Source organism: Marimonas arenosa (assembly GCF_030848945.1).
Classification (GTDB): domain Bacteria; phylum Pseudomonadota; class Alphaproteobacteria; order Rhodobacterales; family Rhodobacteraceae; genus Marimonas; species Marimonas arenosa.
Genome location: NZ_JANHAX010000007.1, coordinates 1 through 55,840, shown reverse-complemented (window position 1 = coordinate 55,840; position 55,840 = coordinate 1). Strand labels below are relative to the sequence as shown.

53 protein-coding genes, 2 tRNA genes, 1 other RNA gene and 1 riboswitch (1 of these 57 cut by a window edge) are annotated in these 55,840 nt (G+C 64.5%); of the genes, 22 read left to right on the top strand and 34 right to left on the bottom strand.

Annotated features, from left to right (window positions below; all coding sequences use genetic code 11):
* Nucleotides 1–219, bottom strand: the start of a protein-coding gene (locus tag NO357_RS18955; RefSeq protein ID WP_306737315.1) for a hypothetical protein. It extends 543 nt beyond the left edge of the window; only the first 219 of its 762 coding nucleotides appear in the window; it begins with the start codon at nt 217–219; its stop codon lies off the left edge, out of view.
* A gap of 152 nt (nt 220–371) precedes the next feature.
* On the bottom strand, nt 372–596 hold the full coding sequence (locus NO357_RS18950) for a hypothetical protein (RefSeq protein ID WP_306737314.1): 225 nt from the start codon (nt 594–596) through the stop codon (nt 372–374).
* Nucleotides 597–822: 226 nt separating this feature from the next.
* Here NO357_RS18950 and amrB point away from each other — a divergent pair, with 226 nt between their 5' ends.
* Nucleotides 823–2,199 (top strand): AmmeMemoRadiSam system protein B, encoded by a 1,377-nt coding sequence (gene amrB, locus NO357_RS18945; protein ID WP_306737313.1) that lies wholly within the window; start codon nt 823–825, stop codon nt 2,197–2,199.
* A gap of 337 nt (nt 2,200–2,536) precedes the next feature.
* Here amrB and NO357_RS18940 read toward each other — a convergent pair whose 3' ends face one another.
* A complete protein-coding gene (locus NO357_RS18940; protein ID WP_306737312.1) occupies nt 2,537–3,376 on the bottom strand; it encodes a sulfite exporter TauE/SafE family protein in 840 nt (279 codons plus the stop codon).
* A 184-nt stretch (nt 3,377–3,560) separates the two neighbouring features.
* Nucleotides 3,561–4,664, bottom strand: coding sequence for a GTP cyclohydrolase FolE2 (gene folE2, locus NO357_RS18935; RefSeq protein WP_306737311.1), 1,104 nt, complete (start codon nt 4,662–4,664; stop codon nt 3,561–3,563).
* Nucleotides 4,665–4,988: 324 nt separating this feature from the next.
* Between folE2 and NO357_RS18930 the strand changes: the two genes are divergently transcribed.
* Nucleotides 4,989–5,951, top strand: a complete 963-nt coding sequence (locus NO357_RS18930) for an alpha/beta fold hydrolase (RefSeq protein ID WP_306737310.1) — start codon at nt 4,989–4,991, stop codon at nt 5,949–5,951.
* An 8-nt stretch (nt 5,952–5,959) separates the two neighbouring features.
* Here NO357_RS18930 and metZ read toward each other — a convergent pair whose 3' ends face one another.
* The gene (gene metZ, locus NO357_RS18925; protein WP_306737309.1) at nt 5,960–7,138 is read right to left on the bottom strand and encodes an O-succinylhomoserine sulfhydrylase; all 1,179 of its coding nucleotides are present in this window, start codon (nt 7,136–7,138) and stop codon (nt 5,960–5,962) included.
* 76 nt (nt 7,139–7,214) lie between these two features.
* A riboswitch (SAM riboswitch) is annotated at nt 7,215–7,293 on the bottom strand.
* Nucleotides 7,294–7,386: 93 nt separating this feature from the next.
* On the opposite strand from metZ, the gene NO357_RS18920 reads away from it, so the two are divergent.
* Nucleotides 7,387–8,094 carry a glutathione S-transferase N-terminal domain-containing protein gene (locus NO357_RS18920; protein ID WP_306737308.1) on the top strand — a complete coding sequence of 236 codons (708 nt, stop codon included), beginning with the start codon at nt 7,387–7,389 and terminating at the stop codon, nt 8,092–8,094.
* Here NO357_RS18920 and NO357_RS18915 read toward each other — a convergent pair.
* The 8 genes from NO357_RS18915 to NO357_RS18880 form a co-directional block, all read right to left on the bottom strand.
* Entirely contained in the window at nt 8,091–8,735 is a 645-nt protein-coding gene (locus NO357_RS18915) for a hypothetical protein (protein WP_306737307.1), read from the bottom strand. The genes NO357_RS18920 and NO357_RS18915 overlap by 4 nt on opposite strands.
* A 65-nt stretch (nt 8,736–8,800) precedes the next feature.
* Complete coding sequence (locus NO357_RS18910; protein ID WP_306737306.1) at nt 8,801–9,424, bottom strand: hypothetical protein; 624 nt, start codon at nt 9,422–9,424, stop codon at nt 8,801–8,803.
* Nucleotides 9,425–9,540: 116 nt separating this feature from the next.
* On the bottom strand, nt 9,541–10,140 hold the full coding sequence (locus tag NO357_RS18905; RefSeq protein WP_306737305.1) for an inner membrane-spanning protein YciB: 600 nt from the start codon (nt 10,138–10,140) through the stop codon (nt 9,541–9,543).
* 10 nt (nt 10,141–10,150) lie between these two features.
* A complete protein-coding gene (locus tag NO357_RS18900) occupies nt 10,151–11,053 on the bottom strand; it encodes an EamA family transporter (protein ID WP_306737304.1) in 903 nt (300 codons plus the stop codon).
* A complete protein-coding gene (locus NO357_RS18895) occupies nt 11,050–11,841 on the bottom strand; it encodes a hypothetical protein (protein ID WP_306737303.1) in 792 nt (263 codons plus the stop codon). The genes NO357_RS18900 and NO357_RS18895 overlap by 4 nt, the downstream gene beginning before the upstream one ends.
* A gap of 32 nt (nt 11,842–11,873) precedes the next feature.
* Entirely contained in the window at nt 11,874–13,478 is a 1,605-nt protein-coding gene (gene ftsY / locus NO357_RS18890; RefSeq protein WP_306737302.1) for a signal recognition particle-docking protein FtsY, read from the bottom strand.
* Between the two features lie 378 nt (nt 13,479–13,856).
* The gene (locus NO357_RS18885; RefSeq protein ID WP_306737301.1) at nt 13,857–14,513 is read right to left on the bottom strand and encodes a lysoplasmalogenase; all 657 of its coding nucleotides are present in this window, start codon (nt 14,511–14,513) and stop codon (nt 13,857–13,859) included.
* Nucleotides 14,510–16,195: an NAD(P)H-dependent oxidoreductase subunit E gene (locus NO357_RS18880; RefSeq protein WP_306737300.1), complete on the bottom strand. Its 1,686-nt coding sequence runs from the start codon at nt 16,193–16,195 to the stop codon at nt 14,510–14,512. The genes NO357_RS18885 and NO357_RS18880 overlap by 4 nt, the downstream gene beginning before the upstream one ends.
* Before the next feature lie 172 nt (nt 16,196–16,367).
* Between NO357_RS18880 and NO357_RS18875 the strand changes: the two genes are divergently transcribed.
* Both NO357_RS18875 and NO357_RS18870 read left to right on the top strand, forming a co-directional pair.
* Complete coding sequence (locus NO357_RS18875) at nt 16,368–17,399, top strand: alkane 1-monooxygenase (protein WP_306737299.1); 1,032 nt, start codon at nt 16,368–16,370, stop codon at nt 17,397–17,399.
* Between the two features lie 10 nt (nt 17,400–17,409).
* The gene (locus NO357_RS18870; RefSeq protein WP_306737298.1) at nt 17,410–17,808 is read left to right on the top strand and encodes a hypothetical protein; all 399 of its coding nucleotides are present in this window, start codon (nt 17,410–17,412) and stop codon (nt 17,806–17,808) included.
* A gap of 58 nt (nt 17,809–17,866) precedes the next feature.
* On the opposite strand, the gene xseA is transcribed toward NO357_RS18870, so the two are convergent.
* Complete coding sequence (xseA, locus tag NO357_RS18865) at nt 17,867–19,417, bottom strand: exodeoxyribonuclease VII large subunit (protein WP_306737297.1); 1,551 nt, start codon at nt 19,415–19,417, stop codon at nt 17,867–17,869.
* A 68-nt stretch (nt 19,418–19,485) separates the two neighbouring features.
* Between xseA and purD the strand changes: the two genes are divergently transcribed.
* Both purD and NO357_RS18855 read left to right on the top strand, forming a co-directional pair.
* The gene (purD, locus tag NO357_RS18860; protein ID WP_306737296.1) at nt 19,486–20,748 is read left to right on the top strand and encodes a phosphoribosylamine--glycine ligase; all 1,263 of its coding nucleotides are present in this window, start codon (nt 19,486–19,488) and stop codon (nt 20,746–20,748) included.
* Nucleotides 20,749–20,917: 169 nt separating this feature from the next.
* Entirely contained in the window at nt 20,918–22,093 is a 1,176-nt protein-coding gene (locus tag NO357_RS18855; protein WP_306737295.1) for a membrane dipeptidase, read from the top strand.
* Between the two features lie 24 nt (nt 22,094–22,117).
* On the opposite strand, the gene NO357_RS18850 is transcribed toward NO357_RS18855, so the two are convergent.
* The 3 genes from NO357_RS18850 to rpoH form a co-directional block, all read right to left on the bottom strand.
* On the bottom strand, nt 22,118–22,420 hold the full coding sequence (locus NO357_RS18850) for a DUF4389 domain-containing protein (protein WP_306737294.1): 303 nt from the start codon (nt 22,418–22,420) through the stop codon (nt 22,118–22,120).
* A gap of 92 nt (nt 22,421–22,512) precedes the next feature.
* Nucleotides 22,513–22,959 carry a baeRF12 domain-containing protein gene (locus NO357_RS18845; RefSeq protein WP_306737293.1) on the bottom strand — a complete coding sequence of 149 codons (447 nt, stop codon included), beginning with the start codon at nt 22,957–22,959 and terminating at the stop codon, nt 22,513–22,515.
* Between the two features lie 188 nt (nt 22,960–23,147).
* Nucleotides 23,148–24,044, bottom strand: a complete 897-nt coding sequence (gene rpoH, locus NO357_RS18840) for an RNA polymerase sigma factor RpoH (protein WP_306737292.1) — start codon at nt 24,042–24,044, stop codon at nt 23,148–23,150.
* Between the two features lie 300 nt (nt 24,045–24,344).
* Between rpoH and NO357_RS18835 the strand changes: the two genes are divergently transcribed.
* Entirely contained in the window at nt 24,345–25,010 is a 666-nt protein-coding gene (locus NO357_RS18835; RefSeq protein WP_306737291.1) for a DUF4386 domain-containing protein, read from the top strand.
* 54 nt (nt 25,011–25,064) lie between these two features.
* Here NO357_RS18835 and NO357_RS18830 read toward each other — a convergent pair whose 3' ends face one another.
* Entirely contained in the window at nt 25,065–26,090 is a 1,026-nt protein-coding gene (locus tag NO357_RS18830; protein WP_306737290.1) for an RluA family pseudouridine synthase, read from the bottom strand.
* On the opposite strand from NO357_RS18830, the gene NO357_RS18825 reads away from it, so the two are divergent.
* A complete protein-coding gene (locus NO357_RS18825; protein WP_306737289.1) occupies nt 26,090–26,392 on the top strand; it encodes a DUF6476 family protein in 303 nt (100 codons plus the stop codon). The two genes, NO357_RS18830 and NO357_RS18825, sit on opposite strands and share 1 nt — an antisense overlap.
* Here the strand turns inward: NO357_RS18825 and NO357_RS18820 are convergent.
* Nucleotides 26,393–26,469, bottom strand: a tRNA-His gene (locus NO357_RS18820).
* A 179-nt stretch (nt 26,470–26,648) separates the two neighbouring features.
* Nucleotides 26,649–27,131: a GNAT family N-acetyltransferase gene (locus NO357_RS18815; protein WP_306737502.1), complete on the bottom strand. Its 483-nt coding sequence runs from the start codon at nt 27,129–27,131 to the stop codon at nt 26,649–26,651.
* Nucleotides 27,132–27,211: 80 nt separating this feature from the next.
* Here NO357_RS18815 and NO357_RS18810 point away from each other — a divergent pair, with 80 nt between their 5' ends.
* A complete protein-coding gene (locus NO357_RS18810; protein ID WP_306737288.1) occupies nt 27,212–27,406 on the top strand; it encodes a DUF6324 family protein in 195 nt (64 codons plus the stop codon).
* On the opposite strand, the gene NO357_RS18805 is transcribed toward NO357_RS18810, so the two are convergent.
* Nucleotides 27,403–27,846 (bottom strand): MmcB family DNA repair protein, encoded by a 444-nt coding sequence (locus NO357_RS18805; RefSeq protein ID WP_306737287.1) that lies wholly within the window; start codon nt 27,844–27,846, stop codon nt 27,403–27,405. The genes NO357_RS18810 and NO357_RS18805 overlap by 4 nt on opposite strands.
* A 147-nt stretch (nt 27,847–27,993) precedes the next feature.
* On the opposite strand from NO357_RS18805, the gene NO357_RS18800 reads away from it, so the two are divergent.
* The 3 genes from NO357_RS18800 to ssrS all read left to right on the top strand — a co-directional run bounded on the left by NO357_RS18800 (nt 27,994) and on the right by ssrS (nt 29,368).
* Nucleotides 27,994–28,317, top strand: coding sequence for an ArsR/SmtB family transcription factor (locus NO357_RS18800; RefSeq protein ID WP_306737286.1), 324 nt, complete (start codon nt 27,994–27,996; stop codon nt 28,315–28,317).
* On the top strand, nt 28,310–29,158 hold the full coding sequence (locus NO357_RS18795) for an SRPBCC family protein (protein ID WP_306737285.1): 849 nt from the start codon (nt 28,310–28,312) through the stop codon (nt 29,156–29,158). The genes NO357_RS18800 and NO357_RS18795 overlap by 8 nt, the downstream gene beginning before the upstream one ends.
* Nucleotides 29,159–29,211: 53 nt before the next feature.
* Nucleotides 29,212–29,368, top strand: a non-coding RNA gene (gene ssrS / locus NO357_RS21475) — 6S RNA.
* A 67-nt stretch (nt 29,369–29,435) separates the two neighbouring features.
* Here the strand turns inward: ssrS and NO357_RS18790 are convergent.
* The 3 genes from NO357_RS18790 to NO357_RS18780 all read right to left on the bottom strand — a co-directional run bounded on the left by NO357_RS18790 (nt 29,436) and on the right by NO357_RS18780 (nt 32,524).
* Nucleotides 29,436–29,756 (bottom strand): hypothetical protein, encoded by a 321-nt coding sequence (locus NO357_RS18790; protein WP_306737284.1) that lies wholly within the window; start codon nt 29,754–29,756, stop codon nt 29,436–29,438.
* 208 nt (nt 29,757–29,964) lie between these two features.
* Nucleotides 29,965–30,819, bottom strand: a complete 855-nt coding sequence (locus tag NO357_RS18785; RefSeq protein WP_306737283.1) for a 4-(cytidine 5'-diphospho)-2-C-methyl-D-erythritol kinase — start codon at nt 30,817–30,819, stop codon at nt 29,965–29,967.
* The gene (locus NO357_RS18780; RefSeq protein ID WP_306737282.1) at nt 30,812–32,524 is read right to left on the bottom strand and encodes a tetratricopeptide repeat protein; all 1,713 of its coding nucleotides are present in this window, start codon (nt 32,522–32,524) and stop codon (nt 30,812–30,814) included. Before NO357_RS18780 ends, NO357_RS18785 begins: the two co-directional genes overlap by 8 nt.
* A gap of 284 nt (nt 32,525–32,808) precedes the next feature.
* Between NO357_RS18780 and NO357_RS18775 the strand changes: the two genes are divergently transcribed.
* The 6 genes from NO357_RS18775 (at nt 32,809) to NO357_RS18750 (ending at nt 38,005) form a co-directional block, all read left to right on the top strand.
* Nucleotides 32,809–33,741: an aldo/keto reductase gene (locus NO357_RS18775; protein ID WP_306737280.1), complete on the top strand. Its 933-nt coding sequence runs from the start codon at nt 32,809–32,811 to the stop codon at nt 33,739–33,741.
* Nucleotides 33,738–34,811 (top strand): NAD(P)/FAD-dependent oxidoreductase, encoded by a 1,074-nt coding sequence (locus NO357_RS18770; protein ID WP_306737278.1) that lies wholly within the window; start codon nt 33,738–33,740, stop codon nt 34,809–34,811. The genes NO357_RS18775 and NO357_RS18770 overlap by 4 nt, the downstream gene beginning before the upstream one ends.
* A gap of 53 nt (nt 34,812–34,864) precedes the next feature.
* Complete coding sequence (locus NO357_RS18765; protein WP_306737277.1) at nt 34,865–35,524, top strand: DUF938 domain-containing protein; 660 nt, start codon at nt 34,865–34,867, stop codon at nt 35,522–35,524.
* Between the two features lie 74 nt (nt 35,525–35,598).
* Nucleotides 35,599–36,036 (top strand): EF-hand domain-containing protein, encoded by a 438-nt coding sequence (locus NO357_RS18760; RefSeq protein ID WP_306737276.1) that lies wholly within the window; start codon nt 35,599–35,601, stop codon nt 36,034–36,036.
* A 95-nt stretch (nt 36,037–36,131) separates the two neighbouring features.
* Nucleotides 36,132–36,953, top strand: coding sequence for a glycoside hydrolase family 25 protein (locus NO357_RS18755; protein ID WP_306737275.1), 822 nt, complete (start codon nt 36,132–36,134; stop codon nt 36,951–36,953).
* A 158-nt stretch (nt 36,954–37,111) separates the two neighbouring features.
* Entirely contained in the window at nt 37,112–38,005 is an 894-nt protein-coding gene (locus NO357_RS18750; RefSeq protein ID WP_306737274.1) for an SH3 domain-containing protein, read from the top strand.
* Between the two features lie 83 nt (nt 38,006–38,088).
* Here NO357_RS18750 and NO357_RS18745 read toward each other — a convergent pair whose 3' ends face one another.
* The 5 genes from NO357_RS18745 to NO357_RS18725 all read right to left on the bottom strand — a co-directional run bounded on the left by NO357_RS18745 (nt 38,089) and on the right by NO357_RS18725 (nt 46,515).
* Nucleotides 38,089–40,593, bottom strand: coding sequence for a GcvT family protein (locus NO357_RS18745; protein ID WP_306737273.1), 2,505 nt, complete (start codon nt 40,591–40,593; stop codon nt 38,089–38,091).
* Nucleotides 40,594–40,780: 187 nt separating this feature from the next.
* Nucleotides 40,781–42,436, bottom strand: a complete 1,656-nt coding sequence (locus NO357_RS18740) for a hypothetical protein (protein ID WP_306737272.1) — start codon at nt 42,434–42,436, stop codon at nt 40,781–40,783.
* Between the two features lie 91 nt (nt 42,437–42,527).
* On the bottom strand, nt 42,528–43,055 hold the full coding sequence (locus NO357_RS18735; protein WP_306737271.1) for a hypothetical protein: 528 nt from the start codon (nt 43,053–43,055) through the stop codon (nt 42,528–42,530).
* A gap of 255 nt (nt 43,056–43,310) precedes the next feature.
* A complete protein-coding gene (ggt, locus tag NO357_RS18730; protein WP_306737501.1) occupies nt 43,311–45,098 on the bottom strand; it encodes a gamma-glutamyltransferase in 1,788 nt (595 codons plus the stop codon).
* Nucleotides 45,099–45,528: 430 nt separating this feature from the next.
* Entirely contained in the window at nt 45,529–46,515 is a 987-nt protein-coding gene (locus NO357_RS18725; protein WP_306737270.1) for a 2-hydroxyacid dehydrogenase, read from the bottom strand.
* 111 nt (nt 46,516–46,626) lie between these two features.
* Between NO357_RS18725 and NO357_RS18720 the strand changes: the two genes are divergently transcribed.
* The 3 genes from NO357_RS18720 (at nt 46,627) to NO357_RS18710 (ending at nt 48,647) form a co-directional block, all read left to right on the top strand.
* A complete protein-coding gene (locus NO357_RS18720; protein ID WP_306737269.1) occupies nt 46,627–47,118 on the top strand; it encodes an SH3 domain-containing protein in 492 nt (163 codons plus the stop codon).
* Between the two features lie 59 nt (nt 47,119–47,177).
* On the top strand, nt 47,178–48,512 hold the full coding sequence (locus NO357_RS18715; protein WP_306737268.1) for a mechanosensitive ion channel family protein: 1,335 nt from the start codon (nt 47,178–47,180) through the stop codon (nt 48,510–48,512).
* Nucleotides 48,513–48,572: 60 nt separating this feature from the next.
* Nucleotides 48,573–48,647, top strand: a tRNA-Gln gene (locus NO357_RS18710).
* Nucleotides 48,648–48,821: 174 nt separating this feature from the next.
* Here the strand turns inward: NO357_RS18710 and NO357_RS18705 are convergent.
* The 5 genes from NO357_RS18705 to NO357_RS18685 form a co-directional block, all read right to left on the bottom strand.
* Nucleotides 48,822–50,450 carry a recombinase family protein gene (locus tag NO357_RS18705; RefSeq protein WP_306737267.1) on the bottom strand — a complete coding sequence of 543 codons (1,629 nt, stop codon included), beginning with the start codon at nt 50,448–50,450 and terminating at the stop codon, nt 48,822–48,824.
* Nucleotides 50,450–50,923 carry a DUF2924 domain-containing protein gene (locus NO357_RS18700; RefSeq protein WP_306737266.1) on the bottom strand — a complete coding sequence of 158 codons (474 nt, stop codon included), beginning with the start codon at nt 50,921–50,923 and terminating at the stop codon, nt 50,450–50,452. Before NO357_RS18700 ends, NO357_RS18705 begins: the two co-directional genes overlap by 1 nt.
* The gene (locus tag NO357_RS18695; protein ID WP_306737265.1) at nt 50,868–51,122 is read right to left on the bottom strand and encodes a DUF3489 domain-containing protein; all 255 of its coding nucleotides are present in this window, start codon (nt 51,120–51,122) and stop codon (nt 50,868–50,870) included. Before NO357_RS18695 ends, NO357_RS18700 begins: the two co-directional genes overlap by 56 nt.
* 310 nt (nt 51,123–51,432) lie before the next feature.
* Nucleotides 51,433–51,894 (bottom strand): hypothetical protein, encoded by a 462-nt coding sequence (locus tag NO357_RS18690; protein WP_306737264.1) that lies wholly within the window; start codon nt 51,892–51,894, stop codon nt 51,433–51,435.
* Between the two features lie 334 nt (nt 51,895–52,228).
* Nucleotides 52,229–55,840 (bottom strand): Hint domain-containing protein (locus NO357_RS18685; RefSeq protein WP_306737263.1); only part of this gene is annotated, 3,612 nt, incomplete at its 5' end.

The window sequence follows — 55,840 nt, the reverse complement described above, 5'->3', positions numbered from 1 at the left end:
AAGCGAGATCACCAGCGCCGGCAAATAGCCTGTGAGCGCCGCCACTTGGGAAAGCTGCCCGGGCAGCGCCGCCGTCAGGTCAAGCCCTGCCATCAGTTGGAACAGGGCAAACGCGACCGCCATCCCGACCATCCAGGGCAATACGGTCAGGCGTAGAGTCGTTCCCGGATTCCGCACCATCGAGTGAACGGCGAAAAAAACGACCGAAAAACCTTGCATCCCATTTACTCCGACAGACTCGGTGCATGTTGGAGGGGAGGATGTCGCGCCAATCTGGCGAATTTGAGGCACTTGCGCGCCCATCGGCGACGCTCCGCCGGGTCGCCGCCGGGGGACGGGGCGTCAGGCCCTCGGCGGCGTCGCGCCACTTATCAGACGTAGAACATGTCACGGAAGACGTGATAGGCGATCTGGTCGCGCTTGAGCCCCAACCGCGCCAGTTCTGCGTCCGATTTCGCTTCGAGCGCCGCAATCCGGTCACGCCGCGAGCGGGCATCGGCATAGGCATTCATGCCGCGCAGGAGCGATGCGAACATCCGCTCATAGCCCGAGCGGGGGCGGTCGGAGAATGAGAATTGGGATGTGATATCAGTCATTTTGGAAACCTTCCTCATGTTTTTTGCTTTTGGTTTCCTCCCTGCGACCAAGATAGGATGGTAATATGGCAGTACCACTGACATTTCTGCATGCCCGCCACCCGCTTGCTGCATTGCGGCAAGACCGGCCCCGCCAACGCCGTCCGGGTATTCCGCCGCACCCCATGGAAATCTGCCGGCATCATGCCAAAATAAACGGCAGAACAACCGAAAGGTCAGAGCAGCGATGGACAGCACCCTGCGCAGATCTGGCGTGGCAGGCCGGTTTTTCCCCGGCGATCCGGCCACGCTGCACCAGACAGTCGACGACCTGCTCGCCGAGTCGGGCCGGACCGTCGATACGGTTCCGACCCGGCCGCGGGCAGTGATCTCGCCGCATGCGGGCTATCCTTACAGTGGCGTGCTGACGGCGACGGCGCTGCGGATGAGCGCCGGCCATGATATTGCCCGCGTCGTCATCTTGTCACCGGCACATCGCCACGCCTTCGCCGGCATCGCGGTGCCCAGCCAGGCAGGCTATGCCCTGCCGGGGATGAGCCTTGCCATCGACCGGACCGCCTGTGACGGGCTGGTGCAGGCCGGCCACGCGGTGCTGCTCGACGCCGCACACGACCTTGAACACGGCATCGAAACCCAGCTCCCTTTCCTCCACGCCCTGCACCCGAACGCGCGGATCGTGCCGCTGGTGGTCGGCGAGGCCCCGGTGGCGCAGGTGGCGGCTGCAATCGATCACCTGGCCGCGGACGACACCGATCACACGCTGTTCGTGCTCTCCAGCGACCTGAGCCATTTCCTGACCCGCGATGCCGCCCGTGTTCGCGATGCCGCCACGTCCGAGAAGATCGAGACCGGCGATTACGCCGCCCTGACCGGCCAGGATGCTTGCGGCGCGGGCGGAATCGCCGGGTATCTCGCCTCGAACACCGGCAGCGGGGCCCGGGCGCTGCGGCTGGGGATGAGAACCTCCTACGACACCACCGGCGATGCGTCCCGGGTGGTGGGTTACGGCGCTTGGAGCCTGCACGCGCCGGGGGATGCGATGCTCGCAAAGGGACCGCGCTCTGACCTGCTGCGGGTGGCGCGCGAGGCCTTGAGCGACCGCGTCAATCGCGGCGGGGCGTCGCAACGGGCGGAACGGGGCTATAGCCCGCAGCTTCAGAGCTTTGCCGCGAGTTTCGTTACGCTGGAAAAAGATGGTCAGTTGCGCGGCTGCATCGGCTCCATCGCGCCGCGGGCGCCGCTGGTGCGCGATGTCGCCGAGAACACGTGCAAGGCCGGGTTTTCCGATCCGCGTTTCGGCCCAGTGGTTACCGGAGAACTGGCAGCGATCCGCATCAAGCTTTCGGTGCTCAGCCGTCCGGCCCGGCTCAGGTTCGACGGCGAAACCGAAGCGCGGGGCGCGCTGGTTTCGGGCGAGACCGGCGCGATCCTGATCGACGGGCGACATCGCGGCGTGTTCCTGCCGCAGGTCTGGGACAGCCTGCCTGAGCCGCAGGACTTTCTGAACGCGCTCAAGCGAAAGGCCGGGCTGCCCGATAGTCATTGGAGCGAGGCCGTAGAATTGCATCTCTTCCGCGGCGAAGTGTTCGGCGAGGCGGCGTGATCAGGGTGGCGCCCGGTAACATGGCTCCGGTTGCGATCGGATCCTGTTCGGTTTTGGCCCGAAGCGAGCATCGGTTTCGAATTGGCGTCGCCAATCCGACCGGCTGGGGGGCCAGCCCCCAAGTCACAAAACACGCGTGTTTTGTGACCTCCCCCCGGGATATTTGCAGAAAGAGGAAGACACGCGCGTCCTCCTTCATCTGACCATAAATATCCCGGAGGGGGCGCGGGGGAGGCAGCGCCTCCCCCGCGTCGGTCGGAGCGCGGCGCGATCCGAAACGGCACCGTCCGTTCCAGGCCAAACAGCGGCCAGCGAAATCGCTGAGACCAGCCACAGCTCAAAACAGGATGTACTTGACCCCGATTGCAAACACGATCACGCCCATCACCGCCTGCAGCGCGCTGTTCTTCATCGCCTTGTTGACCTGTGGTCCGATGATCGCGCCGGCAACCGCGCCGATGGTGAGCGGCAACAACAGCCCCCAGTCCAGCGGCGCGCCGAGACGGAGGAAGTTGCTGATCGAAACCACCAGCGACATGATGATCGCGATCGCCGCCGTGGCGGGGATGATATGCATCGGCATCATCAGGAACGACGCCATGTAGGGCACCAGCAGAAACCCGCCCCCCACACCGAAGATCGCCGCGGTCATCGCGATGACTGCCCCGGCCAGCAACGGCGACCACGCCGGTACGGAATAGAGCCGCCCGGCATAGCGAAAGATCACCCCGCTGAAATCGGTGCGCACCAACTGCACGGCGCCACCCGGCGTCACGCCGGTCACCGGCGCCTGGCCCGGACCCAAGAGCTTCCAGAAAAGCTGCGCGGCCACCGCCAGCGTCAATACGCCGAACAGAGGCCGGAACTGGGCCATGTCCGACAGGTAAAGCGACGAGAGGGTCGAACCGGCATAGGCCCCGATCAGCCCACCACCGCCCAGGAGCAGCCCCAGTGGCACCACGGCGCTGGCCCGGCGCATGTAACCCGGCACGAAGACCAGCGCGGTCGCCAGCACAACCAGCTGGGTCATCGGCTTGACGGAATTGGCTTCCATCACGCCGAACAGCGTGATCAGCCCGAACGAGGTCAGAATGCCCCCAGCCGCGCCGATGGCCGAGAATACGATCCCGACGAAAACGCCCCAGAGCAGGACGGCGGCTGTGGTGACGATGACCAAAAGGGCTCTCCCGCACGAGATAAATATGCGAAAACCCTAATGTATAGACCAGCGCCGGGAAATGGCCGGAATTGACGCACCCCGGGATACGCGACGCGACCTTGCCCGCGCCACTCGCTGGTCACGGCCAAACCTGACACAATGCCAGAGACCGCGGGGAAGCGAGTTTTAACCTCGGGCGAGCTCAGCCGACGTGGAACAGCGTGGTGAAGAGCTTGGGATCGACGCTGTCGCCCTCAAACAGGTCGCCCTCGGTCAGGATCGACACGGCATCGTGCGAATGCAGGCTTTCCTGGTGGCTGGCCACCACCTGGAAATCGCCGATCCGCGGGTCCTCCTCGAGTTGCTGAGCGAACAGCCGCGCCGCATCCTCGACAAAGATCGGATTGGCGGCGTTCAGTTCCGCGAAGGCCTGTTCGTCCTCGCGCTTGACCATGACCTGGGTCTCGGTCGGCACCGCGCGACGCGCCAGGTCGATCAGATCCTCGAACCACAGGCAATCGGTGCCACACAGCACCTCGGCCGAGATCCGCGCCACCGAGCGCTGCGAATGTGGCGTCGCCAGTTGACCGCGAAACTGGCGGGCATGTTCACTGAGCTCCAGCGAGCACGGGCAGGTCGAGGAGTAGACATAGTCGAGGTGGATGACCTTGGTACGTACCCCGTCGCGTTCGACCAGTTCCAGCGCGATGTCGTAATACTGGTAACCCTCGAGCCCCGAGCGCAGCGACGGCAGCTTCATCGGGAAGGAAAACCGCATCTGGATACGGGCGTCGAAGCTTTCGAGATCGGCTTTGTAGTCCTCAAGCGCGGCCTCGATTACCTCGAAGGAGAAGGTCTTGTCGGCATGGGCATAGAACGAGCGCATGATGCGGCTCATGTTGATGCCCTTCTTTTCCGCCTCGAGGCTGACCGTGCCGGTCACCGAGGTTTCCAGCGTCAGATCGCCGTTGTCGCGGGTGTGATACTGGATCGGCAGGCGGAAATTCGAAATCCCGACATGCTGAATCACCCGGCGCGCGCCCTTGATCAGGCTTTCCGGGCCGTTCTGCAGGTCCGGCAGTGTCGCCTTGTAGGCTTCGTCGACCTCGAACTCTTCGGGATAGGCCCGGGCCAGGGCGGGATAGTTCGACATCGCCGCATCCGGCAACAGCCGCGCGATCGCCGGATCGAGATCGGCGACTTCCTCGGGACTGGCGGTTTCGGCCCATTGCCGCAGACGGGAAAGCGCGGTTTCGGCCTCGTCGCGCGACGGCGCCTTGTCGATCTCCGGCGTGATCTTGTTCATCTGCCTGCTCCCCTTCTGGGCTGCTGGTACCCGGTGAATGTAGTGCCGGGGCGCCAGAATTTCCAATCTTTCTGCTCATAGATACGCTGGCCGGCGAAGACAGATCAGTTTTTTCGGCGTTTCAGGGTCACGCGCCGCTGCATCCGGTGACGAGCCGGCAGGTTTGCGCCGCGAAATGCGCATGGTGCGATAAGCGCAGGGAGCGCACGTGCGAGCGGCGGCGGCGTCATTCACGTTGCCCGCCCGGGTGGTTGTCTTGCGTCAAGGCGCCGCCAGACCGCACGCTATAGAAAAAGAAGGGAATTCATCCTGGGGAGCGGGGTTATGTGGACACGCAGGGCGATGTTGGGCGGGTTGGGGGCACTGGGCCTGGCGGCCGGCAGCTATGCCGCCGGCTCCTTTCGCGCGACCTTGGCGAGTGCGCGGCGGCGATTGACGCAACGCAGCCAGCTGGCCGAGACCCGGTTCGGCCCAATCGAATTCGCCCGCGCCGGCGACGGCACCCGGCTGCTGATGGTCCATGGCACCGGGGGCGGGTTTGACCAGGGGCTGCGGTTCGGTCAAGGGCTGATCGAGCGTGGTTTCGAAATCATCGCGCCGTCCCGTTTCGGATATCTGCGCAGTGCTTTTCCCGACCAGCCCAGCCCGGACAACCAGGCCGATGCCTTCGCCGATCTGCTCGACCATCTGCAAATCGAACGGATCGCTGTGGCCGGTGGGTCGGCCGGAGCGCTTCCGGCGGCCGCTTTCGCCCGGCGACACCCCGACCGGTGCAGCCGGCTGATCCTGATGGTGCCGGCGGCCAATCTGAGCGGGCGCGACCCGGTTGAATTCACCGCCCTGCAGCAGTTTCTTGTAAGGCAAGTTCTGACCTCGGATTTCTGGTTCTGGAGCCTGGCGACGCTGGCGCCCGAGCGCATGTTCGGGACGCTTCTGGCCACTGATCCGGTCCTGCTGGATCGGGTGAGCCCCGCCGAACGCGAACGGGCGCATCTGATCCTCACGGACCTGATGCCGATTGCACCAAGGGCGCGGGGCATGATGAATGATGGGTATTTTTCGGGCCATCCCACCGATCTCGACTTCGCCGCCATCACCGCGCCGACGTTGATCCTTTCTGCCGAGGATGACCGGTTCGGCACCGCCGAAACCGCCCGGCTTATCGCCGCGCGCGTGCCGGGCGCGCGATTGGTCATCTATCCCGATGGTGGGCATATCTGGTTGGGCCACGACGCCGATCTCGCCCGCGAAATCGCGGAGTTCGTCGGGCCGTCTCCGCCGGGCTGACGCCGCTGTCAGGCTTTCTCAAGCGCCTGCATAACGTCGGCGACAAGATCGTCTGTATCCTCGAGCCCGACCGAGAACCGGACAAGGCCCGGCGTGATGCCAAGCGCCGCCTTCTGGTCGTCGGGCAGGCGCTGATGGGTGGTGGTGGCCGGATGGGTGGCGATCGACTTGGCATCGCCGAGGTTGTTCGAGATCACCGCGATCTGCAAGGCGTTGAGGAAACGAAACGCCGCATCCAGCCCGCCTTTCAGATCGACCGACAGCACCGTGCCCCCCTGCCCTGTCTGCGCCTTGACCAGGTCGAACTGGGCATGGCTGGGATGGCCGGGATAGATCACTTGGGCCAACTTGTCGTGGCCCTGCAACGCCTCGGCGATGGCCAGCGCCGAAGCCGCCTGCGCCCTGACCCGCAGGTCCATCGTTTCAAGCCCCTTGAGCATGATCCAGGCGGTGAAAGGCGACATCGCCCCACCGGTATGTTTCATGTAAGGCTCGACGGTTTTGCGGATGAACTCGCGCGTGCCGAGGATCACCCCGCCCAGCGCCCGGCCCTGCCCGTCGATATGTTTGGTGGCGGAATAGACCACCACGTCGGCGCCCTGCTCCAGCGCGCGGGAAAACACCGGTGTGGCGAAGACGTTGTCGATGATCACCGTGGCGCCAACCTTGTGCGCGAGATCCGCCACCGCCTTGATGTCGATGACTTCCAGCGTGGGGTTGGAAGTGGATTCAAAGAAAACCGCCCGCGTGTCCGGGCGCAGGGCCGCCTGCCACTGGGCCAGATCGGTGCCGTCCACCAGCGTGACCTCGACCCCGAAGCGCGGCAGAACTTCTTCAAGGATATAAAGGCACGAGCCAAAGAGCGCGCGCGCCGCGACCACGTGATCGCCGGCCTTCAGCATCGACGTCAGCGCCGCGTTGACCGCCGCCATGCCGCTGGCGGTCGCAAAAGCGTCCTCGGCCCCTTCCAGCCCGGCGATGCGGTCCTCGAACATCGCCACGGTCGGGTTGCCGTAGCGGGCGTAGATGAACTCGTCGGGCTCGGCGTCGAGAAACCGCGCCTCGGCCTGCTCGGCGCTGTCATAGACGAAGCCCTGGGTAAGGAAGATCGCCTCGCTCACCTCATTGTACTGAGACCGGCGGATACCGCCATGCACCAGCTGGGTGCGCTTTTTCCAATCGCTCATCGGTCGCTCCTTTGCGGGGCCCCCGGAGAAACGGGCAGACCCATCAAAAAACCCCCGGTCGCGGCCATGCGACGGGGGTCCCCATCCGATGACCTCTTTAGCGGAGTTATTTTACGTGGCCCGCAATCCGGTAACAAATCGCCACAAGGGCGCTTTAGCGCGGCGCGGCTGCCGGGTCAACAAATTGTCGCACCCCGCCATTGCGCGACGGCGCCAAGCTGGCATGATAGCGGCAAAGGAGACGCGCTATGCCCCAACCTATCGATTTCTATTTTTGGCCCACGCCGAACGGGTGGAAGATTTCCATCGCACTGGAAGAGATGGGCCTGCCTTACACCACCAGGATCGTCAATATAGGCAAGGGCGAACAGTTCGCGCCCGAGTTCCTGGCGATCTCGCCGAACAACCGGATGCCGGCGATTGTCGATCCCGACGGACCGGACGGCGCACCGGTGTCGGTGTTCGAAAGCGGCGCGATCCTGATCTATCTGGCGCGCAAGACCGGGCGGTTTTACGGCCAAACCGAGCGCGACCGCATCGCCGTCGAGGAATGGCTGATGTGGCAGATGGGCGGCGTCGGGCCGATGGCGGGCCAAGCGCATCATTTCCTGAAATATGCCCCGGTGATGGACCCGCCGCAGGACATTCCCTATGCCAAGGATCGCTATCGGAACGAGGTCGCCCGGCTCTACCGGGTGCTCGATACACGGCTGTCCGAAAACGACTACGTGGCGGGCGATTTCTATTCGATCGCCGACATGGCGATCTGGCCCTGGGCCTCGCTCTGGGAGGGGCAACAGCAGACGCTCGACGACAAGCCGCATTTCGCCCGCTGGCTGGAACAGATCGGAGCGCGGGAAGGCGTCAAAGCCGGCCGTGCACTCTATGCCGAGTTGCGCCAAACCCCGCAGCAGAACCAGGACAGCCACAAGGTACTGTTCGGACAGAAGGGCTAGGGCTCCGGCTCGGGGTCATCCTCCAGCGGCAGGGTCAGGCGCAACACGATCTCGTAGAAGATATGCAGCGCGATGGGCAGAAGCGCCAGAACGGCGACCCGGGCGCCGAGCGGCGCGGTCATGGCCAGCAACGTCTCGTTGACCACGATCACCAGGAACGCAACGAGGGCGTAAAGCTTGAGCAGGTGGCGGCGCGTGATCATGGGCACCGCCTGCGGGTCCGAGACCGGCACGAAGCGGTCGATGAACAGTTGGTCGCCGAGGATCCCGGCCAGCATCGCGCCGACATAGAACGCACAATAGACCGTCACCACGCGCTGGCTGAACACCGGGTCGGCCCACCAGACCTGCAGCGCCAGTACCGTGAAACAGACAGCGACGGCTGCAAACAGGGCCCGACGGGCACGCCCGAACAGGCGCCGTTGGTGCCAGGCCGAGATCGGCAGAACCGCCCAGACCTGCACCGCCTGCGCCAGCACCGCCGCCCAGACGAAGGCCCGGGCTTCCGCGATCTCAAGCGCCCGCAGCAGCGTCCAACCGGACAGAAAGATCGCCGGCATCAGAAGGCGTCCCGGCGAGACCGGCGGGATCGACCGGAGCAGGAGCCACAACAGCAGGGAATATCGGCGAAACGGAGACATGAACCGTGCCTAGCGGCCAAGATAGACCAATTTCAGGCGCGAAAGCGGAAATCCGGTGAGCCGGCTCAAAAATCCTCGAGCGGCAGAGTGAGGATCACCGTCACCTCGTAGAGGACATGAATCAGCAGCGGCACCACTGCCAGGATCGATACTCGCATGGCCAGGTCGATATGCGCCAGCACCATCGCCTCGTTCACCACCACAAGGGTCAGCGCCGCCATCACGTTGAGACGCAGCAGGTGGGTGCGCGGCTCTTCCGGCACCGGCCGGCCATTGCTCGACGGCACCACCAGTTCGCGAATGCGCGGATGGCCCAACGCGCCCCACAGCATCGCCAGCGCGTAGACGAGGCAGGACACCGACAACACGTGCTGGGTGACGGCGGGATCGTTCATCCACAGCTGCACCGCCGCCGCCGCGATGGTCGCCGCAACGCCGAGGTTCAGAACGGTGGTGTTCTCGGAGCCGACCCGGCGCAACTCGGCTGCCGCCTCGGGCAGGTTGCGCCACACCACCACCACCTGCGCGATCACCGCGGCAAAGACGAAAGCCGTGTTCTCGTCCATCGCGAGGTTGCGCAGTGACACGAACCCCATAAGAAAAACCAGTAGAGGCCAGATCCGCTGAGGCGAGATCGCGGGAACCGAACTGAGCAGCGCCCAGAGCATTTTCGCATAATATCCAAACATGAGCGAATTTCTGCCGACCATATGTGGCAAGAAACGGGCAAAACCGGGGAAAGCTCGGTCAATATCCGTCGTTTACGCTACGTCAACCGGTTTTCGCCCGAGCGGCGGCATGGGTCTCAGCTCTCGTCGGTTCCGTAGTCGCGGAACAGCTTGCCCTGGGTCATGAAGAACAGGAAAATCGCCGCGGTCAGCCCGAAGGTCTTGAAATTCACCCAGGCTTCTTCCGACATCAGCCGCCAGACCAGTTCGTTCGCAACCGCCAGGCCAAAGAAGAACCACATCAGCCGGCGCGTCAGGATCGTCCAGCCTTCATCTTCAAGCGGCATCATCCCGTCCATCACGTGGCGCAGATAGCTCTGCCCGCGCAGCAGCCCCACCGCAAGGATGCCGCCAAAGAGCACATAAAGCAGCGTTGGCTTCATCTTGATGAACCTGGGATCGTTGAGCCACACTGACAGCCCGCCGAACACGATCACCAGCACCACCGTCACCACCTGCATCTTCGACAGGTGGCCGGTCAGCTTCCACAGGATAGCGGTCGAGATCAGCATCAGGGGGATGAACCCCGCCGTCACCACAATGAAGCCGGAATACTCGGTGCCGACGAGGGTGAAAACCTCATCCTTCAGCTTCACATAGGCGACGAAGAAGGCGATCACCGGCCCCAGTTCCAGCGCCATCTTCAGAACCGGGTTGATCTCTCTGGGTTCGGCCATGCCTGCTCTCCTATCCTCCTATTTCAACTATCACTGCGCCGGCAGCAATCAAGCCCATCAGCGCGATTCGACGTGGCCCGGTCGATTCACCCAGCATGACCCAGCCAATGAGCGCGGCAAAGACGGTCGAGGTCTCGCGCAGCACCGCCGCCTCGCCGACCTTGTCGAGCCGCGTCGCCAGCATGATCGACCCGAATGAGGCGAAGGCGATGAAAGCGCCCATGACACCCATCCGCAACAACGGAACCAGCGGCGGCGGCGACAGCATCGAGCGATAGCGCAGCCCGGCGATCACCGGGAAGGTCAGCCCGTCGATCAGGAAGAACCACGCGAGAAAGGTGAACGGATCGGCGGTGGCGCGGATGCCATACGCGTCCCAGGTGGTGTAGAGCGCCACGAACAGCCCGCCCAGCACCGCCAGCCCCAACGCCGTGGGCAAGGTATCGCGCCCCACCGTGATCTTGCGCAGATTGTAGAGCGCCAGCCCATAGATGCCCGCAAGCAGCGTCAGGACGCCCAGCCATTGCACCCAGGTGAAGGTTTCGCCAAACAGCAGCCACGCCCCGATCACGGTAAACAGGGGCCCGGTACCGCGCACCACCGGGTAGACCACGGTATAGGCCCCCTTGGTATAGGCCTGCGCCTGGATGAGCTTGTAAGCGGTGTGGATGACATAGGCGGCAGCGAAGATCGGCCACATGAACGGCTCGGGCCAGGGCACGACAAAAAAGGCAAAAGGGGCGGCGATCAGCGCGTAGGAGCCGTCGATCGCGCCACGGCTCAGCCACGGATCGAACCGCCCCTTCTGCAGCGCTCCGAAAATCGCGTGCAGCACCGCCGCCGTCAGGGCCAGGATCAGCGCCGCGCGGTGCCCCGCTTCGGTGCCTTCGAGTGCCACTATCCAGTCGCTCATGTGCCCGGTTGCCAGAAGAGCGAAAGGACCAGACCTTGCAGTTCTTTCGTCCAGACCGCCTCAGTGGGGATTTCACCCAATACCGCAAAGCGGTAGACGCGGAAAAACGGAAACGCCGGCGAATCTGGTAATTCGATGGACAGGGTGCCGCCGCGGTGCGGATAATCCCGCAACAACGCGGCCAACTCCTGTTGGCCCCCCGCGTCGAACAGCCAAGGTGGCATGCTCTCTGCAAACTTGTCCAGCATCGCGGCCCGTTGATCTGCAGCCACGGCAGCGTCGCGCCGGGCCTCATCCGGATCGACGCCGAAAAAGCCACCGGCCGTTTTGGCGATGAAACCGGCATTGCCGGTGATCACCAAACGCGCCGATGAAAGGGTCATGGTGTCGAGGCTCTCACGCGCGGTTTCGACAGTTGTCAAATCGACTTCGCCAATTCGGCCCATCAAATGGTACCGGCCGTGCACATTGCGCGTCAGAAAAAGTTCGGTCAATCGAAGCGACCGGTCCTGTGCATCATATCGTGCTTCAAGGTCGAAACCGAGCGGCAGTTTGACCCGCGAAAACGGCGCAGGATACCGCACTGCCACGGAAAAACCATGCGCATCGCGATTTCGTTGCCACGCGACTGGCGCGGGTTGCCCTGGCAAATCCAACGCACACCATGTGTTTTCGAAAACTCCGACCGATTCCGTCAACTCCGGCACATTCGCCGGGAGCACGGCGCGCAAGGCATCCCGATCTTGCAGGCAATCAGCAAGTGACACAGCCTGTACAGAGTTCGACATCAGTAGCAGGGCCGCGGCGGCCCAGGCAGTCCTCACCGCTCAAGCCCGGTCAGCGCCGCGGCGAACTCGGCCGGGTCGAACGGGGCGAGGTCGTCGATCTGCTCGCCGACGCCGATGGCATGGATCGGCAGGCCGAACTTGTCGGCCAGCGCCACCAGCACCCCGCCCTTGGCGGTGCCGTCGAGCTTGGTCATCACCAGGCCCGACACGTCCGAGATATCACGGAACACCTCGACCTGGCTGAGCGCGTTCTGCCCGGTGGTCGCATCCAGCACCAGAAGGGTATTGTGCGGCGCGCTGTCGTCGATCTTGCGGATCACGCGGACGATCTTGGCCAGTTCCTCCATCAGGTCCTTGCGGTTCTGCAACCGCCCGGCAGTATCGATCATCAGAAGATCGGCACCGTCGGCCTCGGCTTGCTTCAGCGCGTCGAAGGCGAGGCTGGCCGGATCGGAGCCTTCCGGCGCCGTCAGCACCGGCACGCCGGCGCGCTCGCCCCAGACCTGAAGCTGTTCGACGGCGGCGGCGCGGAAGGTGTCGCCGGCGGCGATCACCACCTTTTTCCCTGCCGCCTTGAACTGGCTGGCGAGCTTGCCGATGGTCGTGGTCTTGCCCGAGCCGTTGACGCCGACCACCAGCACCACCTGCGGTTTCTTCGGGTAAAGCGGCATCGGGCGCGCGACCTGCTCCATCACCCGGGTGATTTCACCCGCAAGCAGCTCCTTGATCTCCTGCACGGAAAGCCTCTGGCCGAGCCGGCCCTCGGCCATGTTGGCGGCGACGCGGAGCGCGGTGTCGACGCCCATGTCCGAGGCAATGAGCAGTTCCTCGAGTTGCTCCAGCATGTCGTCGTCGAGCACCCGGCGCACCACCGTCTTCTTCTCGCGCCGCAACAGGCGGCTGAGGAAGCCCGGTTTGCGGCTGGTCGCCTCGACCGCGACCGATCCCGGCCCGGCGAGCGCATCGGCCAGAGTCTCGTCCGGGATCTCGACCGGCGCCGGCTCGGGTGCGGGGTCGGAAGGCCGCGGCGTCTCGACCGGCCGGTCCTCAGGCAGTTCCTCGGGCTCCGGGGCGGGTGCGGGCTCCTCGGCAGGGGGCACCTCCTCCGGCGCCTCCTGCGGCAGTGGCGCAGGCGCCGGTTCGGGCTCGGCTTCGGGCTCGGGTTCGGGAGCCGGGATCGGCTCAGGCTCGGGGGTGGGCTCAGGTTCGACCGGGGCCGGCACCTCGTCGGGCGCTGGCGCAGGCGCAGGCTCCTCCGCAGGCGGGATTTCGCGCGGCGCGGGCTCGGGTTCAGGCTCGGGTTCGGGTTCCGGTTCTGGTTCCGGTTCTGGTTCCGGTTGAGGCTCCGGTTCGGGTTCTGGTTCCGGTGTAGGCTCGGGCTCGGGTTCGGGCACCGGTTCTGATGTAGGTTCAGGCTCGGGTTCCGGTTCAGGCTCCGGTTCCAACACCGGCTCGGGTTCCGTCCGCGGTTCAGGTTCGGCCGCCGGTTCGCGGACGGCCTCGCCTTCGGGTTCATCGGGGATTTCGACCTCGATCTCTTCCTCGACGCCCCCGTCCTCGACAATCGCGTCGAGCCCTTCCTCGAGCTTCGAGGAAGATTTGAACAGCCGGTCCTTGAGCTTGCGGAAAAACGACATGAGCGCCCCTTTGATGCCTTTCTCTCCACTTAATCCTCCGCGGCGGACATGAAAAGGCAGATTGATGCCCGACGCGCGCGGCGAACCGGGTTCTCGTGGGGGCGGTCCGCGGCGCGGTCAGACGTCTCGGTCTGGCCCAGCGCATCCGGTCCGCAGATGTCCCGAACGCCCCCTGCGCGACGCAATCGGGCATTGCGGCGTCCGCCACAGCCTCATTTCCGTGGGCTGCGCCGACCGGTCAGGCGAAACGGCTCCGTCCACCCTGTGAGAATCCTGATCGTGCGCGTCAGATGCAACGACCGTGCGGCGCCTGATCTGCCTTGCCGTGCGGTCCGGGCAAAGGACGGTGTCTGAGTCGTCTACCGCAATCGCCACGGATCAGGCCGCCGCGGGCGCAAAGGCCAGGGTGAACCCCAACTGCGCCAGCCAGTAGGTCGGCCAGACGATGAACGGCGCGAGGCGGCGCAGGGCCTGGTCCGCCCGCAGCACGAACATCTCCATCGCCAGAACGAAGTCGGACAGGATGAACAAGAGCGCCGCCGGCAAAACCAGAACCGCCTCGAAATCCGGTGGCAGCATCAGCGCAGCGATACCCATCGCCAGGATCACCGGGACATAGGCCAATACCGGGCCGCGCAGCGCCCCGGCCCGGCGCCACAGCACCGCCACCATGACGACGCCGAGCATAGCCAGCCCGGCGACCAGCACATTCTGCGGCATCTGCCACAGCCGCGCGGGATCGGCGGTCGCGCGGCTGGCGAACAGCACGACATAGGCGACATGGCCCGCCGCGAAGGCCCCGACCCCGGCCATGAACGCGGCTTTGCCGTCGCGCGACAGCAGGAAATCACCCAGTGCGCACAAGAGCAGCGCGACGATCAGCCCCCACGCCCCACCCGCCTGCCACGCCGCGAACGCCAGCAGCAGCACCGAGGCGGTCTTGACCAGCGATTTCGGCCAGCTTGCGCCGCGATGGCAGAACACCGCCCAATAGAGGGCGGAAAGGATGGCAGAGACGGCGAGAATCGGGCTCAAACCTCGTCTCCGAAATGTTTCATCGTCAGGCGGATCGGGTTCGGCGCCGCCTGCCCCAGCCCACAGATCGACGCATCCGCCATCGCCTCGCACAGCTCTTCCAGAAGCCCCTGGTCCCAGCGTTCGGCCTGCATCAGCTTCACCGCCTTTTCACAGCCGACGCGGCAGGGGGTGCACTGGCCGCAGCTTTCGTCTTCGAAGAATTTCAGCATGTTGAGCGCCGCATCTCGTGCGGAATCATGGTCCGACAAAACCACCACCGCCGCCGATCCGATGAACGACCCGTGCGGCTGCAGCGTGTCGAAGTCGAGCGGGATGTCGTCCATCGTGGCAGGCAACAGCCCCGAGGACGGCCCACCCGGCTGATAGGCCTTGAAAGTGTGACCGTCTTCCATGCCACCGGCCGCGTCGATGACATCCACGATCGTGGAGCCAGCGGGCAGCAGATAAACACCCGGGGAATTCACCCGCCCGGACACCGAGTAGGATCGCAGCCCCTTACGACCGTTTTTCTCAACCGAATTGAGCAGTTCCGAGCCGTCTTTCATCACCTGGGCGACCCAGTAGAGGGTTTCGACATTATGCACCAGCGTCGGCCGTCCGAAGACCCCGACCTCGGCCACGAAAGGCGGACGGTGGCGCGGCTCGCCGCGCTTGCCCTCGATCGACTCGATCATCGCGCTTTCTTCGCCGCAGATATAGGCCCCGGCACCGCGGCGCAGCTCGATGAAGCCTTTGTCCACAAGACCTGCGTCTTCCAGAGCTTTGATTTCGCGAGACAGAATCACGCGCACGGCGGGGTACTCGTCGCGCATATACACAAAGATATGCACAGCCTCGACCGCCCAGGCGGCGATCAGTGCGCCCTCGAGAAAGACATGAGGTTCGCGCTCCAGGTAGTGGCGATCCTTGAAGGTTCCGGGCTCGCCCTCATCGCCGTTGACGGCAAGATAGCGTGGCCCGGGATGCGCCCGCACAAAGCCCCACTTGCGCCCCGAGGGAAATCCTGCGCCACCAAGCCCGCGCAGTCCCGACCCGAGCACCTGCGCCTGCACATCTTCCCAGTCTCCGTCCTGACGCAGCCGCGTCAGAACCTCGTATCCTCCACCGGAACGATAAGCCTCAAGCCCCTGATAATCTGGGATTTCCGCATGGATATCCCCAGCGGCAATGGCGTCCGTGACGCGCGCCACCGTGGCGTGATCGATTTGGTTGTGTCCCAGCTCCAGCACCGGCGCGGCATCGCAGCGGCCCATGCAGGGCGCGCGCACCACGCGCACCTCGGCCGGGTCGAGCCCGTCTTTCAGTGCCGCCAGCAGCGCCTGAGCGCCCTTGAGTTCGCACGACAGCGAGTCGCAAACCCGGATGGTCAGCGGCGGTGGCGGGGCCTCACCTTCCTTCACGATGTCGAAATGGGCATAGAAACTCGCCACTTCATAAACTTCCGCCTGGCTCAACCGCATCTCCTCGGCCAGCGCGCGCAGATGTGCTGCCGACAGATGGCCATGCGCGTCCTGGATCAGGTGCAGGAACTCGATCAGCAGGTCGCGGCGACGTGGCCGGTCGCCCAGCAGCGCCCGGACCTCGGCCAGCGCGGCATCGTCCAGCTGCCGGCCTTTGGGCGTGTGTCGCCCCTTGCCCTTGCCTGATTTCCAGACGCCTTTTTTCTCGCCCAGCGCCATCGCCGCGCCCTCCTGTCACTCCGCCTCCCTTCCTAAAGCCCAAGCCGCCCGGCACGCGAGGCTAAAAACGACTTCGCAGGCGCGATTTGCGTTGGCCGTGCCTTCGAATTTACCCGATGATACCGTGAAATCCGCCGCAATACCCGCCAGACCGGCCGAAAGGAGCCCCGGGATGCACATGACCCTTTTTGCCATCGCCACAATTCTACCGGTCGCGTTGATCGGTGCGGCGGCGCTGGCCGGTGGGATCTGGCCCTGGGCCGCGCTTTTCTACATGACGGTGTTCACCGCCCTGCTCGACCGTTACATGCCGCGGCTCCTGCCCGAGGCGACCGACGGGGCCGAGTTTCCGAGCGGCAAGATCCTCTCCGTCGTGTTGGGCGGGCTGCATTTCACGTTGCTCGTCACGCTGCTGGCGGCGGTCTCCCGGGGCGACGTCGGCCTCGCCGACCGGGTCGTCACGCTCGTTGCGGGGGGGCTGTGGTTCGGGCAGGTTGCGCACCCGAACGCCCACGAGCTCATCCACAACGACGCCCGGGCCGCGCGCCGGCTGGGTCGTGCAATCTACGCGTCTTTGCTGATGGGCCACCATGCCTCGGCGCATCTGCTGGTGCATCACGTCCATGTCGGCACCGGGTCCGACCCGAATTCCGCACCGGAAGGTCTTGGATTCTATCGCTTTTGTTCCCGCGCTTGGGGTGGCTCCTTCGGCGCCGGCCTGCGCGCCGAAAACGCCCTGCGGGCGCGGGCGCAAACACCGCCGCCGGTCTGGAGCCACCCTTATCTCGGCTACGGGCTGATCGCCGCTGTGGTGCTTGCAGCGAGCCTCTTGCTGGCCGGGCCAGCGGGTCTGGCGGCCTGTCTTTTCCTCGCCCTCCATGCCCAGATGCAGATCCTGCTCTCGGATTACGTGCAGCATTACGGGCTTCGCCGCGCCGTGCGCGACGGCGGCAAACCGGAACCGGTCGGAGACGCCCACAGCTGGAATTCGCCGCACTGGTTCAGCTCGGCCCTGATGGTGAATGCACCGCGCCATTCCGACCACCACCTGCATCCCGACCGGCCCTATCCGGCGCTGCGGCTGCGCGGGACCATGCCGATCCTGCCCCATACGCTGCCGGTGATGGGAGCAATCGCCCTATATCCGCCGCTCTGGCGCCGGATCATGCGCCGCGCGCTTGCCCGCCTTCCGGGAAGGGCGTAACCTCCGCCCCATGTGGCGCGCCGTCGTTCTCCTGTTGCTTTTCTGGCCCGGCCTCGCCGCGGCGCAGGACCAACTGAGCGCCGCGGAGTTCGAGGCGCTGACCCTCGGAAAGACCTACTACTACAGCTCGAACGGGCGACCGTACGGGGCCGAGGAATACCTGCCGGACCGCAAGGTGCGGTGGTCGTTTCTCGACGGGCAATGCATGGATGGATACTGGTGGGAGGACGCCGGGTTGATCTGTTTCGCCTATGAAGACCGCCCTGACGATCACCATTGCTGGTCATTCCGGCTCCAGGCCGGTGGGCTGGCGGCGCGGTTCGAAAACGACCCTTCGGGACGCGAACTCTACGAGGTCGAACAGAGCGACAAGCCGATGACCTGCCTCGGGCCGAAGATCGGTGTCTAACCCCCGGGCGGCGCGGTCCCCGCAATCCACGTCGGCTGCAGCGAATGTTCGCCCCGCCTCAGAACAGCGTTCCCTGCTCGGGTGGCTCCTCGGACTTTCCTGCCCGCCTCACCTTGGAGACCGCCCCAAGTTTCAGCCGGCCGTCGGCAAACTCGATCTCGCGCGGGGGCGATTGTTCGGCCGCCGCCTTGGTGGTCAACACCCCGTCATCGCCGCGCACCACGGCATAGCCGCGTTGGAGCGTCGCCTTGTAGCCCAGCGTCTCGCGTAGCCGATCGAGCGCTTCGACCCGTTGCCGCCGCTCGTCTGACTGGCGTCTGGCCGCGTCTGACAGCCGCCGCGCAAGCCCTTGCAACCGCTCGGATTTCTGGTTGATCTCGCGGAGAATCGGCGCCGGGCTCAGCCGATCGGCGCGGCGCCCCAAGGCCTCGCGCTTGCGCTCGATGGCCTGGCTGAGGCCGGTTGCGAGTCGCTGCAGCGCCACGTCGAGACGATGGCGGTCCTGCGCCAGTTGCCGGCTCAGCACCGAGGGCCGCAGCGAGCCAGAGACCTCCGACAGCCGGACCTTGCGGCGCTGCACGCCGGTGGTGAGCGCCGCCGGCAACCGGTCGGACGCGCGGTCGAGCCGCTGGCGCGGGCCATCGAGCAACGTCTCCGCCCGCGGCAGCGCGCGCGAGAGATCGCGCAACCGTTGGCCGCGCGCCGCGATGCCCTGCCCCAGTGCGTGGGTCATGCGGCCGCCTTGGCCTTCGACCCAGGTCAGCAGTTCCAGCCGCACCGGCACCGCCAGTTCGGCGGCGGCGGTGGGTGTGGGCGCGCGCTTGTCGGCGACATAGTCGATCAGCGTCGTGTCGGTCTCGTGCCCGACGGCGGAGATCAGCGGGATGTCCGAGGCCGCCGCGGCGCGGGCGACGATTTCTTCGTTGAAGCCCCAGAGGTCTTCGATGCTGCCGCCGCCGCGGGCGACGATCAGCAGGTCGGGGCGCGGGATGCGGCCGCCGGGCTCGAGCGCGTTGAATCCGGCAATGGCGCGGGCCACTTCCGGCGCGCAACGTTCGCCCTGCACCGCCACCGGCCAGATCAGCACCTTGCGCGGGAACCTGTCACGCAGGCGGTGCAGGATATCGCGGATCACCGCGCCCGAGGGCGAGGTGATAACCCCGATGACTTCCGGCAGATAGGGGAGCTTCTTCTTTCGCTCGGGGGCGAACAGGCCTTCGGCGGCAAGCTGCTGCTTGCGTTTTTCCAGCATTGCCATCAGCGCGCCCATGCCGGCAGGCTTGATGTCCTCGATCACGATCTGATAACGCGACTGGCCGCCGAAAGTGGTCATCCGGCCGGTGGCCACCACCTCCATGCCTTCCTCGGGCTGCACCGCCAGACGGGACGCGACGCCCTTCCAGATCACCCCATTGAGCACCGACTTCTCGTCCTTGAGATCGAGATAGACATGTCCCGAGCGGGGTCGGCTGACACGGCCCACCTCGCCGCGAATGCGGACATGGCCGAACTCGCCCTCGATCACCCGCTTGATCGCGTTGGAGATCTCGGTGACGGAATATTCCGGCTCGTTCTGGCCGGGGACGGGATCGTCGATCAGGTCGGACATCTGGTTCGCTTGTCTCTTGTGCCCCGCCAGCTTAGAACGCGCCCGAGCGAAGGCCAAGGGAGAGCGGCATGAACATCCTCATTCTCGGCAGCGGCGGGCGCGAGCATGCGCTGGCCTGGGCGGTGATGCAGAACCCGAAATGCGACAAGCTGATCGTCGCGCCGGGCAATGCCGGCATCGCCGAGATCGCCGAATGCGCCGCGCTCGACATCATGGATGGCGGCGCCGTGGTGACCTTCGCCGTGGAAAACGCCATCGACTTCGTGATCGTCGGCCCCGAAGCGCCGCTAGCGGTGGGCGTCGCCGACCGGCTGCGCGAGGCCGGCATCCTGGTGTTCGGCCCGTCCGAGGCGGCGGCGCGGCTCGAGGCCTCGAAAAGCTTCACCAAGCAGGTCTGCGATGCCGCCGGCGCGCCGACAGCGGCCTATGCGCATTTTACCGACCTGGCGGCGGCGAAGGCTTACGTCGAGGAACAGGGCGCGCCGATCGTGATCAAGGCCGACGGACTCGCCGCCGGCAAGGGCGTGATCGTGGCGATGGAGCTCGACGAGGCCTTGTCAGCGCTGGACGACATGTTCGGCGGCGCCTACGGCGGAGCCGGTGCCGAGGTGGTGATCGAGGAATTCATGGAGGGCGAAGAAGCCTCGTTCTTCGTGCTCTGCGACGGCGAGGCGGCGCTTCCCGTCGGCACCGCGCAGGACCACAAGCGCGTCGGCGAAGGCGACACCGGCCCCAACACCGGCGGCATGGGCGCCTATTCCCCGGCGCCGGTGATGACCGAGGCCACGGTGCAGAAGACCATGGACGAGATCGTGCGCCCGACGCTCAGAGAGATGGCCCGGCGCGGCACGCCCTACCAGGGCGTTCTTTTTGTCGGACTGATGATCAAGGACGGCCAGCCACGGCTGGTGGAATACAATGTCCGCTTCGGCGACCCGGAATGCCAGGTTCTGATGATGCGGCTGGGGGCGCAGGCCTTCGACCTGATCCACGCCGCCGCCGAAGGGCGGCTCGGCGAAACCCGCGTCGACTGGGCCGACGACCATGCCATGACGGTGGTGATGGCCGCGAAAGGCTATCCCGGCGATTACGCGAAAGGTAGCGTGATCCGGGGGCTGGAGACCTGCCCAGAGGACAGTTTCCAAATGGTCTTCCACGCCGGAACGGCCCGCAAAGACGGGCAGATCGTGGCCGCGGGCGGACGGGTACTGAACGTTACCGCGCGGGGCGCCAGCCTGCAGCAGGCACGCGACCGGGCCTATGCCATGGTCGACCGGATCGACTGGCCCGAAGGGTTCTGCCGCCGCGATATCGGCTGGCGGGCGCTTTGAGAGGAGTCGAAGGGCGCCTGCGGCGCCCTCCGACCGACCGGGGGCTCTGCCCCCGGACCCCCGGGATATTTCCAGCCAGATGAAGGACCGGTCCGGATTTCCCTCGCGGCAGCGTTGTGACGAATCGCGACCCATGAATTAATCGCACCCGGACGAGGGGGGTGGCGCGATGAAATGGGTGCGGCGATTGCTGCTGTCCGTGGTGGTATTGGCGGCGCTGGGACTGATCGGGTTCTGGACCTTCGCGCCGGGCATCGTCGAGCGGCAGCAGAACCGGGTGGCGGAGCATGACCCCTACCCGGTCAGCGACGCGGCGCGGGCCTTGCATGACCGTCTGGTGGTGGGCGACTGGCATGCCGACAGCCTGCTGTGGCAACGCGACCTGCTGCAGCGCGGCACCCGCGGCCAGGTCGATCTGCCACGGCTCGAAGAGGGCGGCGTCGCGGTGCAGGTGTTCACCGCGGTGACCAAGACGCCGGCGGGGATGAACTACGACAGCAACTCTGCCGAGGCCCGGGACAACATCACCCTGCTCGCCTTTGGCCAGCTCTGGCCGATCCGCACCTGGACGTCGATCTTCGAGCGCGCGATCTATCAGGCGCAAAAGCTGGAACGGTTCGAGGCGGCCTCGGAGGGACGGCTCAGGATCATCCGCAGCCGCGCCGATCTCGAGGCGGTGCTCGACGCGCGGGCGAAAGACAAACGGGTAACCGGCGCCATCCTCGGGGTCGAGGGTCTGCACCCGCTGGAGGGCGATTTCGACAACCTGGCCAGGCTGATCACCGCTGGCCACCGGGTATTCGGCCTGCAGCATTTCTTCGACAACGAGCTCGGCGGCTCGCTGCACGGGATCGGCAATCACGGCCTGACCGAGCTTGGCCGGCAGGTGGTGGCCGAACTGGCCCGGCGGCCGGCGATCATCGACGTGGCGCATTCCAGCGAGCAGGTGGTGCGCGACGTGCTGGCGATGACCGATGTGCCGATCGTGCTCAGCCATTCCGGCATCCATTCGCATTGCCCGGTCAAGCGCAACCTGCCCGACGAACTGATGCGCGGCATCGCGGCCAGTGGCGGCGTGATCGGCATCGGCTACTGGGCCGAGGTGGCCTGCGACCGGATCGACCCGGACGGCATCGCCGCGATGATCCGGGCCGGGATTGCCGCGGTCGGCGAGGACGCCATCTCGCTCGGCTCGGATTTCGACGGCGCGGTGCGCACCGCGTTCGACACGTCGGAACTGCCGGCCCTCACCGATGCGCTCCTGCGCGCCGGTCTGACCGAGGCGCAGATTGCCAAGGTGATGGGTGGTAACATGTTGCGGGTGCTGCGGGCGCGTCTGAATTGAAACGGCCGAAGCGCGAGGCGCGGCTCAGTCGAGCTCGCTCCACGGCCACGGCTTGACGTTCGACCCGGCGGTCATGTAGCGCGCAGCCTTGGCGATCCAGACGCCAAGGTCGGTACCAAAATCGGCCAGATTACGGTTTGCCTCGCCCTTGTTCACGAGCATGATCACCAGTTGGATCACCGTCAGAACCCCCAACACCGTCTGGCTGACGCTGACCATCATCGCGATCAGGATGGTAAACAGGACCCGCATCCCGATGCTGTCGGGCCGGTCGGGCTCGAACTGTTCGCCATGCAGCCGGCCATTGAGCTTGTCGTTCTCATTCATCCCTCGGACTCCCCCGCCAGATCGCTTTTGGCCATCATAGCGCAGATGCCGCCCGCCGTCGTCATCGGCTGCCACGGACGGCAACGCGGCGCTCAGACCGCCAGCACATCCGCGAAATGGCCGGCCAGGTCAGCCTCGGGCGTGTTGGTCAGATCCTTGGCCAGATCCTCCAAAAGCGCCGTTTTCAAGCCTTTGGGCAGGCTCTGGCGCAGTTCGCCCAACATCTTGGGCGCCGCCGCCATCACCAGCCTGTCGTAGCCGCCGGCGCTGAAGGCCTGTGCGGTTTCCGCGATCACATGGGTCGCGAAATCACCGCGCGCCTGGTCGCGTTCGGAGGTCGGGCGTTCGAATTTGTGGCCGGCAACCCCCGGGGCTGCCTGCCCGCGGCCCGGCATGTCGGCATACCCAGCGGCGATGTCATCGTAGTCTTCCACGCTTTTGGCGGCGAACTCGCGCACCCCCTTGCCGACCCCGGTATTCTCGCACAACCGCATCCTGTCTTCACTGGCCAGAAGTATAAGGGTTTTTTTCGGTTTCATGTATCTCTCCTGTCGTTGCAACCAAGGAAACGTGAACGAACTTTGCAATAATCGCTTACTTGGTCGAGTCGCGTCCTTGACATGGCGCAAGACCGGCCGGTGGTGACAAAAAACCCCGCCCGGAGGAGGAGGTCCGGGCGGGGCGTGCTAAGCCGGCTCCAAAACTAAGGCGACCCAACGGTATGAAATCATGCCGCAGACATCATGCCCTTTTCGGCGGCCAGTTCGCGCATGCGCTTCTGCAACTTCTCGAACGCGCGGACCTCAATCTGCCGAATCCGCTCGCGGCTCACGTCGTACTGGCCCGACAGATCCTCGAGCGTGATCGTCTCCTCGCTCAGCCGACGCTGGGTCAGGATGTCCTTCTCGCGGTCGTTGAGAACCTCCATCGCCTGCGCCAGCAACGCGCGACGGGCGTCGAGCTCGTCCTTCTCTTCGTAGTCGGTGGCCTGGTCGGCATCTTCGTCCTCGAGCCAGTCCTGCCACTGCATCGTACCTTCGCCTTCCTGGCCGACGGTCGCGTTGAGCGAGGCATCACCGCCCGACAGGCGCCGGTTCATCGAGATCACCTCGTCTTCGCTCACGCCCAGGTCGTGGGCGATGCGTTCGACATTCTCGGGGCGCATATCGCCGTCTTCCAGCGCGCCGATGCGGGCCTTGGCCTTGCGCAGGTTGAAGAACAATTTCTTCTGGGCGCTGGTCGTGCCCAGTTTCACCAGGCTCCACGAGCGCAGGATGTATTCCTGGATCGACGCCCGGATCCACCACATCGCGTAGGTGGCCAGCCGGAAGCCCTTTTCCGGATCGAACCGCTTCACCGCCTGCATCAGGCCGACATTTGCTTCGGAAATCACCTCGGCCTGAGGCAGGCCGTACCCGCGATAGCCCATCGCGATCTTGGCGGCGAGCCGCAGGTGCGACGTCACCATTTTGTGCGCCGCTTCGGTGTCTTGCTCTTCGACCCAGCGTTTGGCGAGCATGTATTCCTCTTCCGGCTCCAGAAGCGGAAACTTCCGGATTTCCTGCAAGTAACGATTCAGGCCGCCCTCAGGCGTCGGTGCCGGGAGATTTGCATAGTTGCTCATGTGTCGCCTCTTCCCTCTAATGTTTATATGCTTAACATTCACATATGGTCGCGTCGCGGGGGTTTCAAGCCCGATAGACGCATATCTTTAACGAAACACTAAGGTTTCTACGTCGCAGAAGCAGCATGGATCACACGCATGTGCTGAATATGACAGGAAAACCGGCAATTTTTCGCAAACCATACGTTTTTGCATGGTTCGAATACATTTTTTTAGCATTTTTGCCGCTTCCTGCATGCGTTACCTCTTCATCCTGAAACGGTGCTACGTTACGCGCGCGAACAGGACAGGAGGCCCAACATGGCCGACACGGATATGGATATCATGACGGAAAGACCCCTTTTGAGGGCAGCCGGTCTGCTCTATCTCGGCATCATCCTGCTGGGCGTGAGCAGCGAGGCGCTGCTGCGCGGCGGGCTGATCGACTGGGCGGACGGTGCCGCCACGGCCGCGGCAATCGCCGAGCAAGCCACACGCTTCCGGCTGTCGCTGGGCTTCGACCTTGCAATGGCCGCCTGCGACGTCGGACTGGCGGTGCTGTTCTATCGCCTGCTGCGCCGGGTCGACGAGACCCGGGCCCTGATGGCGATGGTGTTCCGGCTGATGCAGGCGGCGGTGATCGCTGCCGGTTTGATGACACTCTACGCCGCCCAGCAGGCGGTGGCGGCGGGAGACGATCCTCTTCCCCTTCTGGCCCGCCATGCCGCGGGCTATGACCTGGGACTGTTCTTCTTCGGCATCAACGCGCTCCTGATGGCCGGCTTGCTCTGCCGCGCCGGGGTGCCGCGGCTGATCGCCGGCGGCATCGGCGCGGCCGGGCTGGTTTACCTGGCCGGCAGCCTGACGCGGTTCGTGTGGCCTGATTTGAACGCCGCGATGCAACCGGCCTATCTGGTCCCTCTGGTGGCCGAAACTGCGCTGATGCTGTGGCTGCTGATCGCCTCGGCGAAACGCCCTGCCGCCTGAAACGGGCACGCTCCGCCCCGGACCCGATCCGGGGCCTCCGCACCCCCGGAGCCATCAGCCGCGCAGCACCGCCAGAAGCGCCGCCATGTCTGCCGGCAGCGGCGCTTCGAACTGCAACTCTGCGCCACTCACAGGGTGAACGAAACCCAGCGTTGCGGCATGCAGCGCCTGGCGCGGGAACGCCTTCACCGCCGCCACCGCCGCCGGCGACAGCGCCTTTTCCGCGATCCTGCGCCGCCCGCCATAGACCGGATCGCCCACCAGCCCGTGCCCGGCATGGGCCATGTGCACCCGGATCTGGTGGGTCCGGCCCGTCTCCAGCCAGCAGTTCATCAGCGCCAGCACCGGCGGGTTGCCGAAGCTCTCGGCGATCCGTGCTCGTGTCACCGCGTGCCGGCCGCCGTCGAACAGCACCGCCTGTTTCTGCCGGTCATGCTTGTGCCGCGCCAGCCGGGTGGTGATCTTGAGGATGTTGCCCGGCTCGAAACTCACCCCCGGGATGCCGCGCAACCGCGGGTCGTTGGCGTCGGGCACGCCATGGACCAGCGCCAGGTAGTGCCGCTCGATCGTATGTTTCTCGAACTGATCCGCCAGACCCTGATGGGCGCGGTCGCTTTTCGCCACCACCAAAAGGCCGCTGGTGTCCTTGTCGATCCGGTGCACGATCCCCGGTCGCGCCACCCCGCCCACGCCCGACAGGCTTTGACCGCAATGATGCAACAGCGCGTTGACCAGCGTGCCGCCGGGCGTTCCGGGGGCGGGATGCACCACCAGGCCGGCCGGCTTGTTGATCACGACCAGCTCGTCATCCTCGTAAACCACGTCGAGCGCGATCTCCTCGGGCCCGATATGGCTTTTCTCCGCCACCGCCAGCGTGATCTCCACCACATCGCCGTCTGCCACCCGGGCCTTGGGGTTTGCCTCGACCGCGCCATTCACCCGCACCGCGCCCTCGGCCACCAGCCGGGCAAGCCGCGTGCGCGACAACGCGGCCGCCTCTGGCACATCTCGCGAAAGCGCCTTATCAAGGCGCGCAGGCGGATCGGCAGCGATCCGGAAGGTGACAAGGTTTGACGACAATGGATGACACTCCTCAGCCGGTCGATGCGAAGACGCTGAAGTTCCTGCGCCTGCTGGTCACCGTGCTGACGGCGACGATGATCCTCGGCCTTCTAGTGATCATCGCGCTTTTTGTCATCAAGTTCTCGGAAACCCGCCCCGACCTGCCCGACCGCATCGTGCTGCCCGACGGGGCCAAGGCAACCGCCTTCACCCAGTCGGACACCTGGTTCGCCGTGGTGACCGACGACGACCGCATCCTGATCTACAACCCGACGACCGGAACCCTTGTTCAGGAAATCGAGGTTATCGCGGGTGAGTGATGGTACCGCCTCCCTGGCTTGAACAGGGGACCTCTGGATCCACAATCCAGCGCTCTAACCAACTGAGCTAAGGCGGCACTGGAGGGCGATGTAACTTTCCGGGGCGGCGAATGCAAGACCCTTTCATGAGCCTTCAGCCCCGGTTTTCCTCATCTTCCGCGTTGCCCGGTCAACGCCAGCGTGATGCCTGCAAGCGTCAGCGCCACCCCCACCTGCACCCCGGTCAGCGCCGCCGCCGCCAGCCCGAGCGGGCGGCTCACAGGTCGACGTCCCAGCTCTGCTCGATCAGATCGACCCCGAAATTGCGCACCTCTTTCGACGACACGCAGCGCCAGCCCGCCGCGGCATAGAGCGCGCAGGCAGCACGGTGGCTTTCATGGGTCCACAGCTGCATCCGGCGATAGCCCCGCGCCCGGGCATAGTCCATGCAGGCCGCCAGCAGCCGCTTGCCCAGCCCCTTGCCCCGTGCCTCGGGCACCAGCAGAAAGAGCCGCAGTTTGGCGGTCTCCTGGTCCAGCCGCACGCAGAACACCGAGCCCAGCCGCCGGCCATCCTGCTCGGCGATCCAGCCCCGTTCACAACCGGGATCGCGGTTACGGATGAAATCGGCCAGGATCTCGGCCACCAGCGCCTCGAAGGTTCTGTCGAACCCTTCTTCGCTGGCATAAAGCAAGCCGTGCTGTTCGATCAGCCAGCCGGCATCGCCGATCTCCAGGTCTCGCAGGATCACCTCGCCCATAGCCGCAGAATGGGCGCCGGGTGCTTGCATCACAAGCGTAAAATCGCTACCCGAAACGCACAGTCAGGAGGGCCGGACCCATGGGTATCAACGACGACAAGGACATCGAGGCAAACCTGCAGATCGGCCCGACCGACCGCGGCATGGTGCGGCTTTTCATCGAGGCCGGCAAAATCGAGATTCCGATGGATTTCGATCCGGAAGAGGCCGAGGAAATCGCCGAGGAAATCCTCGCCGCCGCCAAGGCCGCCCGCACCCGCAAGAAATCCCCCTAAAGCCGCGGGTCGCGATACCCGTGCAGCCGCCGCGCCGCATGACGGGCAAAACGCAGCGTCAGAGCCTTGCGCCGCGCCGGGGCGAGTTTCTCCTCCGGTCCCAGGCGGATGATCTCGGCATTGTAGGCATCGGCGATGATCAGCCCGGTATCGTCAGGCAGCAGTTCGGTCGGGAAATCCACGTCCACCGCCCAGAAATAGCGGTCGCACCATTCCAGGTAGCCGTCCCATTTTTGGTCCGAGGTAAAATCCACCCGGCTCGACTTGCACTCGATCACCCAGATTTCGCCCTTCGGGCCCAACGCCATCACGTCCACCCGCTTGCCGCGTTCGGGCACGAATTCCTCGACCGCGACAAAGTTGTGGCTGCCGAGATGCCGGCAGACGCCGCGTGCCAGAAGCTGGCCGGGCTGGAGCTGGGAAACAAGCGTATCGTCCATGGGCAAAGAATGAACAAAAGATGAACACTTGACAAGATCGTATTCTTGCCGGGCCATGAAACTCAACGCAATGGAGGATGCGGCTTGACGTGATACCAAAAAGTATCATATTAACGTAAAACCTTTTGGTATCATGAAGGGATGCCCATGCCGCCGCAACCTGCCTTCCGCGCCTTGTCGGATCCGACCCGCCGCAGCATTCTCCGCCTGCTCAGCGAACGCGAGATGAGCGTGGCAGAAGTGTCGCAGCGCTTCGACATGACCCGCGCCGCGGTGCGCAAGCATCTCACCATCCTCGAAGAGGGCGCGTTGATCCGCGTGCGCCGCCAGGGGCGCGAAACGCTCAACGCGCTGCGCCCGGAGGGCCTCGAGCCGGTACACGACTGGCTTTCCTTCTTCGACCGGTTCTGGGACGCCCGCCTTGACGAACTGAAAACCGCCATCGAAACCGGGGAGTCAGGTGATGACTGACACGACGATCCGCAAATCAATCTTCATCGCCGCCGGTCGCGAGACCGTGTGGCGCTATCTCACCCGTGCCGATCTGCTCGATCTGTGGTTCCACCCGGCCTTGGCCGATCTCGAGCAAGGCGAAGACTACACGCTGGTCAGCCAGAGGGACGGCGAACGGATGTGCTGGGGCAAGGTGATCGAGATGCGCCCGCCCGAATACATGCGCTGGGATTTCACCGTCGGGCCGGTGCAGGGTGCGATGACCACGGTGGAATGGGCGCTGGAAGAGGTTCCGGGCGGCACCCGGCTCACGCTCACCCATTCCGGGCTACCGGAGGCGCGCGACGCGTTTGGCCTCGTCGTTGCGCTGGACAGCGGCTGGCATGGATTCCTCGCAAACCTGCGGCGGCTCGCCGCCACGGCGGAGGCCGGCGATTATTCTGCCACGATCCGCGTGCCGGTCGCACCCGAGGCCGCCCGCCGGGCGATTTTCGACCAGATGGACGCTTGGTGGAGCAATCGCGTGAACCGCAGCGACACCGGCGTCACGGTGCATTTCGGACCGAGCCGCGCGCGGTTCGAGTTCCGCGAGAGCGACCGCGCCGGCGAATATCAATGGCTGTGCACCGAGGCGCATATGGTGATCGAGGACGTCACCGATGCAGCCGAATGGCAAGGCAGCCGCCTGTTGTGGCACATCGCGCCGGACCGTGACGGCAGCCGCATTACGCTCACCCATGCGGGTCTCAACGCCGCGATGGCGTGTCGCGATGTCTGCACCCGCGGATGGCAGAAATATTTCGAGCATTCGCTGCGCGAACATCTCTCCGGCGGCACACCTACGCCGGAAACCCGCTGATTTGAACAAAGCGCCCTTGCCGCGCGGCCCGCGGGCGCTTATCTCGCAACTTGGCGGTTCTGCCCCTCTCGTGACACGGTTGCATTCCGGTGGCCTTAAATACTTCCGAGGGAGCTGGCTCTGTCGGGGTCGTGGCCTCGTTACCTGGCGCCCACCTGTGCAAACAGGTCCTCGGGAATGAGATAACCCCACGGTCCGGGTGGTTCCGCCGCTTCCCCCTCCCGCAAACGAAAACGCGCGCCCGAAAGAGCGCGCGATCGAGGTGTTGAGAACCGGTTCAGCGCCGTGGCTTGTGGGCGGCCACGCGCACCAGGGCCGGCTGCGGCGTCGGCGGTGCGACACGCTCGCGCAACCCGCCACCGGGGCCGTCGTCGTCATCGTCCTTCATCCGCATCACCGCGATGCCAAACTGCACGCCGGCGAAGATGATGCCGTTCGAGATCCACAGGATCAGCACCGCCAGCCAGCCCTTGTCGGAGTGACTGACCAGATGCCACAGATTCGCGATGTTGAAATACAGCAGCATCGCGACGAAGGCCGCGGCGATCGCGAAACCGATGGCGACATTGATGATATACATGCGGATCAGCTTGGGCATCTCGGGGTCTCCCTTTTGCTTGAATGAGAGAGTAACGCTTATGCCTGCGTCTTCAAGGGGGACGCGGGGGCGAGGTGCGAAATCCGGCGGATTTGACGCGGTTGTGCTCAAATCCTGGTCGGCTCTGGACAACCCGGCAAGGACGAGGCCGCGTGGGCATTCGACAATCCTGAGGCGAGCCGAGCGATCCGCCCCGACACGCGTGACCTCAGAACAGCCGCGTCGCAACGCTCCACCAAGCCGGCCGCGCAGCGCGGATCGCCCGTTCGGCCGCCTTCGCCTGATCGACGCCTTCGAACAGGGCGAAACAGGTCGCCCCCGAGCCGGACATCCGCGCCAGCAATGCCCCCGGCAGCACCGCCAACCGGTCCAACACCTCACCGATCACCGGCGCAATCTCGATTGCGGGCGCCTCGAGATCGTTGCGTTGCCGGGCGATCCAGCCCACCGCGTCCCGCACGGCATCAAACTCCGGGATCACTTCCGGCATCGGCGGGTGGGTCTTCGATGACAAGCCGGCGAAAACCGCCCCGGTCGGCACCGCGACCCGCGGATTGACCAGCAGGGCCGGCAGCACCGGCAGGTTCACCGGCGCCAAACGCTCGCCGATGCCGCGCATCCGCATCGCCCGGGCATGCAGGCAAACCGGCACATCGGCGCCCAGCACCTCCGATCCCGGCGGCACGGGCCGCCCGCTCCGTTCCGCCAGCAAGCGCAGCCCCGCCGCCGCATCCGACGATCCCCCGCCGATCCCGGCTGCTGCGGGCAGGTGTTTTTCCAGCGTGAAAGCGGCGCTCTCGCCCATCCACTCTGCGGCCCGCAGCACGAGGTTGCTTTCGTCGAACGGGACACCCTCGGCCATCGGCCCTGTCACAGAAAGCAACGGCCGCCCCGCCGCCGCAAGCTCCAGCCGATCTCCGATATCGGCGAAGGCCACCAGACTGTCGAGCTCGTGCAGTCCGTCCGCCCGCTGTGCCGTGACATGCAGCGTGAGATTGACTTTAGCGGGTGCAAACCCAGGCCCGAAACCGGGCGCGTGTCCCGGCCCGCCGGCGTCAGCCATCCTCGCCGGCCACCTTCAGCGGTGGCGCACCCTCTTCCGCCAGCACCTTATCGAGCCCGACCTCGATCTTGCGGCGGATGCGGTCGGGGTCTGCATCCTCGGCGGTATCGCCGTAATCGACGAAGCTCAGCGCCCGCTTCCACTGGAACTCGGCCTCGCGTGTGCGGCCCACGGCCCAGTAGACATCGCCGAGGTGGTCGTTGACGATGGGATCGACCGACATCAGTTCGGCGGCACGCTCCATGTGCTCGACCGCCTCTTCGTAGCGGCCCAACCGGTAGAGTGCCCAGCCCAGGCTATCGACGATATAGCCACTGTCGGGCCGCGCCGCGACGGCGCGCTCGATCAGCTCCAATGCCTCGTCGAGCTTGTCGCTCTTCTCGACCAGCGAATAACCGAGATAGTTGAGTACTTCCGGCCGGTCCGGATCGATTTCCAGCGCTTTACGGAAATCCGCCTCGGCCTTCGGCCAGTCCCCGGTGCGCTCATGGCAGATGCCACGGGCGTAGTAAACGAACCACTGGCCCGCCTCCTGCTCGGGATACAGCGTCAGCGCCCGGTCATAGGCCACGATCGCTTCGTCATAGCGGTTGAGCGTGCGCAGCAGATCGCCCAGCGTGTTGTGCACCACCGGCAACTCGCCATGGGACTTGGCCAGCTGCTCCAGCACCTCGATGGCAGCGTCGGGCTTGTCAGCCTTGCGCAGCGCATCGGCCCGGCCAAGCTCGGCGGCGTGATAGGCCGGATCGTCGCGTGGCACCTTGCGATAGGTCTGGGTGGCGAGATCAAACTGTTCCATGTCGTCGAGGATCTCGGCTGTCAGCAGGATCGCGTCGACATGACCGGGGCGGAGATACTCCGCCAGACGGGCGAACAGGATAGTGTCGGCGTCGCGCGCCTCCCCCTTGAGCGCGCCGGCCACGGAGTAAAGCACCTCGGCAATGCCGTCGCGGGCCGAGCCGACGATGTCGAAGGCCAGGGTCTCATCGGCTTTGAGCGCGTCACGCAGCGCCGTCAGTTCGGGATCCAGCGTGGCGCCGAAGCTCTGCTCCAGCACCTCGAGCGCAGTGTCGTTCTGCTCGAGCTGGCTCAACACCTCGATCCGCGCGATCACCCCGCGCCGGGTCTGCACCGCCGAGCCCGGCCCAGTGGCACCAAGGATCTCCTCGGCACTCTCGAAATCGCCGACCATGGCCAGCGCCAGCGCCTTGTGATAAAGCGCAAAGCCGCGCTGGCCGGGTTCCGCGGCGGCGGCATCGAACAGCACAATCGCCTCCGACATCGCCCCGTTGCCAATCTGCGCCCAGGCCGCGATCAGCCCGTCGACCAGCGGACCGATGCCGCGCTTGTCCTCGATCCGGGCGATCAGCTCGTCATAGCGCCCGTTCCAGGCCTCGTCGGCCAGCAGCACCATCTGGGAAAGCTGGCTTGTCAGTTCTTCCGTTTCCATCGCTGTGGCCACAGGCAAGGCGCGGTCGATCCGGCCCAGCGACAGAAACGCCAGCACCGTGGCCTCCATCAGCTGCGGGTTCGATGGGTCGCGGGCCAGCGCCTGGGTGTAATACTCGGCCGCGGCCTGGAAATCGCCGGAATAGCGCGCCTGCCGCCCGGCCAGATAGGGCCCGGCCAGGCCCTGGGCCGAAACCGGCGCCGGCGGAAACTGCATCGCGAGCGCCGCGATGACTGCTGTCAGTATGCGTTTCATGGGGCAATGCCTGCCTTTTCCTGCCGCGGTTCGAGCGCACAGGGTAGCGCAAACCGCCGCAAAGGCAATGCACTCTGCACAAACCTGCGGCGTTTGGCGGCGGTCGGCGGCAAGTCACGCTGCAACCGGTCTCAAAACCGGCTGAACGCGCAACGCTCAAGACGCGGGCCTCACGACCTGACACCCGGGCGCACGCCGCGCCGGCCCTGATCTCCGGACAAACCTCGCCTGCCTGGTCACGGACACTCTTTTCCCCGCCCGCGTGCCATGCAAATGTCGCGCCCATGACCAAGATCACCTCTCTCGACGGCAGCCCCATCAGCCGTTTCGCTTTCGGTACGATGCAGTTCGGCGGCAAAGCCGACGCCGCCGCCTCGGCCGCGATGTTCGAAGCCGCCTGCGCCGCCGGCCTCACCCATTTCGACACCGCCCATCTCTACACCGGCGGCCGCTCGGAAGAGATCCTCGGGGACCTCGCCGGACCGATGCGTGATCGTCTCGTGATCGCCACCAAGATCGGCTACCGTGACGGCACCGGCCCGGAACGGCTGCGCGCCGATTTCGACCTCTCCCGCAAACGGCTCGGCATGGAGGTGGTCGACATCCTCTATCTTCACCGCTTCGACGCCGAAACCCCGCTCGAAACCCAACTCGAAGTCCTGGCCGGACTGAAGGAAACCGGCGCAATTCGGTTCATCGGCGTGTCGAACTTTGCCGCTTGGCAGGTGATGAAGGCCCACGCCCTGCTGCGTGGCATGGGCCACGGCGTCGACATCATCCAGCCGATGTATTCGCTGGTGAAACGCCAGGCCGAGGTCGAACTCTTGCCGATGTGCGCCGCCGTAGGGATCGCCTGCGCACCCTATTCGCCGCTAGGTGGCGGGCTGCTGACCGGTAAATACGTTGCCGGCGGCACCGGGCGGCTGACCGAGGACGACCGCTATGTCGCCCGCTATGCCCCCGGTTTCATGCACGAAGCGGCGCAGCACGTGGCCCGGATCGCCGCTGAGCTTGGCACCCATCCTGCCACGCTGGCCGCCGCCTGGGCTGCCCGCCATCCCTCCCGCCCGATGCCGATCCTTTCCGCGTCGGCGCCGGATCAGCTCGCCCCGTCGCTCGCCGCAACGCGGTTCAAAATGGACCACGCGCTCTATGACCGTCTCGCCGCGCTTACGCCCACCCCGCCTCCCGCAACCGACCGGATCGAAGAACAATGAGCGATATCGTTATCATCGGCGGCGGCATCGCCGGGCTTTCCGCCGGCGCCCGCCTCGCCCCGCATGCCAGCGTCACCCTGCTCGAGGCCGAAGCCGCGCTCGGCTATCACGCCTCGGGCCGGTCCGCGGCGATGTTCGAGGCGCAGTACGGCCTGCCGACGACGATCCAGCTCAACCTGGCCAGCGCCGCGTTCCACCACGGCGAAAACGGCGGCTATACCTCGCCCCGCGGCATCCTGTTCGCCGCCCGCGTCCATGAGCGCGCGACGTTCGAGGCCGAAAACGCGGCGATGAAGATGGCGGAGATCAGCCCGGCCGAGGCCATCGCCCTTGTGCCGATCCTCAACCCCGACACCGTGGCCTTCGCCGCCTATCACCAAGCCGCCTATGACCTCGACACCGACCGGATGCTGCAGGATTTCGCCCGCACGATCCGCGGCCATGGCGGCACGATTCACCTGAACGCCCCGGTGACAGCCATCGAAAAGCCCGGCCGCTGGCAAATCACCGCCGGCAACGCGGTCCACCAGGCCGATGTCGTCGTTGATGCCGCCGGCGCCTGGGCCGACCAGGTGGCACGAATGGCCGGGATTGCGCCGCTGAGCCTTGTTCCCTGCCGTCGTTCAATGGCCCGCATTCCCGCGCCCGGCGGACATGACGTGGCCCGCTGGCCGATGTTCTTCGGCACCGGCGAACGCTGGTATGCCAAGCCCGATGCCGGTCAGCTCCTGGTCTCGCCCGCCGAGGAAGACCCGGTCGAGCCGACCGACGCCTGGGCCGACGACATGGTGTTGGCCGAGGGGCTGGCCCGCTACGAGGAGATGGTGACCGCGCCCGTCACCCGCATCACCGCCAACTGGGCCGGTCTCAGGACGTTCTCGCCCGACCGCGCGCTGGTGCTGGGGGCGGCGCCACAGGACCCCTCCTTCTTCTGGTCGGCGGGTCAGGGCGGCTACGGTTTCCAGACCGCCCCCGCCGCCAGCCAGTTGGTGGCCGACCTGATCCTCGGGCGTCCGCCCGCGCTCGACCCGCAACTGGCCGCCGCCCTTTCGCCGGCCCGTTTCGCTTGAGGCAACGGGCAGGTATCGAGTATTTTCAGCAAGATGAAGCCACGGAGCCTGCCATGCCCAAACGCCTGAACCTGCCCGACAGCGCCTCGGTCGCCACGCCGGGCGAGGATGGCCGCCTGCACGCGCCCTCGGCCGAGCGCAATGCCGGGCCGATCTGCGATCTGGTGGCGGCCCACGCCCCCGAGACGGGCACGGCGCTTGAGATCGCGTCAGGCACCGGCCAACACAGCGTGGCGCTTGCCCGCCGCTTGCCGGGTCTCGCCTGGCAGCCTTCGGACATCGACGCCGACCGCCGCGCCTCGGTCGATGCCTGGGCCCGCAGCGAGGGGCTCTCGAATGTCGCTCCGGCCATCCCGCTCGACGCCACCCACCCCGGATGGGCGGCCTCCCACGGCGGCCAGTCGCTGGTCTTCCTGTCCAATCTCCTGCATCTCATCTCCGAACCCGAGGCCAGAATTCTCATCTCCGAGGCAGCGCAGGCACTGGCGCCCGGCGGGATTTTGATCCTATACGGCCCCTTCCTGCGCGACGGCGAAACCACATCGGACGGCGATACGCGGTTTGACACCAGCCTGCGCGCTCAGGACCCCGAGATCGGCTACAAGGACGACTGGGACGTGATCGACTGGCTGCACGAGAATTTCCTCGAGCTGGTGCAGGTGGTGGAAATGCCGGCCAACAATCTCGGCTTCGTCGCCCGCCGCCCGGGCTGAGGCGGCAGCGACACGACGGAACAACCGCCCTCCACCGTACAACCCGCGTGACCCGATCAACAAAGGAGAAACCCATGATCCGCATCGCCTTGACCGTTGCCGTCATTTCCCTGGGCGTCATGGCCCAGGCACAACAAGGCCAGCCCGGCGCGCATTTCGTCGAGATGTGGGACCTCGACGGCGACGGCGCGGTCACCTTGGCAGAGGCCACCGAACGCCGCGGCGACATCTTTACCACCTTCGATGAAAACGAAGACGATATCCTGTCGGCCGGTGAACACGATCTGTTCGACGAGGCCCGCGCCGCCGACATGCAGGCCAACGGGCTGGGGCGGGGACAAGGGCGCAACAGCCCGGCGAATGGCATGCTCCGCGAAGTCACCGACGCCGATGGCGACGGTGCCGTCAGCCGCGACGAGTTCATGTCCGCCGTGCCGGGCTGGTTCGCCGGCCTGGACCGCGACAGCGACGGCGTTGTGACCCCGGCCGATTTCGTCCCGCGTGGCAACTGACCGCCAACCCGGCGCAACGATCGTGCGACGGGCTTGAAAGCCGCCCCGGCACCGGGGCAAGCTGCCGGCATGACCCTTGAGCCCCGGGAAGAGCCATGCTCACGCGCCGCACCCTCTGCCTGACGCTGTCCGGCCTCGCCCTGTCGGCCTGTGCGACCGGATCGCAGCGCACCGCGCCACCTCCAGCCGGCCCGGCGCCGGCATCCCTGGCCATGCCCGCGGTCATACGTCCCGACTTCGGCGACAGCGATCCGGTCGATTTCCCCGGCCGCAAACCGGCGCGTTACCCGGTCCACGGCATCGACGCCGCCCGCTTTCAGGACGCCGCAGACTGGCCCACCGCCCGCGCTGCCGGCGTCAACTTCGCCTTCCTCAAGGCTACCGAGGGCGGCGACCGCACCGACCCGATGTTCGACAGTCACTGGCGAGGCGCCCGCGCCGCGGGCATCCCGACCAGTGCCTACCATTTCTTCTATTTCTGCACCCCGGCCGAGGTGCAGGCGCGCTGGTTCATCCGCAACGTGCCGAAAACCCCCGGCATGTTGCCGCCGGTGCTCGATCTCGAATGGAACCCGTTTTCACCGACCTGCACGCACCGCCCCGAGGGCGCCGTGGTGCGCCGCGAAGCCCGCATCTTCCTTGCCGCGCTCGAGGCGCATTACGGCCAGCGCCCGGTGGTCTACACCACGCCCGAGTTCTACCGGCAGACCGGGATCGGCAAGCTCCGGGCGGTGGAGTTCTGGCTGCGCTCCACCGCCAAGCCGCTTTCCGAGGTTTATCCCGGCCAGCGCTGGCGCTTCTGGCAGTATTCCGGCACCGGCCTGGTGCCCGGCTTCCTGGACGAGGTCGATCTCAACCTGTTCAACGGTTCGGCGGCGGACTGGGCGGCATGGCTGACGGCGCGACGGGTGACTTGACAGCGGCCGACCTGCCCGACCGGTCGCCACCGCATAGGCCGATTTCAGCTTATTGACCTAGCGCAAGGCGGGCGCGACGCAATGGCTGGATAATTAAAGTGTGTTTGTTAACGGGTAGCCGGGCTGCCCGGCTCCCGGGGCATAGAGGGAGAAGATTCATGAACACATCGCGCATTCTTTGGGCCGCACTTTCTGCGGTCGTCATTTTTCTGGTTTCAACGGCGTCTGCTTGGGCAACTGAGGCCCGGGCGACAGCATGGGTCAATGTCCGCTCCGGTCCCGGCACCGGCTATTCCGTGGTCGATACCATGGCCGAAGGCGAAACCGGCAACATCACCGAATGCCGCTCGAACGGCTGGTGCTACGTGCAGCGTTCCGGCGCCGATGGCTGGGTCAGTTCCAGCTACCTGACCTCCACCGAAACCACCAGCGACCCCAACTGTCGCTTCCGCCTGGTGATCGGCTCGGGCGGACCACGCTTCGTGATCACCTGCGACGGCGGTGGCAGTGGCCCCGGTATCGAGGTCGGCACACCGGCACCCAACCGGGTCTGCTTCTTCGTGAACAACAACTATACCGGTGCCGCGTTCTGCCGCCAGCCGGGGCTCTACAATTCGATGCCCGCCGGCTTCAACAACAAGATCAGTTCGATCCGCCTGCACGGCAGCGCCAAGGTTCGGATCTGCGAATATCAGAACATGGGGCCGTTCTGCCGGGATCTGACCTCTAGCGATCCCAGCATCGGCTCGATGCTGAACAACCGGATGTCGTCCTTCCGGGTGCATCTCGGCGGGCTGCCGCCGCTGAAACAGGCCTGCCTGTTCGACGGCAACAACTTCTCCGGCCAGCATCTGTGCTACCGCGTCGGCACCCACTCGCTGCCGGCCGCGGCCCACAACAAGGCCAGTTCCGTTCGCCTGCACGCAGGCGCCCGGGCACGGCTGTCGAAAAGCCCGACCTACGGTGTTGGCGGAGCGTTTCCGGTGAACACCAGCATCCCGGTCCTGCCGGGATCCTGGAACAACCAGGTCAAGTCGATCCGGGTCGAATAAGGCTCTGAAACGAAATTGGCCGGGGAAATCCCCGGCCTATGCCTTTTCGTTGCTGCAGAGCTACGCGTCAGGGGAACAGGGCGCTACCCGTCGACCCGGATGTTTTCGTTCTTCGGATCGTAAGGGCTGTCCTCGACGATCTCGCAATCCCACAACCGGTTCTGCATCTTCACCTTCAGCGTCTGGCCGACCTTGGCCAGCTCCGGTGACACATACCCCATACCGATCGACTTGCCGAACACCACCGAATAGCCGCCCGAGGTCAGGCGCCCGACCTTGGTGCCGCCATCGTAGAGCGCCTCGCGGCCCCACGGGTCGGCGTCTTCGGGTCCGTCGATCAAAAGCGTCACGCATTTCGACCGGATCCCCTTGGCCTCCATCTCGGCCTTGCCGTGGAATTCCTTGGACAGGTCGATGAACCGCGGCAGGTCGGCCTCGGCAGGCGTGGCGTCGCGGCCCAGTTCGGTGCCGAAGGCGCGATAGGACTTCTCCTGCCGCAGCCAGTTCTGCGCCCGCGCGCCGACCAGCTTCATCCCGTGCCTTTCGCCCGCCTCCAGCAGCAGGTCCCACAGGTAATTCTGCATCTCGATCGGGTGATGCAGCTCCCAGCCCAGCTCGCCGGTATAGGCCACCCTGATGGCGCGCACCGGGCACATGCCCAGCTCGATATCGCGGGCGCTGAGCCACGGGAAACGCTTGTTCGACAGCGCTGTGTCGGGCTCGGCATCCTTGATCACCTCGCGCAACACGTCGCGCGATTTCGGCCCGGCAATGGCGAAAACGCCCCACTGGTTGGTCACGTCCTGGATCTCGACATAGCCAAACTCGCCAGCCTTGTTCTCGGCTGCCTTGCGCAGGTAATCGGCATCGTATTCGCTCCACGCGCCTGCCGAGACGAGGTAATACTCATCCTCGCCCCGCCGCACGATGGTGTATTCCGTGCGCGTCGTGCCCGCACCCGTCAGCGCGTAGGTCAGGTTGATCCGCCCGACGCGCGGTAGCTTGTTGCAGGTGAACCAGTCGAGGAACGCCGTCGCCCCCGGCCCCCTGACCACGTGCTTGGTAAAGGCGGTCGCGTCGATCAGGCCAACGCCCTCGCGGATCGCCTTGGCCTCGTCAACGGCATATTGCCACCAGCCGCCGCGGCGGAACGACCGCGCGTCATGGTCGAACCGCTCGGGCGCATCCAGCGGTCCGTAATAGTTCGGCCGCTCCCAACCGTTGACCTGACCGAACTGCGCGCCCTTGGCCTTCTGCCGGTCATAGGCCGGCGCGGTCCTGAGCGGCCGGCACGCTTCGCGCTCCTCATCCGGGTGGTGCAGGACATAGACGTGCTCGTAGCACTCCTCGTTCTTCTTGACCGCGTATTCGGTCGTCATCCAGTGCTGCGAATAGCGCTTGGGATCGAGGCTCGCCATGTCGATCTCGGCCTCGCCCTCGACCATCATCTGCGCCAGGTAATATCCCGTTCCCCCGGCAGCGGTGATCCCGAACGAGAAGCCTTCGGCCAGCCACATGTTGCGCAGCCCCGGCGCCGGGCCCACCAGCGGATTGCCGTCAGGCGTATAGCAGATCGGCCCGTTGAAATCGTCCTTCAACCCCACTTCTTCGGTCGAGGGGATCCGGTGGATCATGCTCATGTATTCCTCCTCGATCCGCTCCAGGTCGAGCGGGAAGAGATCGGCGCGGAAACTGTCGGGCACGCCATAGGCAAACCGCGCCGGCGCATTGCGCTCGTAAGGTCCGAGAATCCAGCCGCCGCGCTCCTCGCGGACATACCACTTGGCATCGGCATCGCGCAGAACCGGATGCTCGGCGCCGCCGTTCTTGCGGTATTCGACCAAGGCCGGGTCCGGCTCGGTCACGATAAACTGATGCTCGACCGGGATCGCCGGCATCTTGATCCCCAAAAGCTTCGCCGTGCGCTGCGCATGGTTGCCGGTCGCGGTGACGACGTGCTCAGCGCTGACCACCACCTGCTCGTCGCTGGGCACCAGGTTACCGCCCTTTTCTACCATCTTTGTCAGCGTCACGTCCCAGTGATCGCCCTTCCATTCATAGCCATCGGCCTGCCACTTGCGCTCGATCGTCACGCCGCGCTGGCGCGCGCCCTTGGCCATCGCCATGGTCACGTCGGCCGGGTTGATATAACCGTCGGTCGGGTGATAGAGCGCGCCTTTCAGGTCCTCGGTCCGCACCAGCGGCCAACGCTCCTTGATCTCCTTTGGGCTCAGAAACTCATATGGCACACCGCAGGTCTCAGCCGTCGTGGCATAGAGCTGATATTCGTCCATCCGGGCATCGGTCTGCGCCATGCGCAGGTTGCCGACCACGAAGAAGCCGGCATCGAGCCCGGTTTCCTCTTCCAGCGTCTTGTAAAACTCGACCGAATACTGGTGGATGTGGGTGGTGGCGTAGGACATGTTGAACAAGGGCAGCAGCCCCGCCGCGTGCCAGGTCGACCCGCTCGTCAGCTCGTCGCGCTCCAGCAGCATGACGTCGGACCACCCGGCCCTGGCCAGATGATAGGCAATCGAGGTGCCGACGGCACCGCCGCCGACGACAAGGGCTTTCACTTGGGTTTTCATGGGGAGGCCCCTCCGGGTCAGATGGTCGTTCCCTCGCTTTTAACGCACCCGGGATTTTCCGCACAGCCCAGCCGACCCTTGATCGCCTGAATCCGACCTAGGCCGCGCCCACCGGCTTCGCCGGCAGAAAAAACGCGGCCCGGCATCAGCCGAACCGCGTCTGGGATGTCGCGTCTCTGTTGCGCGATCACTTCTGATCCTTGGCCTCGCAGAACTTGCCGGCGCCACAGCCGCCACCGCTGCCCAGCCGCGTGCCGCCGCCGCTGCCCAGCCGCCGGATTTCGACCTTTTCGCGCGATTGCCGGACCGTGCCCGATTTTTCGCCACCTCCGAAAAGCCCGCGCAGGCCGCTCATGAAACCACCAGATTCTTCGTTTTTCTGAACCGCTGGTTCATTGCTGCGCGGTTGGGGTCCCGCATTGTCTTGCTCCACCATTCGGGCAATCGAAGACATGCTGGCGATCGTCGCATCGGCTTGCGAGCCGTTCATACCCAGCGCCTTGGCGACCTTTTTCGCGTCGGCCTTTCTTCCTTCAAGCGACCCCGGTGCGTTCGACCCGGCGCCCTGCGACGCGCCGTCACCTGGACTGTCGACACTCTCAAGCACCCCCAGTTCGGCGGCCAGCGCCGCCGACATCTTCGGCATTTCCGGCATCGGGCTGTCCTCTTCGGCATCGGGCAACTGCGCCTGGTTCTGTGCCACCGCCACACCGAAGCTCTGGCCGACCTCGCCCAGCGCGGCATAGCCGTCACGGCCTTCCATCAGGTCGCGCATCGCCTGACGATAGCCGGCCCGGATCAGCGTCTCCATGTTCACCGCCTTGCCGCCGGTCAGATCGGTCACCCCGTCCACGCCCGCACCATAGCCCTGTGCCAGCGTGTTGATCATCAGCGCCCCGCCATTGATATTCTGCACCCGGTATTGCGCCTCCTGCGCCAGCAGCGTTTCGAACTCCTGGCGCAGACTCAGCATCGCCTCGGCGAGCTTTTCCTGTTCCGTGCCCGGCGGCGGGGTCATGCCGTTGCCGACACTGGCCATCGGGGTCCTGAGCAAAGCATTCAGCCCGTCATAGTCGATCGCTTCGAGGATCTCGCGGGTCGACGCGGTCGAGGCGTTGGCGTGCACCCGGATACGCAGTTCCTGGCCAAAGCCGATCCGGCCATTCAGGATTCGGTAATGGTTGGGATGCTGCCCGTCGGAGTTCAGCGCCTCGGTAAAGCCCACCCCGCCGATCACGGCAAACCCCCGGTCGCTCCCCTCCAGGCCGCCGAACGACGCATCGATGGTGGCCGCGACATTGCCGACTAGGGAATTGAGCCCCGGCGCCTTGTGGGTCTTGATCTCGACGAACACGGACTCGTCGCCACGCTCGTAGACCCAGCTGCGGGTGGCCACCTCTTCCCGGATGTCGGCGGCGCTGCGCTGCCCCATCAGGTTGGCGATGCCAGCTCCGGCCTTGCTGCCGCCTCCGTCTGGGCCAGTGAGCATCTTGGCTGCCGCCAGATAGTTGGCGTCGCCATGCGTGCCCATTTTCTTCATCCGCCGTGCCGGCAGGATGGCAGTGTTGTCGCCTTCGTCGAAACCGCGCCGCACCCAGCCAGCCGGCGCGTCCGGCAGGAACGGCTTGCCGCCCTCTTTCCAGGCCTTCTTGCGGTTGGATTCGGCCAGCTTCGCCATCTTCTCGGCTTTCGCGCCGTCGATGCGCGCACTGATCGTGGCGACGTAGTCGCCTGGACCCATCTGGCCGAGCGACAGCCCCGCCTTGGTGCTCTGCTGGTGGTAATCCACACCGAGCCCGACCACGCCAAGCACCGCCACGAAACCGATTGCATAGGAATTCATGCCCCGACTCTCCGAACCTGTTTACTGTCTGGAAACAGACTGCCCCTGAAATCAGGCATAACTTTGCAACCAACGCGGTAATTTCTGGCGCTCAACGCCGCGCCAGGTCGATCCGCGCCAGGAAGGCCTCGACCTCCTCCAATGGCGTGTTGCTGATCAGTTCGATCACCATCCCGCCCGGCGCATCGGCCCGGTAGAAATCATAGGGCATCAGCGCCTCGGTCTCGGGCAAGGCCCGCACCCGGCGTCGGAAGATCAAATCGCCGGCGACGATTTCCGCCTCGTGCGGCATCTCCGCACCATGCGCCAGCGCCGTAACCGCCAACGCCGCCTTGCCCGGCGCGAACACGCGCGGCGGCCGCCGCAGTCCCAGCACGATGCGCTGGTCGCCCTTGGCATAGACCTGCGCCAGCTGGTCGCCGCCGCCCGCGGTATAGAAGCCGAACCGCTCCAGATCGCCACCGGCGCGCAGCCGCGCCGTCCGGCCCAGTTCGTGTGCCCCTTGCACCACCGCTTCGCCCTCTCCGCGCAGGTAATCGCGCCGCACCCAGCCCTGCGGGACCGGCGGCAGCTGGTGGCGAAGAAACCCCCGCGGATCGGCACTTTTCGCGCCCGTCATGACCGCCATATCGTTGCTGAAATCCCGCAACCCATAGCTCCGCTGGCCCGTGCTCATCACCAGGAACAGGATCGCGATAAAAAGAAGAAAAACTGATGCAAGGACGAACAGAAAAGCAGTTGGACTGCGCCGGAAGAGAAAAATGTCAAAGACGAACGTGAACGGAAACATCGGCTGACTCGCATGGTGGTGATTCAGACTGCCACCGCAAACCGCCGATTTCTTGAAAGCTTCAGGGCAGGATCAAGGCGCGGCTCACTCGCCCAGCGCCACCCCTTCGCGCCGCGGATCGGCGCCGCCTTGCAGCCCGTCGGCGGTGATTTCGATTGCGTGCAGGCCTGAATTGAGCCCCCGGGTGCGGATCTCGTAGCCCAGCGCCCCAAGCGGGCCCGCGAGCGCTTCGGCCGCCGTACCCGCCTCGAGATCATAGGCTCCAAAGCGGTTGACCAGGTGCGGCAGCGCCACGGCCTGCTGCACATCCATCCCCCAGTCGGCCCAGGCGATGATCGTCTTGGCGACATAGCCGATGATCCGGCTGCCCCCGGGACTGCCGACCACCAGAACCGGCTTGCCATCCTCCAGCACAATGGTCGGCGCCATCGACGAACGCGGCCGTTTGCCAGGCTCGACCCGGTTGGCCACCGGCACACCGTCGCGATGGCTGCGGAACGAGAAATCGGTGAGTTCATTGTTCAGCAGGAATCCCCGTACCATCAGCCGCGAGCCAAAGGCGTTTTCGATGGTGGTCGTCATCGCCAGGGCGTTGCCGTCGCGGTCGACGATCGAGATATGCGAGGTCGACGGCAGCTCGATCGTGGTGTCATCGGCCCAATTGAGCGCATGGTCGAACTCGGGCTTGCCCGGCGCCACTTCGGGCAGGGCATCATCGCCCGCCAGCAGCGCCCCCCGCCCGGCCAGATAGTCCGGTGCGAGCAACCCCGCCACCGGCACCGGCACATAGTCACTGTCGGCCATGTAACGGCCGCGGTCGGCAAAGGCCAGCCGGCTGGCATCGCCGATCAGGCGCCAGGCTTCGGCGCTGTCGGGGCCCAACGCGGCCAGGTCATAGGCCGCCAACATCCCCAGGATCTGGCCCACGGTCAGCCCGCCCGAGCTCGGTGGTCCCATGCCGCAGACCTGCAAGGCCCGATAGGGCGCACAGACCGCGTCGCGCTCCCGGACCTGGTAAAGCATCATGTCGATTTCGGTCAGCAGGCCCGGATTGCCGTCGGCGCCCTGCACCTTGGCGACGATGTCACGCGCAATCTGTCCGGAATAGAACTGGCCCACCCCTTGCCCGGCCATGGCCCGCAGAGTCTCGGCGTAGGCGGGGTTCCTCAGCAGATATCCCTCGGCCACGGCGACACCGTCCGGCAGGAAATAGCGCCGCGTCTCCGGATCGCGCGCCAGCCGCTCGCGGTCGGCGTTGACCATCGCCGCCAACCGGGCCGAGACCGGGAATCCCTCCTCGGCCAGCCGTATCGCCTCAACAAAAAGACCCGCCCAATCCATCCGCCCCCAGTTTGCGTGCGCCTTCTGCATCAGCGCCGGCGTGCCCGGTACCCCCACCGAGCGCCCCCCCACCACGGCATCGAAGAACTTGAGCGGTGCGCCGGCCTCGTCCTGAAACAGCGTCGGTCCGGCGGCAAGCGGCGCGGTCTCGCGTCCGTCCAGCGTGGTCAGCGTGCCGCGTTCGGCATCGTACCAAACCAGGAAGGCGCCGCCGCCAAGCCCCGAGCTCTGCGGCTCGACCAGTCCCAGCACCAGTTGGACCGCCACCATTGCGTCCGCGGCGCTGCCGCCCTCGGCCAGCACCCGTGCGCCCGCAGCCACGGCATGCGGGTTGGCGGCCGCGATCATCCAGGTCTCGGAACGCACCGGCCGGCCGGCTGCCTTGAGTGACTGCGCCTCGGCCAGCGCCGGACCGTCCAGCTCGGTGCCCAGCGCCGTCGCCGTCTCCGGCGCCACGCGGTCGGCAGCCTCCTGGGCCGAACCCCGGGGCGCGAAACTGCCCCAGAACACCGCCGCAAGTATGAAAATCATCCGAACCCCGGCCATGACGCCTCCTCTCCATCCGCATCATCATGCGCGAGAACCCGGCCCCTTGGCAATTCGCCGCTCCGTCTCCTTGTGCGAGCATGCCGGGATACGCGGTGCAGGGACTTCATCGGGGACGCTGCAATCATCGCCCCATTGGCGTGATGCCGACATTCGGGTTGCCGGGGTGTGCGAGAACCTGGCCGGGCCGGCAGCGCGCCGTGGGCTCCCGCTTATCCGTGAGAACCGGGGGTCGCATCGGACTCGAAAAAGCGGCGGACCGTCCCGGAACAGGTTCGGACTCCGCACGGCCCGTTAACCTCGCCCCTTGCTAATTTCCTACCCCACCGCGCGCCAGACAGGGTGCCAGCCAGCCTGCCAGCCAGGCTGCCATACCAACGATTTCGGCCGCACGGTGGCGTTAACCCCTGCCGGGTCAGAGCATTGCCGGGATCACCTGGTCGGGCGGACGGTGGCCGTCGTCGAAGGTCTTGATGTTGATGATCACCTTCTCACCCATCTCGACGCGGCCTTCCTGAGTGGCGCTGCCCATGTGCGGTGTCAGTACCACCCCCGGCAGTTCGCGCAGCCTTGGATTGACCTCGGCACCATGCTCGAACACGTCGAGCCCGGCACCGCCCAACGCGCCCGCCTCGAGCTGCCGCACCAGCGCATTCTCGTCGATCACCTCGCCCCGCGAGGTGTTGACGAGAACCGCATCTTTCTTCAACAGTTTCAAGCGCCTGGCATTCATCAGGTGGAAGGTCGAGGGGGTGTGCGGGCAGTTGATCGAGATCACGTCCATCCGTGCGACCATCTGGTCGAGGCTTTCCCAATAGGTCGCTTCGAAGGCGGCCTCGGTCTCCTCGCGCAGCCGGTGGCGGTTGTGATAGTGGATCTGCATCCCGAAGGCGCGGGCGCGGCGTGCCACGGCCTGGCCGATCCGGCCCATGCCGAGGATCCCCAGTCGCTTGCCGTGCATCCGCGTGCCGAGCAGCGCGGTCGGCGCCCAGCCGGTCCAGTCCCCCGCCTTCATCCGCTCCAGCCCTTCCGGAATCCGCCGTGTCACCGCCAGCATCAGCGCCAGCGCCATGTCGGCGGTATCGTCGGCCGACACGCCCGGTGTGTTGCTGACCAGAATGCCCCGCTGCCGCGCCGTGGAGACGTCGATATGATCGACACCTGAACCGTAATTCGCGATGAGTTTCAATTGGTTGCCAGCCTGCCCCAGAAGCCCCGCATCGATCTCGTCGGTGATCGTCGGCACCAGAACGTCGGCCCGCCCGACCGCCTCGACCATCTCGGCCCGGGTCATTGGAGTGTCGTCCTCGCGCAAGCTCACGTCGAAGAGCTCCTTCATCCTTGTCTCGACCACATCGGGCAAGCGTCGCGTTACGACAACACTCAGGCGTTTCGTGGGCATGGGCTCCTCCGGCTGCTTCCATCGGCTGCGTCTTACTGGCAAAGTGACGGATAGTCAGCCGGGGCACAAGAACCTCTTGGCATTTCCTTTGGGGCAAAACGGGCAGAAGCGATGAGACGCTTCCTTTTGACGGCAGTCGTGATGCTGAGCGTGGCGCAATCCGCCGCCGCGATGGAACGCGGCAGCGTCACCAACCTGCCGATTCCACGTTATGTTTCGGTCAAGACCGAGGAATGCAACGTCCGCCGCGGACCATCGCTCACCCACCGGATCGACTGGGTGTTCCAGCGCAAGGGCATGCCGGTCGAGGTTACTGCCGAACACGGCCACTGGCGCCGCGTGAGCGACCGCGATGGCGCCGGCGGCTGGGTGCATTACTCGCTCCTGTCGGGTGCGCGTACGGTGATCGTCGACCAGGACATGCTCGCCCTGCATCTCGGCCCTGATCCCGAAACCCCGGTCAATGCCCGGCTCGAACTCGGCGTCATCGCCCGACTCGGCGAGTGCCTGACGAACTGGTGCCGCCTGTCGGCCGGGGGCTACCGCGGCTGGGCACCGAAATCGGCCCTTTGGGGAGTAAACGCCGATGAAATTCGCGATTGAGCCATCCCTGCGGTATCGCTAACCTGACGTCGGGAACGGGGGGTTAGTCAAATTTTAAGATGATCAGACTTATTTTCGCCGTCACTGTCGTGCTCTCCCTGCTCTCGGCGCCGCTGGCCGCGCAGTCTCCTGACCAGCCGTCAGGCACCATCGCGGTTGAGGACAGTGCCACCAAGGACGCCGCGATCGCCGTGCGCATCCGCGACATCCTGGCCGAACTGGGCGGTTACGAAGATGTCACCGTCACGGTGAGTTCCGGCATCGTCACGCTGCGCGGCACCACGCTCGACCACGCCACCGCCACGCGATTGAATGAAATCGCCGGCCGGGTCGAGGGCGTCGTGGCGATCGAAAACGAGGTGACCGAGACCACCGATGTTGTCAAACGCCTCAACCCGGCGATCGAGCGGTTCTGGGCCCGAACCAAGCAGATGCTGGCCTATCTGCCGCTCCTGGCCGTGGCGGTGTTCGCATTCGCAGTGGTGGTGGCGTTCGGCTTCTTCCTCGCCCGGCGTCGTCGCCCGTGGGACGACATCGCCCCCAACGCCTTCATAGCCGATCTCTACCGCCAGCTGGTGCGCATCGCCAGCGTGCTGGCCGGGCTCGTCGTGGCCCTCGACGTGCTCGGCGCCATGGCGCTCCTGTCGACCATCCTCGGCGCCGCCGGGATCATCGGCCTCGCCATCGGCTTCGCGGTGCGCGACACGGTCGAAAACTTCATCGCTTCGATCATGCTGTCGATCCGCCAGCCCTTCCGGCCAAACGACTCGATCGAAATCGCTGGCGACGAGGGCAAGGTGATCCGCCTCACCTCACGCGCCACCATCCTTCTGAACTGGGACGGCAACCATGTCCGCATTCCCAATTCTACCGTATTCAAGTCGCGCATCCTCAACTATTCGCGCAACCCCGAGCGGCGCTTCAAGTACCAGGTCTCGGCCGCCTATGGCACTGACCTCGCCTTCGCCTTGCAGCTCGCGCACGACACCGTTGCCGCCCTGCCCTTCGTGCTTGACAGCCCGGCGGTGAATGTCTGGATCGACGAACTCGGCGGCAGCGACATCACGCTCACAGTCACCGGCTGGATCAACCAGCAGGACACCTCGATCCTGCAGGCCCGCTCCGAGGCGATCCGCCAGACCCTGCTGGCCTTCGAGGCCGCCGGAATCGAGATGCCCGAACCGACCTACCGCATCCTGACCAGCCCGCTGGAAACCGCCGCGCCTGCCGGCCCCACCGCCCCCGAGCCGTCCTTGCCCGAGGTCCCTGTCCCCGAACCGGCACTCAATGTCGAGGCGACGGCGGAGCTCGAATTGGAACGTATCGTTGCCCAGGAACGCGAAGAGACCAAAGACGACGATCTGCTCAACCGTGAAGGCGCTGTACACGAGTAAAAAATTTGAAACTCGGCTCTTGCAAGCGGCGTCACCACCGCGTAATTAGCGCGTCACCGTTGGGGTGTAGCCAAGTGGTAAGGCAGCGGTTTTTGGTACCGTGTATCGTAGGTTCGAATCCTACCACCCCAGCCACACACTTGCCTAATTTCAGCCGTTGAGAGTTTGCTGCGCAAATGTCGCGTGTTTCGGGGCGCTTGGCGTGCGGTGCTTTCAACAGAGACGCAGTTCAGAGCACATCCAGAGCCAATTTCGGGGCGCAGTCTCTGTCTGCGATTCCGACGGTACGAGTTTGGGGAGATTGTGATTTCAGAGCGCTACAAACTGCTCGCGTTGTGCTGACCAGATCGCTGGGAAACGGGTCTTAATCAGATAGTCGGTGGTCAGACCAGCAGCTTGTTCGCCCTGAACGATGGCACCAAGAACATCAGGGGCGAGCAACGCCAGGTTGGTCACATCCTGAACCCGGCGCTTTGAAACGCCCTCGGCCTTTGCAATCTCCGAGAAGGTATTGCCCGCAACAACCATCGCCAGCCAGCGGCGGCCCTTCATGACGTTCTGTACCAGGGTTCGATCGATCTCCGGTGGCGCCTCCCCCAAGTGCAGTTTCAGTTCCACGCCGCGCCGGCGCATCTGGAAGGGTGCTTCGATCCTCAGCTCCGCCTGATTGATCTGTTCCGATTGGCAGCCTGTCTGTTTTGCGAGAACGGCTGCGTCCAATTGAACGGTAATTGAACCCGGCTGCAGATCAGCTCGTTCGACCAGCGCGAGGCATGCTTGCGCCTGCTTCAAATCTCTCAATTTCTCACCCGCCGAGGCAATCTCCGCCGCCGGCGCATTCTGCAACATCAACACTGTTGCATCAGGCCGTCCCAGATGCTTCGTGATCAGTTCAACCAGTAGACCCTCCACCTGCTCTGCAGGCAGCCGCCAGGCGTCCGGATGTTTCCGACTGCGATCTTTGACCAACCTACTGGAAATGTAGTAGCGCAGGCGCTTGCCATTTTTTCGGCTATGGCTGGGCGTCAGGCGGTCGCCGGTTTCGTCAAAGAGCCTACCTGCAAGGGGCGATCCTTTGGCTTTCTTTGTCGAACCTCGTGCGGTGGACGCCCTGCCCTGCAGCATATCCTGAACCGTTTCCCAAATCGCAGGATCGATGATTGCAGGATGCTGCCCGTCATAGACCTGCTGTTTGTGACGGATCCGTCCGGCGTAGACCGGGTTGCTCAGGAGGTGCTGGAGGTGACCGCGATCGAAGTGCTTTCCGCCTGATATCCGACCACCCGCTCGTTCACGGCGTCGAGACCTCAGGTCGAGTTGCTCTACTCGTTCTTTCACCTCTCGCAGAGACCCATGTTCCAGATAGAGGCCGTAGAGCGTCCGGATCGTTTCAGCCTCGGACTCGTCGATTTTCAGCGACCGGCCATCTGGCTGATAGCCAATTGGAACGCTCCCGCCCATCCACATGCCTTTGCGTTTCGAGGCTGCGATCTTATCGCGGATGCGCTCTGCCGTGACCTCACGCTCGAACTGGGCAAAGCTGAGCAGCATGTTGAGGGTCAGGCGCCCCATGCTGGTGGCCGTATTGAAGCTCTGCGTTACGGACACGAATGATGTCTCAGCAGCGTCCAGACGGTCGACCAGCTTGGCGAAGTCAGCCAGAGAGCGCGTCAGGCGGTCGATCTTGTAGACAACGATCTGGTCCACGCGTTTCTCATCCACCGCCTGCATCAGTCGCTGAAGTGCCGGGCGATCAAGGTGACCGCCCGATATGCCGCCGTCGTCATAATGGTCCGGCAGCAGCTCCCAGCCTTCGTGTTTCTGGCTGGCAATGTAAGCTTCGCAGGCCTCTCGCTGAGCATCCAGAGAGTTGAAGTCCTGCTCGAGGCCATCTTCCGAGCTCTTGCGGGTATAGATGGCACAGCGGATCCGTCGCATCACTGTACCCCGAAAAAGCGCGGTCCGGACCACCGGGCGCCGGTGATGTGTCGGGCAATGGCGGACAAGGACCGCCAGGTCCTGCCATCCATCACATAACCACCCTCCAACACTTCGACCTGATAGGTTCGACCGTTCCATTCCCGAACCAGATGCGATCCCGGCTTGGCTGCCAAGGGCGGTGCTTTGCCTGATGCGATCTGCTTCAGTCGGCGCTCCGTCTTCGCCGGTAGCCCACCCAGCATCCGGGTCTGCAGCTCCCAGATCAGCACCCGTTTCATGAACTGAGGCGACAGATATTTCGGCGGAGGCCGGCCGAACGCTTCACGCCAGCGATCAAGGCATTCGCGTCGCTCCAACCGGTCGATTTCTGTGAGAGCCTGCTCCAGGTCGGAAGTAATTGCTGAGACCATGATCTCAGCCCTCCCCGGCGATGCGATAAACGGCCCCTTTGTCCATATCGCTTCGCTCAATCATGGTACCAGCTTTGCGAAGCATCGATATTGCAGCCCGCGCCGAATGCGGTTGCCAGCCAAAAGCCTTTTGAATCTGCGCGATCGAGGCGCCGGATTTGCGGTTCAGCAGCCTGGCCAGTTGTTCCTGCCGCGTGGGCTTTGCACTGACCGCTTTAACTGCCGCGACTTCGGGCTTCTGTTCTTTCCTGGTCGTCATTCTTCTCTCCACTCTTAGGACGAAGGCCAATCCCTCCCCCTGTACTGAGTGGAGCCCGGCGATCCCGGGCGACCTTGAGGGTGCGGACACTACCGCTCCATGACGCTCTGAAGTCCAGTCGTTTCTGAGAAAAGGGCGGAGACCGGCCGTTCGCTGCGCGCGCAAAGCGAGCCCATGTAAAGTTTGAGAGCGGTCATTCGGGCCAGGGAAACCGGACAGAAGCAGTCAGATGCCAGTTCTGAGCCCAGAGCGGACTAAGACGGACAAGCGACATGAAACCCATCACTTATCGTTTCAGGAAAAGACACTTTCACTTCGTTGCTTCGATTATCGTGAACTCAACAGACGATGGCATGCATTGCTCAAGTAGAAGAAAAGCGCCTCGAATTATGGATTCTGCATCCTGCAAAACACGCCCTTGAATGGCTTTTCCAAACTCAGAAATTAGTGTCACAGCTCTCACCGAACGACATGCCATGTCCATTTTGCCCACCTGCGCTCTATCAAAGAAAACTTTGAAACCCGTTGTTTCTCTGTTTTCGCAAAATACAGAAAAATTCGCGCCTTCATCACGCAGCATTATAGAATCTCCAAGGATAAGGTCGTCAGCGCTAACGAGTCTTTCACGGTAGGCAATTCCGTGCGTTACCGAAATTGACTTTAATGGGACAAGGTAACCTGGTCGAAGTTGCTGATCAGAACTGCCAGAAAGATCAGAAGGCGATCCGTGTTCCGAAGGCAAGTTGAAAACTTCGGAGAGCTCTGTCTGCATCGAATTGTTCCCAAAGCTGCGTTTTTCTGTTTTCATAAGCAAGAGCGGACTGCGTTACGAGCCTCTCAATTATGGCACCAGATGGTGGCATTTTTTTGGTAACCATCTATCATTAAACAACAAAAGTATGGTTTTTTTGGGGGCGTGCGGGAAACTCATGGGGAAGGAAACATCGAAAAGTTGTGCTTTCAGCCTGAGATTTGGAGACAATCTGGTATGCAGTTAATCTCCAAGAGATTCTCGTCCAACTAGGCGCCCTCTAACTTACCTTTCCTAAAGTCGGAACAATTTTTTTCACAGGCGCTGGTTCAGGTCAGCTGTTGAACTTGCCGACTCAAGCGGCAATCGAGATCCTGGCGGATTTGAGTGCAAATATCTCGCTTACCAGTGCACGCGACTCGTATGCTTTCAGACAGAGCCGGGCAGTCGGGCCGTGAGCGGAAATGTCTTCGCAAAGTACAGGATAAGCTGCGAAAAGTTCCACGCGCGCCTCCGGCACTAGTGCCTTGAGCCCCTGTTCGGCGGCATGGAAGCTTTCACAGGGCGCACCTTCGGCATAGATCACCTGGTGGCGGTCGAACATCAGGTGGATATAGGTGACCATCTCGGCCGGGGCCCGTTCGGCGCCTTTACAGTCGAGCAAGTGCCTGGCGGCAACGAACACTTCGCGTTCGGCAAAGAGCAATTCTGCGCGCCAGTCCTCAATCAGCATGCGATGCTGCGGTGACACGGTGAGCCGCCGACGCGCGCCTGTGATCGTCGGGTCGAGCCGGACCGGGGCATATTTGCCGATACCGGGCACGGTGCTGTTACCGACCCAGCCCAACGGCTGCGGGCCATCGTCGCGTGTCAGCACCAGATCGCCGGGACGCAGGGTTTCCACCGCGCGTTCGCCATCTGGCGTGGCAATCATCGTACCGGGGGTAAAGCAGATGATGTTTTCGATGTTGGTAAACGTCACCACCGTGCCGTCGAGCAGAGTGACCGAACCATCAAACGCATCCGGATCGCCAGCAGCGGGAGTGAAGGAAAGCGTGGTGCGGTCAGCGATGCCATTCAGGTCGAGCGTATCGCCACCAAGCTCTGATGTGGTGCCGCCGTCGATCGTGATGGCGCTGGCACCAGTTTCTCCAAGGTCGGAGAGAATGAACAAATCGTCGCCGTCTTCGCCGTAGACGGTGTCGCCTTCGGCCGCAAAGATGACGTCGTTGCCATCGCCACCAAGAACGTAGTCAGCGCCGAGCCCGCCTAAAAGCGTGTCGTCTCCAACTTCACCGTAAATCGAGTCGAGACCGTCCCCGCCCGATAAGAAGTCGTTGTCATCACCTCCGAATACGACGTCATTTCCAAAAGTGCCAACAAAGGTGTCGTTGCCTGCGCCAGCGTGAACAACCGTACCTGAGTTCGACGCTGAGGCGTCCACACTGTCATTGCCGCCAGACAGGTAGATTTGCTCAATCTCGGCAAAATCCACACTATTGGTTCCGGAGGTCACGTCGCCGGCTTCGTCACCGGTGAAAAGCACGCTGATATTCCCGGTCACACCGGAGAAATCCATAACGTCTCCGTTGGTTTCTCCGCTCTCGCCACCAGTCAGGAAATCGTTACCGAACTCGTCACCGAAGAAGAACAGCGCGTCACCGCCACCATCGATCAGAGTGTCGTCGCCGGCGCCGCCGACGATGGTGTCGTTGTCGCTCGAGCCACCGCCAGAGATCGAGTCGTTCCCGTCTCCACCGTCAAGATAAGCTGATCCCAAGCCCGCGGCGATTGTGTCATTGCCGTCCTCGCCGAAGACTTGGTCGCTGCCGCCGGAAGGCAGCAGATAGTCGTCACCGGTCCCGCCAAAAAGCGTGTCTGCACCGCTGCCGCCATTCAGGACGTCATTGCCTGCGCCGCCATAAAACAGGTTGGCATCCGCGGTGAATTGGGCGTGCACCGTGTCGTCACCCTCACCGGCAAATACCGTGTCGTTGCCCGCGCCCGTGGCGATGTAATCGTCGTTCGACCCGTCGGAATGGTCGTTGTTGTCGACCATGTCGCCCTCGGGGTCGCCCGCGTAAGCCGCGTCGATCAGATCGCTTCCGGCGGTGCCTTCCACGGTGAAATCACCGGCTGCGGGCGGAACTCCCAAGGCCTCCAGTTGCGCGAAACTCTGCACTTCGGCGACGGTCACCCCTACTAACGTGACGCTCTCACCACCTGGGAAGGTCAGAGTCGCATCGCCCGTACCGTCTCCATTTGTATCGGTTACAACCACATCCTCGACCGACACCGGGTTGCCACTGGCATCCGTCAAGCCCGACACGTCCAACTCATCCTGTGCGGTATAGGTGCCATCGCCGTTGTCGATAGGCGCCTCGAAAGACGAGATCACGTCGTTGCCGCCGCCATCTTTGAGAACCAGAAGGTCGGCGACGCCATCGGCCGCGCCCAGATCGATCTGGTCGCTCCCGTCACCGCCAATAACCGTATCCGCCCCGCTGCCCGCGTCTATCGTGTCGTTGCCGGTGCCCCCGACAACCGAATCTGCGCCCGCACCACCAACAAGAGAGTCGTCGCCCGCTCCACCATCGATCGTGTCGTTATCGGCACCGCCGTCAATTGTGTCGTTGCCGGTACCCCCGGCGAGAGAGTCTGCCCCTGCCGCACCGATAATTGAGTCGTTGTCTGCACCCCCATCAACCGTGTCATTGCCTGCGCCAGCATCAATGGTATCGTTGCCGTCACCGCCGGTAATGCTGTCATCTCCGGTCACCGGAGGCGTGAAGTCCTCGGTCAGCACCAACTCGGAAAACCCGGAGTGCGAGTCCTGAGACACGATCTGGATGTGGGTCGCGTTGATCGGGAGAATCAGTTCAATATTGGCGTCGGATGGGCCTGAATAGATCAGTATGCCTTGCCCGTTGGTAACGGTGTTCTCGTACCCGACGCCGCCACCGCTGCCTGACAGCAGGTCACCGTTCGGATCGGTCGAACCATAGCTGACGTAAACGTTGACGATGCCATCCTCGACACTGGTCCCTTCGACCAAGGTGATCGATGTGCCGGCTTCGAGTTCCTGACCAAAGGAATACTCGACGATGTCTCCGGCATGCCACCGGGCTTCGGTGCCTTCATTCCCGTCGATAAGCAACATAGGGTCGTTGGCGGTGCCAAGCCCCTGTTCCCCGAAATGGTTCGCCTGGCCACCTGTGATGTCTTGGGCGTAGCTGTATTGAACCGTCTCCGACAAAGGCGTGCGCGGCTCCTCGCCATCTCCATAGATGACGTCATCACCGCTACCGCCGTCGATGGTGTCGTTATTGTCGCCGCCGAGGATGGTATCATTGCCCAAGCCGCCAGCGACGGTATCACTGCCGCCGCCGGCATCAAATTCGTTGGCTGACGCATCACCGGTCAGACTGTCATTGAAATCAGTCGCTTTGACGCCTTCGATTCCGGAAAGGACATCGCCTTCGGCGTCGCCGCCGCTGGCTGTGCCAGCGTTGAGGTCCACTGTCACCGCCGAAGCCGACGCGGAATAATCCGCCACGTCAGTGCCGGCGCCGCCCTCAAGCGTGTCCGACCCTGTACTGCCGATCAGCGTGTCATCGCCTGCTCCGCCGGACAATAGGTTGTCATTGCCGTCGCCTACGATCGAGTCATTGTAGTCCGATCCGATAACGTTTTCGAAATTTGAAACACTATCGCTATTGGCATCGCCACCGCTGCCCACCCCAAGTTGCAGACTGACGAAAATCGCGGACGAGCTATCGCTGTAGTCAATCGTATCGTTGCCTGCGCCGCCATCAAGCACGTCGCCGCCAGCGCCACCGACAACCAGATTATCGCTGCCATCGCCGGTGATGGTGTCGGCGAAGTCTGACCCGGTGACGTTCTCGATCGAGATGTACCGGTCGCCGTTGGCGTCGCCGCCCGAGCCTTGGCCGCTGACGAGGTTGAC

Bases quoted from the DNA above. Each gene is read 5' to 3' on its own strand.
- NO357_RS18900 (WP_306737304.1), bottom strand. From the start codon at position 11,053: ATGAGCGACTGGATAGTGGCACTCGAAGGCACCGAAGCGGGGCACCGC.
- purD (WP_306737296.1), top strand. From the start codon at position 19,486: ATGAACATCCTCATTCTCGGCAGCGGCGGGCGCGAGCATGCGCTGGCC.
- NO357_RS18690 (WP_306737264.1), bottom strand. From the start codon at position 51,894: ATGCAGACAGAGCTCTCCGAAGTTTTCAACTTGCCTTCGGAACACGGA.
- NO357_RS18770 (WP_306737278.1), top strand. From the start codon at position 33,738: ATGAGCGATATCGTTATCATCGGCGGCGGCATCGCCGGGCTTTCCGCC.
- ggt (WP_306737501.1), bottom strand. From the start codon at position 45,098: ATGATTTTCATACTTGCGGCGGTGTTCTGGGGCAGTTTCGCGCCCCGG.
- NO357_RS18735 (WP_306737271.1), bottom strand. From the start codon at position 43,055: ATGACGGGCGCGAAAAGTGCCGATCCGCGGGGGTTTCTTCGCCACCAG.
- NO357_RS18795 (WP_306737285.1), top strand. From the start codon at position 28,310: ATGACTGACACGACGATCCGCAAATCAATCTTCATCGCCGCCGGTCGC.
- NO357_RS18845 (WP_306737293.1), bottom strand. From the start codon at position 22,959: ATGAAACCGAAAAAAACCCTTATACTTCTGGCCAGTGAAGACAGGATG.
- NO357_RS18805 (WP_306737287.1), bottom strand. From the start codon at position 27,846: ATGGACGATACGCTTGTTTCCCAGCTCCAGCCCGGCCAGCTTCTGGCA.
- NO357_RS18880 (WP_306737300.1), bottom strand. From the start codon at position 16,195: ATGGCGCTGGGCGAGAAAAAAGGCGTCTGGAAATCAGGCAAGGGCAAG.
- NO357_RS18800 (WP_306737286.1), top strand. From the start codon at position 27,994: ATGCCGCCGCAACCTGCCTTCCGCGCCTTGTCGGATCCGACCCGCCGC.
- NO357_RS18725 (WP_306737270.1), bottom strand. From the start codon at position 46,515: ATGCCCACGAAACGCCTGAGTGTTGTCGTAACGCGACGCTTGCCCGAT.
- NO357_RS18750 (WP_306737274.1), top strand. From the start codon at position 37,112: ATGAACACATCGCGCATTCTTTGGGCCGCACTTTCTGCGGTCGTCATT.
- NO357_RS18785 (WP_306737283.1), bottom strand. From the start codon at position 30,819: ATGGCTGACGCCGGCGGGCCGGGACACGCGCCCGGTTTCGGGCCTGGG.
- NO357_RS18950 (WP_306737314.1), bottom strand. From the start codon at position 596: ATGACTGATATCACATCCCAATTCTCATTCTCCGACCGCCCCCGCTCG.
- folE2 (WP_306737311.1), bottom strand. From the start codon at position 4,664: ATGAACAAGATCACGCCGGAGATCGACAAGGCGCCGTCGCGCGACGAG.
- NO357_RS18745 (WP_306737273.1), bottom strand. From the start codon at position 40,593: ATGAAAACCCAAGTGAAAGCCCTTGTCGTCGGCGGCGGTGCCGTCGGC.
- NO357_RS18815 (WP_306737502.1), bottom strand. From the start codon at position 27,131: ATGGGCGAGGTGATCCTGCGAGACCTGGAGATCGGCGATGCCGGCTGG.
- NO357_RS18930 (WP_306737310.1), top strand. From the start codon at position 4,989: ATGTGGACACGCAGGGCGATGTTGGGCGGGTTGGGGGCACTGGGCCTG.
- NO357_RS18765 (WP_306737277.1), top strand. From the start codon at position 34,865: ATGCCCAAACGCCTGAACCTGCCCGACAGCGCCTCGGTCGCCACGCCG.
- rpoH (WP_306737292.1), bottom strand. From the start codon at position 24,044: ATGAGCAACTATGCAAATCTCCCGGCACCGACGCCTGAGGGCGGCCTG.
- NO357_RS18850 (WP_306737294.1), bottom strand. From the start codon at position 22,420: ATGAATGAGAACGACAAGCTCAATGGCCGGCTGCATGGCGAACAGTTC.
- NO357_RS18810 (WP_306737288.1), top strand. From the start codon at position 27,212: ATGGGTATCAACGACGACAAGGACATCGAGGCAAACCTGCAGATCGGC.
- NO357_RS18870 (WP_306737298.1), top strand. From the start codon at position 17,410: ATGTGGCGCGCCGTCGTTCTCCTGTTGCTTTTCTGGCCCGGCCTCGCC.
- NO357_RS18825 (WP_306737289.1), top strand. From the start codon at position 26,090: ATGGATGACACTCCTCAGCCGGTCGATGCGAAGACGCTGAAGTTCCTG.
- NO357_RS18910 (WP_306737306.1), bottom strand. From the start codon at position 9,424: ATGTTTGGATATTATGCGAAAATGCTCTGGGCGCTGCTCAGTTCGGTT.
- NO357_RS18705 (WP_306737267.1), bottom strand. From the start codon at position 50,450: ATGCGACGGATCCGCTGTGCCATCTATACCCGCAAGAGCTCGGAAGAT.
- NO357_RS18755 (WP_306737275.1), top strand. From the start codon at position 36,132: ATGCTCACGCGCCGCACCCTCTGCCTGACGCTGTCCGGCCTCGCCCTG.
- NO357_RS18905 (WP_306737305.1), bottom strand. From the start codon at position 10,140: ATGGCCGAACCCAGAGAGATCAACCCGGTTCTGAAGATGGCGCTGGAA.
- NO357_RS18920 (WP_306737308.1), top strand. From the start codon at position 7,387: ATGCCCCAACCTATCGATTTCTATTTTTGGCCCACGCCGAACGGGTGG.
- ftsY (WP_306737302.1), bottom strand. From the start codon at position 13,478: ATGTCGTTTTTCCGCAAGCTCAAGGACCGGCTGTTCAAATCTTCCTCG.
- NO357_RS18835 (WP_306737291.1), top strand. From the start codon at position 24,345: ATGGCCGACACGGATATGGATATCATGACGGAAAGACCCCTTTTGAGG.
- NO357_RS18740 (WP_306737272.1), bottom strand. From the start codon at position 42,436: ATGAATTCCTATGCAATCGGTTTCGTGGCGGTGCTTGGCGTGGTCGGG.
- NO357_RS18760 (WP_306737276.1), top strand. From the start codon at position 35,599: ATGATCCGCATCGCCTTGACCGTTGCCGTCATTTCCCTGGGCGTCATG.
- NO357_RS18790 (WP_306737284.1), bottom strand. From the start codon at position 29,756: ATGCCCAAGCTGATCCGCATGTATATCATCAATGTCGCCATCGGTTTC.
- NO357_RS18895 (WP_306737303.1), bottom strand. From the start codon at position 11,841: ATGTCGAACTCTGTACAGGCTGTGTCACTTGCTGATTGCCTGCAAGAT.
- NO357_RS18780 (WP_306737282.1), bottom strand. From the start codon at position 32,524: ATGAAACGCATACTGACAGCAGTCATCGCGGCGCTCGCGATGCAGTTT.
- NO357_RS18720 (WP_306737269.1), top strand. From the start codon at position 46,627: ATGAGACGCTTCCTTTTGACGGCAGTCGTGATGCTGAGCGTGGCGCAA.
- amrB (WP_306737313.1), top strand. From the start codon at position 823: ATGGACAGCACCCTGCGCAGATCTGGCGTGGCAGGCCGGTTTTTCCCC.
- NO357_RS18695 (WP_306737265.1), bottom strand. From the start codon at position 51,122: ATGACGACCAGGAAAGAACAGAAGCCCGAAGTCGCGGCAGTTAAAGCG.
- metZ (WP_306737309.1), bottom strand. From the start codon at position 7,138: ATGAGCGATTGGAAAAAGCGCACCCAGCTGGTGCATGGCGGTATCCGC.
- NO357_RS18715 (WP_306737268.1), top strand. From the start codon at position 47,178: ATGATCAGACTTATTTTCGCCGTCACTGTCGTGCTCTCCCTGCTCTCG.
- NO357_RS18855 (WP_306737295.1), top strand. From the start codon at position 20,918: ATGAAATGGGTGCGGCGATTGCTGCTGTCCGTGGTGGTATTGGCGGCG.
- NO357_RS18775 (WP_306737280.1), top strand. From the start codon at position 32,809: ATGACCAAGATCACCTCTCTCGACGGCAGCCCCATCAGCCGTTTCGCT.
- xseA (WP_306737297.1), bottom strand. From the start codon at position 19,417: ATGTCCGACCTGATCGACGATCCCGTCCCCGGCCAGAACGAGCCGGAA.
- NO357_RS18875 (WP_306737299.1), top strand. From the start codon at position 16,368: ATGCACATGACCCTTTTTGCCATCGCCACAATTCTACCGGTCGCGTTG.
- NO357_RS18915 (WP_306737307.1), bottom strand. From the start codon at position 8,735: ATGTCTCCGTTTCGCCGATATTCCCTGCTGTTGTGGCTCCTGCTCCGG.